The 55,445-nt window shown below is 68.3% G+C and carries 56 protein-coding genes and 1 pseudogene (1 of these 57 running past the window's edge); 37 read left to right on the top strand and 20 right to left on the bottom strand.

Going from position 1 to position 55,445, the window contains the following annotated elements; all coding sequences use genetic code 11:
- Positions 1-360, top strand: the 3' end of a protein-coding gene (locus GPA22_RS09190) for a putative bifunctional diguanylate cyclase/phosphodiesterase (RefSeq protein ID WP_169255793.1). The gene continues 1,530 nt to the left of window position 1, outside the view; 360 of the gene's 1,890 nt are visible here — the last part of the coding sequence; the start codon falls outside the window, past its left edge; its stop codon occupies positions 358-360.
- A gap of 49 nt (positions 361-409) precedes the next feature.
- Here the strand turns inward: GPA22_RS09190 and gdhA are convergent, their stop codons facing one another.
- From gdhA to icmF, 4 genes are all read right to left on the bottom strand, one after another.
- Positions 410-1,753, bottom strand: coding sequence for an NADP-specific glutamate dehydrogenase (gdhA, locus tag GPA22_RS09185; RefSeq protein ID WP_169255792.1), 1,344 nt, complete (start codon positions 1,751-1,753; stop codon positions 410-412).
- A gap of 311 nt (positions 1,754-2,064) precedes the next feature.
- Positions 2,065-2,448, bottom strand: coding sequence for a type II toxin-antitoxin system VapC family toxin (locus GPA22_RS09180; RefSeq protein ID WP_169255791.1), 384 nt, complete (start codon positions 2,446-2,448; stop codon positions 2,065-2,067).
- Positions 2,448-2,672: a hypothetical protein gene (locus tag GPA22_RS09175; protein ID WP_169255790.1), complete on the bottom strand. Its 225-nt coding sequence runs from the start codon at positions 2,670-2,672 to the stop codon at positions 2,448-2,450. The genes GPA22_RS09180 and GPA22_RS09175 overlap by 1 nt, the downstream gene beginning before the upstream one ends.
- A gap of 119 nt (positions 2,673-2,791) precedes the next feature.
- A complete protein-coding gene (icmF, locus tag GPA22_RS09170) occupies positions 2,792-6,079 on the bottom strand; it encodes a fused isobutyryl-CoA mutase/GTPase IcmF (RefSeq protein WP_169255789.1) in 3,288 nt (1,095 codons plus the stop codon).
- Between the two features lie 151 nt (positions 6,080-6,230).
- On the opposite strand from icmF, the gene GPA22_RS09165 reads away from it, so the two are divergent.
- The 3 genes from GPA22_RS09165 (at position 6,231) to GPA22_RS09155 (ending at position 10,252) form a co-directional block, all read left to right on the top strand.
- Complete coding sequence (locus tag GPA22_RS09165) at positions 6,231-7,322, top strand: AraC family transcriptional regulator (protein WP_169255788.1); 1,092 nt, start codon at positions 6,231-6,233, stop codon at positions 7,320-7,322.
- A gap of 135 nt (positions 7,323-7,457) precedes the next feature.
- Positions 7,458-9,518 (top strand): PAS-domain containing protein, encoded by a 2,061-nt coding sequence (locus tag GPA22_RS09160; protein ID WP_169255787.1) that lies wholly within the window; start codon positions 7,458-7,460, stop codon positions 9,516-9,518.
- On the top strand, positions 9,515-10,252 hold the full coding sequence (locus GPA22_RS09155; protein ID WP_169255786.1) for a response regulator transcription factor: 738 nt from the start codon (positions 9,515-9,517) through the stop codon (positions 10,250-10,252). The genes GPA22_RS09160 and GPA22_RS09155 overlap by 4 nt, the downstream gene beginning before the upstream one ends.
- Before the next feature lie 10 nt (positions 10,253-10,262).
- Here GPA22_RS09155 and GPA22_RS09150 read toward each other — a convergent pair whose 3' ends face one another.
- The 8 genes from GPA22_RS09150 to GPA22_RS09115 form a co-directional block, all read right to left on the bottom strand.
- Positions 10,263-11,069, bottom strand: coding sequence for a metal ABC transporter permease (locus tag GPA22_RS09150; RefSeq protein ID WP_169255785.1), 807 nt, complete (start codon positions 11,067-11,069; stop codon positions 10,263-10,265).
- Positions 11,066-11,983: a metal ABC transporter substrate-binding protein gene (locus tag GPA22_RS09145; RefSeq protein WP_246264205.1), complete on the bottom strand. Its 918-nt coding sequence runs from the start codon at positions 11,981-11,983 to the stop codon at positions 11,066-11,068. Before GPA22_RS09145 ends, GPA22_RS09150 begins: the two co-directional genes overlap by 4 nt.
- Before the next feature lie 26 nt (positions 11,984-12,009).
- Positions 12,010-13,455 (bottom strand): hypothetical protein, encoded by a 1,446-nt coding sequence (locus GPA22_RS09140; protein WP_169255784.1) that lies wholly within the window; start codon positions 13,453-13,455, stop codon positions 12,010-12,012.
- Positions 13,456-13,541: 86 nt separating this feature from the next.
- Positions 13,542-13,901: a hypothetical protein gene (locus GPA22_RS09135; protein WP_169255783.1), complete on the bottom strand. Its 360-nt coding sequence runs from the start codon at positions 13,899-13,901 to the stop codon at positions 13,542-13,544.
- A gap of 109 nt (positions 13,902-14,010) precedes the next feature.
- On the bottom strand, positions 14,011-15,678 hold the full coding sequence (locus GPA22_RS09130; protein ID WP_169255782.1) for a hypothetical protein: 1,668 nt from the start codon (positions 15,676-15,678) through the stop codon (positions 14,011-14,013).
- A 67-nt stretch (positions 15,679-15,745) separates the two neighbouring features.
- Complete coding sequence (locus GPA22_RS09125) at positions 15,746-17,623, bottom strand: potassium transporter Kup (RefSeq protein ID WP_169255781.1); 1,878 nt, start codon at positions 17,621-17,623, stop codon at positions 15,746-15,748.
- A 35-nt stretch (positions 17,624-17,658) separates the two neighbouring features.
- Entirely contained in the window at positions 17,659-18,348 is a 690-nt protein-coding gene (kdpE, locus tag GPA22_RS09120) for a two-component system response regulator KdpE (RefSeq protein ID WP_169255780.1), read from the bottom strand.
- Positions 18,345-19,889, bottom strand: coding sequence for a DUF4118 domain-containing protein (locus GPA22_RS09115; protein ID WP_169255779.1), 1,545 nt, complete (start codon positions 19,887-19,889; stop codon positions 18,345-18,347). The genes kdpE and GPA22_RS09115 overlap by 4 nt, the downstream gene beginning before the upstream one ends.
- A gap of 158 nt (positions 19,890-20,047) precedes the next feature.
- On the opposite strand from GPA22_RS09115, the gene GPA22_RS09110 reads away from it, so the two are divergent.
- The gene (locus GPA22_RS09110; protein ID WP_169255778.1) at positions 20,048-20,524 is read left to right on the top strand and encodes a VOC family protein; all 477 of its coding nucleotides are present in this window, start codon (positions 20,048-20,050) and stop codon (positions 20,522-20,524) included.
- Positions 20,525-20,558: 34 nt separating this feature from the next.
- On the opposite strand, the gene ypfJ is transcribed toward GPA22_RS09110, so the two are convergent.
- Positions 20,559-21,440: a KPN_02809 family neutral zinc metallopeptidase gene (ypfJ, locus tag GPA22_RS09105; protein WP_169255777.1), complete on the bottom strand. Its 882-nt coding sequence runs from the start codon at positions 21,438-21,440 to the stop codon at positions 20,559-20,561.
- Between the two features lie 125 nt (positions 21,441-21,565).
- Complete coding sequence (locus GPA22_RS09100) at positions 21,566-22,423, bottom strand: iron-containing redox enzyme family protein (protein WP_169255776.1); 858 nt, start codon at positions 22,421-22,423, stop codon at positions 21,566-21,568.
- A gap of 28 nt (positions 22,424-22,451) precedes the next feature.
- Here GPA22_RS09100 and GPA22_RS09095 point away from each other — a divergent pair, with 28 nt between their 5' ends.
- The 5 genes from GPA22_RS09095 (at position 22,452) to GPA22_RS09075 (ending at position 29,510) form a co-directional block, all read left to right on the top strand.
- The gene (locus tag GPA22_RS09095; RefSeq protein WP_169255775.1) at positions 22,452-24,548 is read left to right on the top strand and encodes a PAS domain S-box protein; all 2,097 of its coding nucleotides are present in this window, start codon (positions 22,452-22,454) and stop codon (positions 24,546-24,548) included.
- A 98-nt stretch (positions 24,549-24,646) separates the two neighbouring features.
- Positions 24,647-25,291 carry a response regulator gene (locus tag GPA22_RS09090; RefSeq protein ID WP_169255774.1) on the top strand — a complete coding sequence of 215 codons (645 nt, stop codon included), beginning with the start codon at positions 24,647-24,649 and terminating at the stop codon, positions 25,289-25,291.
- A gap of 227 nt (positions 25,292-25,518) precedes the next feature.
- Positions 25,519-27,768, top strand: a complete 2,250-nt coding sequence (locus tag GPA22_RS09085; RefSeq protein ID WP_169255773.1) for a multicopper oxidase domain-containing protein — start codon at positions 25,519-25,521, stop codon at positions 27,766-27,768.
- 78 nt (positions 27,769-27,846) lie between these two features.
- On the top strand, positions 27,847-28,854 hold the full coding sequence (locus tag GPA22_RS09080) for an SCO family protein (protein ID WP_169255772.1): 1,008 nt from the start codon (positions 27,847-27,849) through the stop codon (positions 28,852-28,854).
- Between the two features lie 2 nt (positions 28,855-28,856).
- Positions 28,857-29,510 carry a response regulator transcription factor gene (locus GPA22_RS09075; protein WP_169255771.1) on the top strand — a complete coding sequence of 218 codons (654 nt, stop codon included), beginning with the start codon at positions 28,857-28,859 and terminating at the stop codon, positions 29,508-29,510.
- 10 nt (positions 29,511-29,520) lie between these two features.
- On the opposite strand, the gene GPA22_RS09070 is transcribed toward GPA22_RS09075, so the two are convergent.
- From GPA22_RS09070 to GPA22_RS09060, 3 genes are all read right to left on the bottom strand, one after another.
- Positions 29,521-30,681: a S1C family serine protease gene (locus GPA22_RS09070; RefSeq protein WP_425483958.1), complete on the bottom strand. Its 1,161-nt coding sequence runs from the start codon at positions 30,679-30,681 to the stop codon at positions 29,521-29,523.
- Positions 30,682-30,721: 40 nt separating this feature from the next.
- Positions 30,722-30,880: a hypothetical protein gene (locus GPA22_RS09065; protein ID WP_169255770.1), complete on the bottom strand. Its 159-nt coding sequence runs from the start codon at positions 30,878-30,880 to the stop codon at positions 30,722-30,724.
- Positions 30,881-30,960: 80 nt separating this feature from the next.
- Entirely contained in the window at positions 30,961-31,770 is an 810-nt protein-coding gene (locus tag GPA22_RS09060) for a M48 family metallopeptidase (RefSeq protein ID WP_169255769.1), read from the bottom strand.
- Positions 31,771-31,941: 171 nt separating this feature from the next.
- Here GPA22_RS09060 and GPA22_RS09055 point away from each other — a divergent pair, with 171 nt between their 5' ends.
- A complete protein-coding gene (locus tag GPA22_RS09055) occupies positions 31,942-32,337 on the top strand; it encodes a VOC family protein (RefSeq protein WP_169255768.1) in 396 nt (131 codons plus the stop codon).
- Here GPA22_RS09055 and GPA22_RS22925 read toward each other — a convergent pair.
- Entirely contained in the window at positions 32,331-32,825 is a 495-nt protein-coding gene (locus tag GPA22_RS22925; protein ID WP_169255767.1) for a glycine zipper 2TM domain-containing protein, read from the bottom strand. The two genes, GPA22_RS09055 and GPA22_RS22925, sit on opposite strands and share 7 nt — an antisense overlap.
- A 473-nt stretch (positions 32,826-33,298) precedes the next feature.
- Between GPA22_RS22925 and nifA the strand changes: the two genes are divergently transcribed.
- From nifA to clpX, 15 genes are all read left to right on the top strand, one after another.
- Positions 33,299-34,936 (top strand): nif-specific transcriptional activator NifA, encoded by a 1,638-nt coding sequence (nifA, locus tag GPA22_RS09045; protein WP_169255766.1) that lies wholly within the window; start codon positions 33,299-33,301, stop codon positions 34,934-34,936.
- 363 nt (positions 34,937-35,299) lie between these two features.
- A complete protein-coding gene (nifB, locus tag GPA22_RS09040) occupies positions 35,300-36,853 on the top strand; it encodes a nitrogenase cofactor biosynthesis protein NifB (protein ID WP_169255765.1) in 1,554 nt (517 codons plus the stop codon).
- 42 nt (positions 36,854-36,895) lie between these two features.
- Positions 36,896-37,117, top strand: a complete 222-nt coding sequence (locus GPA22_RS09035) for a 4Fe-4S binding protein (protein WP_169255764.1) — start codon at positions 36,896-36,898, stop codon at positions 37,115-37,117.
- A gap of 10 nt (positions 37,118-37,127) precedes the next feature.
- Entirely contained in the window at positions 37,128-37,502 is a 375-nt protein-coding gene (locus tag GPA22_RS09030) for a HesB/IscA family protein (RefSeq protein WP_169255763.1), read from the top strand.
- A 10-nt stretch (positions 37,503-37,512) separates the two neighbouring features.
- Positions 37,513-38,283, top strand: a complete 771-nt coding sequence (locus GPA22_RS09025) for a 4Fe4S-binding leucine-rich repeat protein (protein ID WP_169255762.1) — start codon at positions 37,513-37,515, stop codon at positions 38,281-38,283.
- Between the two features lie 21 nt (positions 38,284-38,304).
- A complete protein-coding gene (locus GPA22_RS09020) occupies positions 38,305-38,655 on the top strand; it encodes a nitrogen fixation protein NifZ (RefSeq protein ID WP_169255761.1) in 351 nt (116 codons plus the stop codon).
- Positions 38,652-38,894, top strand: a complete 243-nt coding sequence (locus tag GPA22_RS09015) for a nitrogen fixation protein NifZ (RefSeq protein ID WP_169255760.1) — start codon at positions 38,652-38,654, stop codon at positions 38,892-38,894. The genes GPA22_RS09020 and GPA22_RS09015 overlap by 4 nt, the downstream gene beginning before the upstream one ends.
- A gap of 17 nt (positions 38,895-38,911) precedes the next feature.
- Complete coding sequence (locus GPA22_RS09010; RefSeq protein ID WP_246264201.1) at positions 38,912-39,298, top strand: DUF3024 domain-containing protein; 387 nt, start codon at positions 38,912-38,914, stop codon at positions 39,296-39,298.
- Between the two features lie 23 nt (positions 39,299-39,321).
- Complete coding sequence (locus tag GPA22_RS09005) at positions 39,322-40,467, top strand: cysteine desulfurase family protein (RefSeq protein ID WP_169255758.1); 1,146 nt, start codon at positions 39,322-39,324, stop codon at positions 40,465-40,467.
- Positions 40,468-40,498: 31 nt separating this feature from the next.
- Positions 40,499-40,708 carry a putative nitrogen fixation protein NifT gene (gene nifT / locus GPA22_RS09000; protein ID WP_169255757.1) on the top strand — a complete coding sequence of 70 codons (210 nt, stop codon included), beginning with the start codon at positions 40,499-40,501 and terminating at the stop codon, positions 40,706-40,708.
- A gap of 1 nt (position 40,709) precedes the next feature.
- Positions 40,710-40,976 carry a DUF6129 family protein gene (locus tag GPA22_RS08995; RefSeq protein ID WP_169255756.1) on the top strand — a complete coding sequence of 89 codons (267 nt, stop codon included), beginning with the start codon at positions 40,710-40,712 and terminating at the stop codon, positions 40,974-40,976.
- A gap of 116 nt (positions 40,977-41,092) precedes the next feature.
- Positions 41,093-42,241, top strand: a complete 1,149-nt coding sequence (locus tag GPA22_RS08990; RefSeq protein ID WP_169255755.1) for a DegT/DnrJ/EryC1/StrS family aminotransferase — start codon at positions 41,093-41,095, stop codon at positions 42,239-42,241.
- A 22-nt stretch (positions 42,242-42,263) separates the two neighbouring features.
- On the top strand, positions 42,264-43,124 hold the full coding sequence (locus GPA22_RS08985; RefSeq protein WP_169255754.1) for an SIR2 family NAD-dependent protein deacylase: 861 nt from the start codon (positions 42,264-42,266) through the stop codon (positions 43,122-43,124).
- Between the two features lie 52 nt (positions 43,125-43,176).
- A complete protein-coding gene (clpP, locus tag GPA22_RS08980) occupies positions 43,177-43,815 on the top strand; it encodes an ATP-dependent Clp endopeptidase proteolytic subunit ClpP (RefSeq protein WP_169255753.1) in 639 nt (212 codons plus the stop codon).
- A gap of 15 nt (positions 43,816-43,830) precedes the next feature.
- Positions 43,831-45,117: an ATP-dependent Clp protease ATP-binding subunit ClpX gene (gene clpX, locus GPA22_RS08975; protein WP_169255752.1), complete on the top strand. Its 1,287-nt coding sequence runs from the start codon at positions 43,831-43,833 to the stop codon at positions 45,115-45,117.
- 10 nt (positions 45,118-45,127) lie between these two features.
- On the opposite strand, the gene GPA22_RS08970 is transcribed toward clpX, so the two are convergent.
- Complete coding sequence (locus GPA22_RS08970; protein ID WP_169255751.1) at positions 45,128-45,535, bottom strand: group II truncated hemoglobin; 408 nt, start codon at positions 45,533-45,535, stop codon at positions 45,128-45,130.
- Between the two features lie 10 nt (positions 45,536-45,545).
- Positions 45,546-45,971 (bottom strand): response regulator, encoded by a 426-nt coding sequence (locus tag GPA22_RS08965; RefSeq protein WP_169255750.1) that lies wholly within the window; start codon positions 45,969-45,971, stop codon positions 45,546-45,548.
- Positions 45,972-46,397: 426 nt separating this feature from the next.
- On the opposite strand from GPA22_RS08965, the gene nifH reads away from it, so the two are divergent.
- From nifH to GPA22_RS08910, 11 genes and pseudogenes are all read left to right on the top strand, one after another.
- A complete protein-coding gene (gene nifH, locus GPA22_RS08960) occupies positions 46,398-47,279 on the top strand; it encodes a nitrogenase iron protein (RefSeq protein ID WP_169255749.1) in 882 nt (293 codons plus the stop codon).
- Between the two features lie 192 nt (positions 47,280-47,471).
- Complete coding sequence (gene nifD / locus GPA22_RS08955; protein WP_169255748.1) at positions 47,472-48,926, top strand: nitrogenase molybdenum-iron protein alpha chain; 1,455 nt, start codon at positions 47,472-47,474, stop codon at positions 48,924-48,926.
- A gap of 38 nt (positions 48,927-48,964) precedes the next feature.
- Complete coding sequence (gene nifK / locus GPA22_RS08950) at positions 48,965-50,524, top strand: nitrogenase molybdenum-iron protein subunit beta (protein ID WP_169255747.1); 1,560 nt, start codon at positions 48,965-48,967, stop codon at positions 50,522-50,524.
- An 84-nt stretch (positions 50,525-50,608) separates the two neighbouring features.
- A complete protein-coding gene (gene nifE / locus GPA22_RS08945; protein WP_169255746.1) occupies positions 50,609-52,027 on the top strand; it encodes a nitrogenase iron-molybdenum cofactor biosynthesis protein NifE in 1,419 nt (472 codons plus the stop codon).
- Complete coding sequence (gene nifN, locus GPA22_RS08940) at positions 52,020-53,396, top strand: nitrogenase iron-molybdenum cofactor biosynthesis protein NifN (RefSeq protein ID WP_169255745.1); 1,377 nt, start codon at positions 52,020-52,022, stop codon at positions 53,394-53,396. Before nifE ends, nifN begins: the two co-directional genes overlap by 8 nt.
- Before the next feature lie 25 nt (positions 53,397-53,421).
- Positions 53,422-53,832, top strand: coding sequence for a nitrogen fixation protein NifX (gene nifX / locus GPA22_RS08935; RefSeq protein WP_169255744.1), 411 nt, complete (start codon positions 53,422-53,424; stop codon positions 53,830-53,832).
- A complete protein-coding gene (locus GPA22_RS08930; protein WP_169255743.1) occupies positions 53,825-54,301 on the top strand; it encodes a NifX-associated nitrogen fixation protein in 477 nt (158 codons plus the stop codon). The genes nifX and GPA22_RS08930 overlap by 8 nt, the downstream gene beginning before the upstream one ends.
- Before the next feature lie 16 nt (positions 54,302-54,317).
- Positions 54,318-54,521: a CCE_0567 family metalloprotein gene (locus GPA22_RS08925; protein ID WP_169255742.1), complete on the top strand. Its 204-nt coding sequence runs from the start codon at positions 54,318-54,320 to the stop codon at positions 54,519-54,521.
- Positions 54,522-54,525: 4 nt separating this feature from the next.
- Positions 54,526-54,828, top strand: coding sequence for a ferredoxin III, nif-specific (fdxB, locus tag GPA22_RS08920; RefSeq protein WP_169255741.1), 303 nt, complete (start codon positions 54,526-54,528; stop codon positions 54,826-54,828).
- Between the two features lie 50 nt (positions 54,829-54,878).
- Entirely contained in the window at positions 54,879-55,175 is a 297-nt protein-coding gene (locus GPA22_RS08915; RefSeq protein WP_169255740.1) for a 2Fe-2S iron-sulfur cluster-binding protein, read from the top strand.
- Positions 55,176-55,189: 14 nt separating this feature from the next.
- Positions 55,190-55,445: pseudogene (locus tag GPA22_RS08910) on the top strand (hypothetical protein); the annotation flags it as partial.

Here is a 55,445-nt window from a genome sequence, read left to right as displayed (position 1 = left end):
GTCGAGCTCTACATCGACGACTTCGGCATCGGTTACTCCAGCCTGAGCTACCTGCAGAAGCTGCCGGTCGATTCACTGAAGATCGACCATTCCTTCGTCACGAGCATGCTGACGAATGCCGGCTCGGAGGTCATCGTGCATTCGACCGTCGAGCTGGGGCACAACCTGGGGCTGGGCGTGGTCGCCGAAGGTGTGGAGAGCGAGGCGCTGTGGGATCACCTGCAGGAGCTCGGCTGCGACACCGCGCAGGGGCACTTCGTCGGCCGTCCGATTCCCACGGCGCAGTTCGACGAATGGGAAGCGCAATCGCCGTGGAGCCATCCGGCGCCGGACGGCGCCAGCGCCGGCGTCCTGCACTGAACCGCGTGCTCCGGACCGGGGCGCGATCGTCCCCGGCCCGGCAGGTGCGTCAGATCACGCCCTGCGCCAGCATCGCGTCGGCCACCTTCACGAAGCCGGCGACGTTCGCGCCATCCACGTAGCTGATCGTGCCGTCCGGGCGGCGGCCGTGCTGCACGCAGGCTTCATGGATGCTCTGCATGATGCAGAACAGGCGCGAATCGACCTCCTCGCGCGGCCACGACAGGCGCATCGCGTTCTGGCTCATCTCGAGGCCCGAGGTCGCGACGCCGCCGGCGTTGCTGGCCTTGCCCGGCGCATACAGCACGCCCGCCTGCTCGAACACGCGCACCGCATCGGCGGTCGAGGGCATGTTGGCGCCTTCGGCGACGCACTTGACGCCGCTCTTGACCAGCGCGCGCGCATCCTCGCCGTCGAGCTCGTTCTGCGTCGCGCAGGGCAGCGCGACATCGACCGGCACGTGCCACGGCGACACGCCCGCGTGGAAGTTCGCCTTCACGCGCTGCGCGTAGTCGCTGACGCGGCCGTAGAGGTGGTTCTTCACTTCCATCAGCTCGGCGAGCTTCTCGGTCGTGAAGCCGTCCTCATCGACGACCGTGCCGCTCGAATCGGACACCGTGACGACCTTCGCGCCCAGCGCCATCGCCTTCTCGACCGCGTACTGCGCGACGTTGCCCGAGCCGGACACGCTCACGCGCAGGCCGTCGAAGGACAGGCCCTTCTGCTTGAGCATCTCTTCGGCGAAATACACGGTGCCGTAGCCGGTCGCCTCGGGGCGGATCAGCGAACCGCCGAAGGCGAGTCCCTTGCCGGTGAACACGCAGTCGGCGCGGTTCGACAGCTTCTTCATCATGCCGGCCATGAAGCCGACCTCACGGCCGCCCACGCCGATGTCACCCGCGGGGACGTCGGTATCGGAGCCGACGTGGCGGAACAGTTCGCTCACGAAGGCCTGACAGAAGCGCATGACTTCGGCCGGGCTCTTGCCCTTCGGATCGAAGTCGGAGCCGCCCTTGCCGCCGCCCATCGGCAGCGTGGTGAGCGCGTTCTTGAAGGTCTGCTCGAAGGCGAGGAACTTGAGGATCGAGAGGTTCACCGACGGGTGGAAGCGGATGCCGCCCTTGTAGGGGCCGATCGCCGAGCTGTGCTGGATGCGGTAGCCGCGGTTGACCTGCACGTCGCCGTGGTCATCGACCCAGGAGACGCGGAACATGATCACGCGCTCGGGCTCGACGAGACGGTCGAGCAGGCCCTGCTCGGCATACTTCGGGTGGCTCGCGATGTAGGGCCACAGGCTTTCGATCACCTCGGTGACGGCCTGCAGGAATTCGGGCTGCCCCGGGTTGCGCGCCGCGACGTGTTCCAGAAAATTCTCGAGCGACTGGTATTTCATCAAATTCCCCAAAATGGTGCGGCGAAATACGCCGGTAATGATTCGCCCGCCTTTATGCACCAATTTCAGGCATTCAATCAACGATTTTCTTAAACTTTCTTAACGTTTGCCCCGTTCTGGTGCATATATCCACCCCCGAGAGGTGTAACAGGCAAAGAAAACGGCGCCGAAGCGCCGTTTTTCGATCGATTTGCGAACGAAAACCACTTACATGCTGCGCCGATACTGCCCGCCGACCTCGTCCGGCGCGCCGGTAATCTGCCCGAGCGAGCACTAGCGACAGCCTTCCGTTCGCCCGGACGGCCGCCACATCACCCGACAAGCGGATCGATCAACTCCAGACCTGGAATGCGCTTGAAGTCCCGGGCGTTGTGGGTCATCAACGGCAGACCTTCAATCAATGCGCTCGCAGCAATGATTGCGTCGGGCAGCTTGATCGCCATCGCCGAACGCATTTCGATCACGCGTTCGACCACAGCCGAGGTCAGGGCGACCTCGCCGAGCTGATCGAGGAGAAAGCGCGCGCTGGCACGGCTTTCGTCGGTATGGCCCCGCCACCCCAGGATTTCCATCCGGGTAATGACCGACACGCGTGCCTGATCCCTCAAGGCATGCTCGATTCGGTCGAGAACCTCCACATCGGCGGTCGCGCCGAGAAAATAGATCAGGACATTCGTATCGACGACGCACGACATCAGTGCCGCTCGTCCCACTCTGCTCGCATCGCAGCCACTGCCGCATCGATCTCCTCGACACTCATCCTTTTCGGCAAGGACCCGCGCGCCGCGGCGATCGCGGCGTCGAGCTGGTTGGCACCATGGTGTGCCTCCGCAAGCAGGGCATCGACGAGTTGCACCACCGCAGCCCGCTGCGCGACCGGTAGCGATTCGATCTTGTGGATCAGTTCGATGTGTCCCATGAAGACTCCCGCAATTTCGCAGTTTGCGTTCAGTGTAGTCACGCGCGACGCGCACTCGCAAGCGGATAAGGAAACGGCGCCCGCAGGCGCCGTTTCCGTGATGCCGTGCGCTGGTCCGCTTACATGCTGCGCCGATACTGCCCGCCGACCTCGTACAGCGCGCTGGTGATCTGGCCCAGCGAGCAGTAGCGCACCGCGTCGACCAGCACCTCGAACACGTTGCCGTTCTCGATCACGGTCTGGCGCAGCTTCGCCTGCCACTTCGGCGCTTCGTTCTTGTTGCGGGCGTGGAAGTCGGCGAGGCGCGTGAGCTGGCCCTGCTTTTCTTCCTCGGTCGAACGCGCGAGCTCGATCTCTTGCTGTGCCTGGCCCTTCGGGTTGAGGAAGGTGTTGACGCCGATGATCGGGTAGGAGCCGTCGTGCTTCTTGTGCTCGTAGTAGAGCGACTCCTCCTGGATCTTGCCGCGCTGGTAGCCGGTTTCCATCGCGCCGAGCACGCCGCCGCGCGAGGCGATCGCCTCGAACTCCTTCAGCACCGCTTCCTCGACGAGGTCGGTGAGTTCGTCGATGATGAACGCGCCCTGGTTCGGGTTCTCGTTCTTCGCGAGGCCCCATTCGCGGTTGATGATCAGCTGGATCGCCATCGCGCGGCGCACGCTTTCTTCCGTCGGGGTCGTGATCGCCTCGTCGTAGGCGTTGGTGTGCAGCGAGTTGCAGTTGTCGTAGATCGCGATCAGCGCCTGCAGCGTCGTGCGGATGTCGTTGAAGTCCATCTCCTGCGCGTGCAGCGAGCGGCCCGAGGTCTGCACGTGGTACTTCAGCTTCTGGCTGCGCTCGTTCGCGCCGTACTTGTTCTTCATCGCGACCGCCCAGATGCGGCGCGCGACGCGGCCGATCACCGAGTACTCGGGGTCCATGCCGTTCGAGAAGAAGAAGGACAGGTTGGGCGCGAAGTCGTCGATGTGCATGCCGCGCGCCAGATACGACTCGACGTAGGTGAAGCCGTTCGACAGCGTGAAGGCGAGTTGCGAGATCGGGTTCGCGCCGGCTTCGGCGATGTGGTAGCCGGAAATCGACACCGAGTAGAAGTTCTGCACCTTGTGATGGACGAAGTATTCCTGGATGTCGCCCATCATCTTCAGCGCGAACTCGGTCGAGAAGATGCAGGTGTTCTGGCCCTGGTCTTCCTTGAGGATGTCGGCCTGCACCGTGCCGCGCACCGAGGACAGCGTCCATTCCTTGATTTTCTGGAACTCGGTCTCGGTCGGCTCGCGGCCGTTGTCGGCGCGGAATTTGGCGACCTGCTGGTCCATCGCGGTGTTGAAGAAGCACGCGAGGATGATGGGCGCCGGGCCGTTGATCGTCATCGACACCGAGGTCGTCGGCGCGCACAGGTCGAAGCCGTCGTACAGCACCTTCATGTCGTCGAGCGTCGCGATCGACACGCCGGAGTTGCCGATCTTGCCGTAGATGTCGGGCCTGAGGTCGGGGTCGCAGCCGTACAGCGTGACCGAGTCGAAGGCGGTCGACAGGCGGTGCGCGGGCATGCCTTCGGACACGCGCTTGAAGCGGCGGTTGGTGCGGAAGGCGTCGCCTTCGCCGGCGAACATGCGCGTCGGGTCCTCGCCTTCGCGCTTGAACGCGAACACGCCGGCGGTGTAGGGGAAGGAGCCGGGGACGTTTTCCTTCATCAGGAACTTGAGCGTCTCGCCCTCGTCCTCGAAGTTCGGCAGCGACACCTTGCGGATCTTGGTGCCGGACAGCGAGTCGGAGGTCAGCTTGGTGCGGATCTCCTTGTCGCGGATCTTCACGACGTATTCGTCGGCGGCGTAGAGCTCCTTGGTCTTCGGCCACATGTCGAGGAGCTTCTTCGCGGTGGACGTGAGCTCGCCGTCCTTCCAGCCGATCAGCTCGTCGAAGGTCACCTTCGCGCCGCCGTCCTTGCCGCACTGCTCGAACAGCGCCTTGGCGATCTTCAGCGACTGGCGCTCGCGCGCGACGCGGGCCTGCTGCTGGATGTGCGCGTGGTAGTCGCGCACGGTGTCGGCGATCTCGGCGAGGTAGCGCACGCGCTCGGCCGGGACGATCGCGCGGCCGCGCGACGACGCCTTGATCGTGACCTTGGGCAGCGCGCCCGGCTTGGCCTTCAGCCCCTTCTCGACGAGGCGCGGGAACATCGCCTGGTACAGCGCGGTGATGCCGTCGTCGTTGAAGCGCGCGGCCATCGTGCCGAACACCGGCATGTCGTCGGTCGGCGTGGAGAATAGTTCGCGGTTGCGCTGGTACTGCTTCCTCACGTCGCGCAGCGCGTCCTCGGCGCCCTTGCGGTCGAACTTGTTGATCGCGACGAAATCGGCGAAGTCGAGCATGTCGATCTTCTCGAGCTGGCTCGCGGCGCCGAATTCGGGGGTCATGACGTAGAGCGACAGGTCGACGAAAGGCACGATCGCGGCGTTGCCCTGGCCGATGCCGGAGGTCTCGACGATGATGAGGTCGAAGCCGGCGAGCTTGGCGGCGGCGATGACTTCGGGCAGCGCGGCGGAGATCTCCGAGCCGGTGTCGCGCGTCGCCAGCGAGCGCATGTAGATGTTCTCGTGCTCGATCGCGTTCATGCGGATGCGGTCGCCCAGCAGCGCGCCGCCGGTGCGCTTCCTCGACGGGTCGATCGAGACGATGCCGACACGCAGCTTGTCGTTCTGGTCGAGGCGGAAGCGGCGCACCAGCTCGTCGGTGAGCGAGCTCTTGCCGGCGCCGCCGGTGCCGGTGATGCCCAGCGTCGGGGTCTTGATCTTGGCGGCGGCCTCGATCAGCGCCTTCCTGACGTCGTCGCCATAGGCGCCGTTCTCCAGCGCGGTGATGATGCGCGACAGGTTGCGCAGCGCCGCCTTGCGGTCGCTGCCGGTGAGCTGGCGGAAGACTTCGTCGGCAGACTTCGGCGCCGCGCCGGTCAGATCCTGGTCCGCCTTCGCGACGAGGTCGTTGATCATGCCTTGCAGGCCCATCACGGCGCCGTCTTCGGGCGAGTAGATGCGCGTGACGCCGTAGTCGTGCAGTTCCTTGATCTCCGAGGGCACGATCACGCCGCCGCCACCGCCGAAGACCTTGATGTTCTCGCCGCCGTTGGCCTTCAAGAGATCGATCATGTACTTGAAGAACTCGACGTGGCCGCCCTGGTAGCTGGTGATCGCGATGCCCTGCACGTCTTCCTGCAGCGCCGCGTTGACGATCTCGCCGACCGAGCGGTTGTGGCCGAGGTGGATGACCTCGGAGCCGGTCGATTGCAGAATCCGCCGCATGATGTTGATCGAGGCGTCGTGGCCGTCGAAGAGCGCCGCCGCGGTGACGAAACGCACCTTGTGCTGCGGCTTGTAGGCGACGAGCTTCTTGGCTTCGCTGAGATTGGTCATGCCTTCTTCCCTCTGGTTGGCGCCCGGGCGGCGCTCGGTCATGTTTGTGGGCTTAATGGTAGAAGGCCGACGGGGCGATTTCCATTGTGCGTGCCGACGACAATCGTGCAAAATCCGCCAATCGCTCGCCACCCGCCCCGAACAGGTCCGCATGCCCGCAACGCTACCGCCCTCTGCTGCCGACGCAGCGCCGCTTCGCCCGAAGCGCGCGACCGTGGCGATGGGGTTCGTGACCGGCATGCTCGCCGGCCTGCCGCGCCGGGGCCGCGACGCCGCCCCCTTCCTCGCCGCCGCGGGCATCGACCTTGCAGACCCCGCCACGCGGGTGCCGATCGACCGCTACGCGCGGCTCTACAACGACATCACGCGCGCGCTCGACGACGAGGGCTTCGCGCTATTTGGACAGCCGATGCGCTGCGGCAGCTTCGAGTTCCTGTGCCGCGGCATGCTCGGCGCGGCGACGCTGGGCGATGCGCTCGAGCGCGCGGCGCGCTTCCTGCGCATCGTCCTGCCCGACATGGCGGTGAGCGTGCGCCGCGCGGAGGACCCCGACGACGAGCGCGCCGAACTGCGCATCTCGGAGACGCGGCGCCTCACCGACTGGCGCGGCGACCCGGCGCGCGTGTTCGCGTTCGAATGGCTGCTGCGCCTGATCCACGCGGTGTCGTGCTGGCTCGTCGGCCGCGGCCTCGCGCTCGACTCGGTGCATTTCCCCTACCCGCGCCCGGCGCACGCCGACGACTATGCGCTCGTCTACACCGAACATTCCTACTTCGACGCCGGCACGCTGGTCGCCCGCCTGCGCGACAACCTGCTCGACCTGCCGGTACGGCGCGACGAGGCCGCGCTAAAGGCCTTCCTGATCGGTGCGCCGGGCAAGATCACGATGCTGTACCGGCGCGACCGCGACATGGTGCTGCGGGTGCGCGACCTGCTGCGCGACGCATTGCCGGAAAGCCTCGCGCTGGAAGACGTCGCCGCGCGCCTGCATCTCTCGCCGCGCACGCTGCACCGCCGCCTCGACGATGAGGGCGCGACCTTCCGCTCGATCAAGGACGCGCTGCGGCGCGACATCGCGTTGTCGCGGCTGACCAAGACGCAGCAGCCGGTCGCCGCGATCGCGGCCGAACTGGGTTATGCGGATACCTCCGCCTTCTACCGCGCCTGTGTGTCGTGGACGGGGCTGTCGCCCGAACGCTTCCGCCAGCAGCTGCAGCATCAATCGGGCAGCCGCCGCCCCTAGGGCGTCGTCACGCGGGCGCGGGCATATCCGTTTCCATCACCATGTCCTGCTCTAGAATGGTGCAGACGCCGCCGAGAGACCCGCCCGATGCTCCGTAACCCGCCACCGCCCGAGAGCAGCAAACCGCCGCCGCGCATGTCTTCGCACGAGCTGCGGCGCTACGACCTGCTGCTCGCCGGCCTCGACCTCCTCGACCAGGCCATCGCGGTGTTCGATGCGACGCCGAAGCTCGTCACCTGGAACAAGGCGATGCTGCGGCTGCTCGATTTTCCCGAGAGCATGGTGCGCGTCGGTACCCCGTTCGAGGAGTTCGCGCGCTTCAACGCCGAGCGCGGCGAATACGGCGACGGCGACGTCGACCGGCTCGTCGCCGAACGGCTCGCGGCGGCGCGCGCCTTCCTGCCGCACTATGCCGAGCGCGAACGGCCGAACGGCAAGATCCTCGCGATCCGCGGCGTGCCGATCCCCAACCTCGGCTTCGTCTCGCTGTGGACCGACATCACCGAGCAGCGGCGCGCCGAACAGGTGATCCACGAGCAGAATCTCGAGCTCGAAGCCCGCGTCAGGGCACGCACGCAGGAACTTGAGAACGCCAATGCCTGCCTCGCCCGCGCCAATGCCGAGATCGACCAGATCGCCGGCGCGCTGCGCCACAGCGAGGAGAAGCTCAAGACCATCATCGACTCGATCCCGGCGCTGATCGCCTACGTCGGACGCGACGAGGTGTACCAGTTCGCGAACCGCGGCTACGCGGAGTGGTTCGGACTGACGAAGGAGGAGATCGTCGGGCGCAGCATCGCGAGCGTGTTCGGCGCCGAGCTTTATCCGCTCGTCGTGAAGCAGCTGGCGATCGTCGACCGCGGCGAGCGCGTCAGCTACGAATACGCGCGCAAGCTCGCCAACGGCCGCATGGCGCATGCGCGCAGCGTGATCGTGCCGGAGATGTCGGCCCAGGGCGCGGTGCAGGGCTATTTCGTGCTGTCGACCGACATCACCGAGCAGAAGGCGAGCCAGGCGGCGCTGATCCAGGCGCAGAAGATGGAGGCCGTGGGCCAGCTCACCGGCGGGCTCGCGCACGACTTCAACAACCTGCTGACGATCATCATCGGCAACCTCTCGGCGCTGCAGTCGCAAGTCGCGCCCGGCGCGCTCGCGGAGCACCTCGACCCGGCGCTGCACGCCGCGCGCCGCGGGGCGGAACTCATCAAGCGCCTGCTGACCTTCTCGCGCGGGCAGACGCTGGAGCCGCGCGCGGTCGAGGTCGGCGCGCTGGTGCAGGACATGGCGCAACTGCTCGCCCGCTCGCTGACCGAGAACGTGCGCCTGCACACGCAGGCGCCGCCGGCGCCGCTGCATGCCTTCGTCGATGCACACCAGCTGGAGAACGCGCTGCTGAACCTCGCGCTCAATGCGCGCGACGCGATGCCCGACGGCGGCGACCTGACGATTGCGATCGGCGAACGCCGCATCGACGAGGGCGTCGCCGCGCTCGTGGAACTGCCGGCGGGCGACTACGTGCAGATCGACGTCACCGACACCGGCAGCGGCATCGCACCGGAGCTGCTGCCACGCCTGTTCGAGCCCTTCTTCACGACCAAGCCCTTCGGGCGCGGCAGCGGGCTGGGCCTCGCGATGGTGTACGGCTTCGTTCGCCAGTCCGGCGGCAACATCCGCATCCGCAGCACGCCGGGCAAGGGCACGACGGTCACCTTCGTGCTGCCGCGCGCGCAAGCGCCGGCGACACCCGACGAGCAGGGCGCGGCCGTGGCGGTGGGCGCGGGCCGCAGCGTGTCCGGCCCCGTGCTGCTGGTCGAGGACGAGCCCGAGGTGCGGCGCGTCATCCGCCTGCAGCTCACCGCGCTGGGCCACACGGTGATCGAGGCCGCCGACGGCGTCGAAGCCTGGCTGCTGCTCGAGGCGGTGTCCGACATCGCGGTCCTCGTCACCGACACGATCATGCCCGGCGGCATCGGCGGCCGCGAGCTCGTGACGCGCACGCGCGCCTTGCGTCCGGACATGCCCATCCTCATGATCACCGGCTACGCGAGCGACAATGCGCTCGCCGGCACCGCCGAGCTCGACGTGCCCGTGCTGCGCAAGCCCTTCGACCAGGCCGCGCTCGCCGTCGCGCTCGATCAGCTGCTGGAACACCCGACGACCGCGCCCACCCCGAGAGAGGAAGCCCCCGACCGATGACCGGCCAAGAGACTTCGCCACCGCTGATCCTCGTGCTGGAAGACGAGCCCGACATCGCCCGCATCATCTGCAACGCACTGGCCGGCTACGGTTTCCGCAGCGAACACCTGCGCACCGGGCGCGACCTGCTCGTGCGTGCGCGCGAAACCTCGCCCGACCTCGTGATCGTCGACCTCGGCCTGCCCGACATGGACGGCATGCAGGTGGTGCGCGAACTGCAGGACGGCAGCCCCTGCGCAGTCCTGATCCTGACCGGGCGCAACGACCTCACCGACCGCGTGCTGGGCCTCGAACTGGGCGCCGACGACTACATCGTCAAGCCCTTCGAGCCGCGCGAACTGGTCGCGCGCGTGCGCTCCATCCTGCGCCGCTACATGCGTCCGGCCGCGCCCGAGGCGCCCGGCGACGCGACGCCGCCGGAGCGCAGCGTCGCGCGCTTCGGCGACTGGCGCTTCGACACCGGGCGCCACTCGCTGGTGCACGCCGACGGCAGCGAGACCGGCCTGTCGTCCGCCGAAGCCGGCCTGCTGCTGACGCTGGTGCGCCGCCCGAACAAGATCCTCAGCCGCGAGCAGCTGCTCGGCGAGCGCGACGTCGATCCCTTCGACCGCAGCATCGACGTGCGCATCTCGCGCCTGCGCCGCAAGCTCGGCGACGATCCGCACAACCCGAAGCTGATCAAGACCGTCTACGGCGCGGGCTACCTGTTCGCGGCGCAGGTCGGCTGGGAGTAGCGGGAGCGCCTCAGCGCTCGCCCGGATGCCCCGCGGCCTCCCGCAGCGCCACCCCCTCCTCGCGCGGCCGCGCCGCCAGTGCACCGACCAGCGCGCATGCGGCGAGCGTCCATACGATCACCGCGCCCGAGGGCAGATCGAACACCGCCGACAGCGCCAGCCCCAGCGCGTAGCCGAGCGCGCCGAGCACGTAGGCGACGACGTGGCGCCGCGCGCCGTAGTGCGCGCGCGTGCCGAGCGCCGGGATGATCAGGCTCGAAAACACGAGATACACGCCGACGAGCTGCACGGAAGCCGTCACCGCCAGCGCGAACGCGGCGTAGAAGCCGAAGCGGCCGAGACGCCGCACCCAGCCGAGTGCCATCGCCACGACGAGCAGCGCCGTCACCGCGGCGAGCCACGCGAGCTGCGACGTGCCGACCCACAGGATCTGCCCGACCAGCAGGTCCTTCAGGTGCTCGCCGCCGTGCGGGTTGCCCGCCAGCAGCAGGATGCCGGCGCAGGCGGCGAGGATGAACATCACGCCGATCAGCGCCTCCTGCTGGCGCGGCGCGCGCCGTTCGGTCCACGTGAGCAGCAGCGCGCCGAGCAATGCGGCGGTCACCGCGGCGGCCTGCACCGCGACGCCGCCCTCCGGCATGCCGAGCGCGTCGGCGGCGATCACGCCGAGCCCGGCGATCTGCGCGATCGCGAGGTCGATGAAGACGATGCCGCGGTCGAGCACCTGCGTGCCCAGCGGCACGTGCGTCGCGAGCACCAGCAGGCCGGCGACGAGCGCCGGCCCGAGGATGCCCCAGTCGAGCGCGCCCCAGTTCATCGCTTGCCTCCCGCGGCGAGCAGGCGGGCGACGGTGTCGTCGAAGAGGCCGAAGAGGTCCTTCGCGCCGTCGGTGCCGCCGACCGTGAAAGGCAGCTTCACCGCGGGCACGCCGGCGTTGGTCGTGAGCCAGTCGGACGGGCGCGAGTCCTGGTACGCGGCATGGATCACCATGCGCACCGGCGTGCCTTTCAGCGTCGACAGCACGCCCTGCAGGTGCGACGCGGTCGGCTCGACGCCGGGCTTGGGTTCGAGCACCGCGACTTCCTTCAGGCCGAGCCAGTCATACAGATAGGTGAAGGCCTTGTGCTGCGACACCACCGGCGCGCCCCTGAGCGGCGCCGCCTGGGTGTTCCAGCGCGTCATCGCCTGCTGCCAGCGCTGCGCGAAGTCGGCCTGGCGTTTGGCGTAGTCGGCAGCGTGGGCCGGGTCGACCTGCTGCAGACGGGTGCCGAGGGCGGTGGCGACCTGGGCGATGTTGCGCGGGTCGGTCTGGATGTGGGGATTGCCGGCGGCATGGACGTCGCCCTGCGCGCGGTCGAGCTGGCCGGGCACGTCGAGCTTGCGCACGTAGTCGGCGGCGGCGAAATTGCCCGGCTGGCCGGCCTGCACCTTGGCGTTGCCCGACTGCTGCAGCAGCACCGGCAGCCAGCCGATCTCCAGCTCGGCGCCGGTGCATACGACGAGGTCGGCGTTGCGCGCGCGCGCGATCAGGCTGGGCTTGGCCTGGATCTGGTGCGGATCCTGCAGTGCGGTCGTGGCGACCCACACCTCGACGAGGTTGCCACCGAGCTCCTCGGCGAGCGCCCCCCACTCGGGTTCGCAGGCGAAGACGCGCAGCGCCGCGTCGGCGGGGTTCGCGAGCAGCACCAGCGGCGCGGCCAGCAGGGCAAAGAAGGTCTTGCGATTCATCATGGTTTTCTCCTGCACCGATGCGCGCATCAGTAGCTGTGCGCGCCGTGCGCGCCGAGGCTCATCTGGTACTGCACGAAGAACTGGTTGTCGGTGACGCCGTCGCGCGAGTGGTCCTGCGCGAACTGCAGGCGCACGCGCGAGAACTCGCTCGGGTTGTAGTCGAGCATCAGGCTGTTCTTGTGCGGGTGGAAGGTGCTGTCGCCGAAGGCCAGCGCGCTGCCGTCGAAGCGGGGCGAACCGGCGTCGAGGCGTTCGGTGCGCAGACCGACGCGCCAGCCCGGCATGAACTGCCAGATGCCCTGCAGGTACCAGCCGGACTGGACGACGCGGAAGCTGCCGCTGCTGTCGGTGTTGCCAACGTCGTAGACCAGGTCGCCGTCGCGCGTGCTGCGCAGGTATTCGCCCTGCAGTTTGAAGTTGGTGCGCGTCGCGTTGCCGTTCGGCGCCCATTTCCACACGGCGTCGGCGATCCACACGCGCGTCTTGCCGCTGAAGGCGTTGGTGACGGCGTTACCAACCGCATCGATCGCGTCGAGTTCCTGGTCGGCCGCCTTCGCATGCAGCAGCGACAGCCCCGCGCGCCAGCTGTGGCTCGCGCCGATGTCGCCGCCGGTGTGCGCGGTCAGCGCGACCATGCCGGCGCCGTTGCGCGAGGTGTCGGTGCCCGGGAAGCTGCGGCCGCGCCCGACTTCGGCGCCGAGTTCGAGGTACTGGTCGGTCGGCGCGAGCCAGTTGAGCTGCAGGCCGTCGTCGCCGAACTGCGTGCCGAGCATCGCCTGGTAGGCGAGCGGGTTGTCGACGAAATCCCAGGTGTGCGCGTGCTGCGGGTTGAGGTAGCCGACGCCGGAGAAGAAGCGGCCGGCTTTCAGCGAGAAGCCGTTTCCGAGTGCAGTCGTCTGCACGAAGGCCTCCTCGACCGACACTTCATTGTCCGGGTGCAGCGCGATCGCAGCCGCGCCGCGCCACCACGGGTCGATGCTGGCGGACAGGCCGAGTTCGGTTTCGGCGAGACTGAGGCCGCGCGTTCCGGGCCCGACCTCGGCGTCGCCAGGCAGCTGGAAGCCGGTGATGGCGAAGTTTTCGGGATCCTTCGAGGTGCGCGTGTACAGGCCCGACAGGATCAGCGAGATCGCCGGATTGAAGGCGTTGGCACCGCCGCCTGCGGCGGAAACGGCCGGGGGCGGCACGTTTGCGACCGGCGCGGTCGTGGCGTTGCCGGCGACCGCGGGAGCTGCCGCGGGGGTAGCCGCGGCGGCCGCTTCGGCGGCCTTGAGGCGCTGTTCCATCGCCTGCAGGCGGGCCTCGTAGGCGGTGCGCAGCGCGTCGATTTCCTGGCGCAGCGCGGCAAGGTCGGATGCGGCACCAGAGGATGAGGTCGAGGGGGACGAGGTAGCGGGGGACGGCGGGGCAGCCAGCGCGCAGGCAGGCGCGGCCAGCGCGAGCGCGAGGCTCGCCGGGAAAAGCTTGTGCATGGGTTCTTTCTCCAGCAGGAATGTCGAAGCACGCCCGCCCGCAGTCACGGCGGGCAGTCACGGCGGGCAGGCGCAGGCGGCAACGATCAGTGCGGAACGGAGAAAGGCGGTGCGCGGCTGAGGTAGGCCCGTGCGGCCAGCGGCAGGCGTGCACTGTCGAGCGCGGCCTGCGGGATTTCGTCGCGGACGGCCGGGTCCGGCAGGGAGGGCGGCGCGCCGCGCAGGCCGCCGGCGCCGATCGCGACCGAGATCAGGCACAGGTCGCACGCGGTCTCCGGCAGCCCCTTGTCGCGCTCGGCCTGACGGGTCGCTTCCCCGCCGCTGTGCGTGACCGCATGGGCCATCGCCGCCAGCTGCCCGACGGGCAGCAGCAGGGCGAGCCACAGCAGCCACGCGAAGTGGCGCGGGGCGATGCGGGAGCGGGATGCGGGCGCGGTGGCGAACACCGATCTATCTCAGGCTGGAGGCTTCACGAAACGCTTGGGCCGGCACGACGCGGACGCGTCGCGCGCAGATTGTAACGGCCAATCGCATCGATCGGCGCAATCCGCGCGATCACCCTCCCCGCCGCCACACGGCTGCAAGCGCCCTGGCCTTGTTCCACACCGACAGGCGCTCGTCCGAGAGCGCGTCGAGGAAATCCGACAGGCGCTTGGATTTCGCCATCGTGTAGAGGGTGAGCACCGCCGTCGTGCCGCCGACGACGGCGAACATCGCGAGCCGCTGCGTCAGCGGCGCCTCGGCCTCGGCCAGCAGGTTCATGCCGAGGAAGCCGGTGGTGATCGAACCGATCAGGCCGAACACCGTCACGACGGTCAGGCGCACGACGGTGTTGGCCTGGCGCCGCAGGCTGTCGGCGGCGAGGTAGTCGTCCATGTCGGCGATGCGTTCCTTCACTTCCGCGTACAGCGGATCGAGTTCCAGGTGCGCGGCGGTCATGCGGAACAGCGTGCGCGCCTGCGCCTGTTCGGCGATCTCGTGAAACCAGTAGCGGTGCGTGAAGCGCAGGAAGCCTTCGAAACAGGCGCGGATGGTGCGCTTGAAGCGGCGCACGCTGGCCGGGTCGCTGACCTCGAGGCGCTTGAGCGCTTCGACGAGGCGGTCGGAGAACATCAGCAGCGCGGCCTTCTGGAAATGCGCGATCAGGAAGAGCAGGAAGTGCTGGTGCCCGAACTGCGCGCGCACGCCGAATTCGGGGCTGGTGAAATAGGCCGAGTGCGCGTCGCCGACGACGACCAGCGCATGGCCGCTGCACAGGTAGCGCGTGTGCGGCGCGGCGCCATTGACCGACCAGAAACGGTCGTAGCAGAAGCGCTCCTCGAAGTCCGCGAGGTGGGCAGCCGCGTAGGGCGGGGAGTCGGGCATCGCATCCGGGGCGGTGTCGGTCTGCGGCGGGCGGGCACCGGTCACCAGTCCCAGGCGGATGAAGTCGTTGCGGGAGAGCGCCGCCGGGTCGTCGAGCGCGAGGTAGGCCATCAGCGGCATGCGGTAGTACTCGATCTGGCGGTAGCGCAGCGCCCCCTCGCGCTCGGAACGGTCGCTCACCAGCGGTTCGAGCAGGAAAGCCCAGTGCGCGGCGATGCGCGGAGCACGGTGCTCGCGCACATGGGCGAGGTAGGGCTCGCGCTGCTCGACGTCGCTGCACGCGAGCACGCGGCCGTCCGCGGCGAGCCACTCGAACGCGGCGAGGCTGTGCAGGGCGCGCCCGCCCTCCTCCCAGCCGGAGGGATAGGCGCGGCCGCAGCGGTACATCAGCTCCTGCGCGAGCGAGAGCGGCAGGTTTTCCGCGCGCACCGCGACTTTCAGCAGCACGACGTCGACATCGAAGAAGAAATGCAGCCGGACCTGATTGACGACCAGCGTCACCGGCGCGTCGCCTTCGCGCACCGCGACGCGCGCGGCGGCGATGTCGCGGCGCTCGAAGATGCGCATCGGCGAATCCTCGTAGCCGCCTTCGGCCGACTTTGCCGACACGCCGTCGCCGTACAGGAAGCGCTGCACGTAGGGCAGGAAGGTGACGAATTCGTGGTAGTGGCGCTCGCTGAAGTGGTCGCGCTCGCGCCCGCACTCGCGCCACGCCGAGCGGTCGCCCGCTTCCTGCAGCAGCCACCACGGGCGCTGGCGGACGCCGGAGGCGTCGGAAACCGGCAGCAGCCGCAGCGGCCACAGCAGCACCTGGTTGAAATGGCGTACGACGGGTTCTTGTGCCTGTCTGTCGGTCACGCGCGGCCTCCCCGGGAACCGGTATGACGCAGTCTAATCGCATCCACCGGACCTTGCGACCCGCCGCCTACAGCATCACCTGCGTTCCCAGTTCGACGACCTGGTTCGCCGGCAGGCGGAAGTAGGTCGCCGCGCCCTCGGCCTGGCGGGTCATCCACGAGAACAGCGCGCAGCGCCAGCGCGGCAACGCGCCGGGGCCGTCGACGATTACCGAGCGGGCGACGAAATAGGTCGTCAGCATCGGCTCCAGCACCAGTCCGAAGCGGCCGACGCCTTCCAGCGCCCCGGGCAGGTCGGGCTCCTCGCGGAAGCCGAAATGCACGTCGAGCTGGTAGATGTCCGGCGCGAGCGGCGTCAGGTGCAGCCGGTCGGCGTCGGCGACGTAGGGGATTTCCTCGTTGATCACGTGCAGGAACACCGTCTGTTCGTGCATGACCTTGTAGTGCTTGAGGTTGTGGAACAGCGCGCTCGGCACGACGCTCGTGTCGGAGGTCAGGTACACGGCGGTGCCGGCGACGCGCGGCACTTCGGGATGGGGGCCGCGGACGAAGCCGTCCATCGGCACGTCGATCTTGCGCCGCTGCCTGGCCACGAGCGCGCTGCCGTCCTTCCAGGTCGTGAGCGCGATGAAGATGAAGGCACCCAGCACCATCGGGAACCAGCCGCCGGCGGCGATCTTGGTGAGATTGGACCCGAAGAAGGCGCATTCCAGCAGCGCGAAGAGGCCCAGTCCGGCCAGCATGGGCAGGCGGAAGCGCCCGTGGACGGACAGGGTGACGAAGACCGTGAGCACGGTGGTGATGATCATCGTGCCGGACACGGCGATGCCGTACGCGGCAGCGAGCGCGTTCGAGGAGCGGAATTCGAGGACCAGCAGCACCACCGACACCAGCATCAGCCAGTTGACGCTGGGAATGTAGATCTGCCCGCGCTCGCGGTCGGAGGTGTGCAGGATGCGCACACGCGGCAGGTAGCCGAGGCGCGAGGCCTGCAGCGTCATCGAATAGGCGCCCGAGATCGTCGCCTGCGATGCGATCACCGTCGCCGCCGTCGCGAGGCCGATGAGCGGGAACACGAACCAGTCCGGCGCGAGCAGGTAGAACGGGTTCTCGACCGCGGACGGGTCGCGCAGCACCAGCGCCCCCTGCCCGAAGTAGTTGATCAAGAGCGCCGGGCACACGAGGCCGTACCACGCGATGCGCACCGCCTTGGCGCCGAAGTGGCCCATGTCCGCGTACAGCGCCTCGCCCCCGGTCAGCGCCAGGAACACGGCCGACAGCAGCAGGAAGGCCGCGCGCGGATGCTCCGTCGCGAAGGCGAGCGCATGCACGGGATTGAGCGCGGCAAGCACCTGCGGTGTCTGCACGATCGAATGCAGGCCCAGCACCGCCAGCGCGGCGAACCAGATCAGCGTGATGGGGCCGAACAGCGCGCCGACGCGGCTGGTGCCGTGCTTCTGGATCAGGAACAGGCTCACGAGGATGCCGATCGTGATCGGCTCGACCAGGCGCTCGAACTGCGGCGCGGCGACCGCGAGGCCTTCGACTGCGGAGAGCACCGAGATCGCCGGCGTGATGATCGCATCGCCGTAGAACAGCGCCGCGGCAAAGACGCCGGCCGCAATCACCAGCGCCGCGAGCCGCGGCGCCTTCGCGGCGCGGCGATGCGCCAGCGCGGTCAGCGCGAGCACCCCGCCCTCACCGTCGTTGTCGAATTTCAGCACGATCCAGACGTACTTGAGCGAGATGATCAGCATCATCGCCCAGAAGAAGGCCGACAGCGTCGCCAGCACGCTGGCTTCACTCACCGCCAGCGCGTGCGAGCCGTGGAAGGCCTCCTTGAACGCGTACAGCGGGCTGGTGCCGATGTCGCCATACACGACGCCGAGCGCGGCGAGCGCGAGCCCGCCGAGGCTGCTGCGCGAGTGATCCTGTGTAGTTGACATGTCGTGTTCCTCGAGTGGTGCGAGCCGGCCGGCAGCTACAGCTGGAAGCGGTAGCCGACGCCGATTTCGGTGCGCAGGTGCGCCGGTTGCGTGGGGTCGGCCTCGAGCTTCTGGCGCAGATGGCCGACGTAGATGCGCAGGTAGTGGGTGCTGTCGACGTAGGCCGCGCCCCACACTTCGCGCAGCAGCTGCCGGTGCGTCATGACCTTGCCGGCATTGGCGAGCAGCACGACCAGCAGGCGGTATTCGAGCGCGGTGAGATGCACCGCCTCGCCACGACGCGTGACCGTGCGGCGCGCGAGATCGACCTCGACCTCGCCGAAGCGGACCTGCGCCGCGCCGGCATCGCCGCCCTCGGCGCGGCGCAGCAGCGCGCGCACGCGCGCGAGCAGCTCCCCGACCGAGAAGGGCTTCGTCAGGTAGTCGTCGGCGCCCGCGTCGAGCGCGGTGATCTTGTTCGCCTCGTCGGAGCGCGCCGACAGGATCAGCACCGGCATGCGCGACCAGTCGCGCACCGCGCGCACGAAGTCGGTGCCGTCGCCGTCGGGCAGGCCCAGGTCGAGGACGACGAATTCGGGCCGCCGCGCCACCGCGTCGTCGAGCGCCTGCTGCAGCGTGGCGGCCTCGAAGACGCGGTAGCCGGCGCGCTCCAGGGTCTGGCGGATGAAGCGGCGGATCTCCTGCTCGTCCTCGACCACGAGGATGCCGGTCTGATGCTCGCTCATGAACCTGCTCCCGCCGGGTCCGCAAGCTCCGGCTCGATGCGCGGCGGCTCGCCGCTGGACGGCAGCGTGAAGCGCACGCAGGCCCCGCCTTCGGGCGGATTCGACGCGGCGATGTGTCCGCCGTGTGCCTCGACGATCGCGCGACAGATCGCGAGGCCGAGCCCGGCGCCCGACGCCGGCGACTCCGGCACGCCGCGCTCGAACACGCGGAACACGCGCCCCAGGCTCCCCGACGGGAAGCCCGGGCCGCGGTCACGGACCTCGACGGCGAGGCCGCCGTCGTCGGGACGCACCTCCACGGTGACCGCTGCGCCGGGCGGCGAATATTTGGCCGCGTTCTCGATCAGGTTGCAGAACACGCGCTCCATCAGCACCGCATCGAGCGCGATCAGGGAAAGCTCGCGGGCGACGCCGACCTTGACGGGATGCTCGCGCAGCGCGTCGCCGAGCAGCCGGATGCTGGCGCCGATCACCTCGTCGATGGCGTGCCAGTCCCTGCGCAGGCGCACCTGTCCGGCCTGCAGGCGGGCCATGTCGAGGAGGTTCTCGACCATCTGGTGCAGGCGGCCCGCCTGATCGCGGATCGCGCCGGCCGCCTCGCGCTCCGCGTCGCCGAGATGGTCACCGGCGAGCGCCAGCGCATCGGCCTGGCCGAACAGCACCGTCAGCGGCGTGCGGATATCGTGCGAGATCGACGACAGGATCGATCCGCGCAGGCGCTCGGCCGCCATCTCCAGCTGGCTCGCCTGCGCGACCTCGACGAAGTGCAGGCGTTCGAGCGCGATCGCGGTCAGCGACGCGACGCCCTCGAGCATGGGACGCAGGACGGGAACCCCGGGATCGTCCTCGCGGGCACGCACGAACAGGACCCCGCGGCGACGCGTCGCGCCGTTGAGCGGCAGGTACAGGTCGAGACCGTTCGGCCCGGACACGCAGTTCGACGGATCGCCGCTCCCGGCGCGGAACACCGCCTCGAGCACGAGCGATTCGTCCAGCCCGAGCGGATGTCCCGCCTCGGGAAATTCGCCGAGCCGCTCCCCCTCGTCGGGCAGGAAAAAGCGCGCTTCGCCACCGGCCTGTTCGCGCACGAAGGCGCCGACCTGCCGGACGACCTGGGCGACGCTCATCGCCCCGGCCAGGGCCTGCGCGAGCGCGTAAAGGGCATGCGCGCGCTGCTCGCGCTCCAGCGCCTCCTGCATGCTCGCCTGCAGGCGCGTCGTCAGATGGCTGATCAGCAAGGACACGACGAGCATCACCGCGAAGCTCACGAGGTACTGCACGTCGCTCACGAGAAAGGACAGCCGTGGCGGAACGTAAAAGAAGTCGAAGGCCGCGACGCTGACGAAACTGGCGAGGATGGCCGGCGCGCGCCCCAGGATCGCCGCGATGAAGACGACCGTGAGCAGCATCAGCATGGCGATGTTCGCGAGGTCCAGCACGTCGCGCAGCGGCAGGCCGACCATGACGGTGAGGCCGCAGGCGAGAAGCGCGAGCAGATGACGGGCTCCACGGGAGAGCTGTTCCGGATTGTCGATTTTCATTGTTGCCCCGGATGCTTTGCGGCGGCGGCCGTTACGAGGCTCGCCGCGGATGGCTGGAATGGATTCTGGTGCCGCGGAGATAAAAAAGGTGCAAACGGGTGCGCGCACCGCCATAATTATGAATTCTTAATCCAAACGCACCCACGGAGAGCACTTCCATGACGCAGCGCCCGTTCAAGATCCTCGGCATCCAGCAGATCGCCATCGGCGGCCCGAGCAAGGACAAGCTCAAGACCCTGTGGGTGGACATGCTCGGCCTGGAGGTGACCGGCAACTTCGTGAGCGAGCGCGAGAACGTCGACGAGGACATCTGCGCGATGGGCAAGGGCCCGCTCAAGGTCGAGGTCGACCTGATGCAGCCGCTCGACGCGGAGAAGAAGCCCGCCGTGCATGCGACGCCGCTGAACCACGTCGGCCTGTGGGTGGATGACCTGCCGAAGGCGGTCGAATGGCTCTCCGCCAACGGCGTGCGCTTCGCCCCCGGCGGCATCCGCCGCGGCGCCGCCGGCTACGACATCACCTTCCTGCACCCGAAGGGCAACGAGGAGTTCCCGATCGGCGGCGAAGGCGTGCTGGTCGAGCTGGTGCAGGCCCCGGCGGAAGTCGTCGAGGCCTTCGCGAAACTCGCGGGCTGATCCCCCGCCCCTCGTTGCTCCGCGCGGCGAAGCCTCAGAGCTTCGCCGTGTTGAAGGTGTCGCAGGACTTCAGCGCGCCCTTCTCCAGCCCGATGCGGAACCAGCGCACGCGCTGCGCGGAGCTGCCGTGCGTGAAGCTGTCGGGTACCACGCGCCCCTGCGACTGCTCCTGCAGGCGGTCGTCGCCGATCGCGGTGGCGGCGCCGAGCGCTTCCTCGACGTCGCCTGCTTCCAGCACGTGCCGCGCGCGGTCGGCGTGGTGCGCCCACACCCCGGCGAGGCAGTCGGCCTGCAGTTCGAGCCGCACCGACAGCTGGTTGCCCTGGCGCTCCGACACGCGTTCGCGCGCCCGCTGCACCTTCTCCGAGATCCCCAGCAGGTTCTGCACGTGGTGCCCGACCTCGTGCGCGATCACATAAGCCTGCGCGAAGTCGCCGGGCGCGCGGAAACGGTCCTTCAGCTCGTTGAAGAAGGACAGGTCGAGATAGACCTTCTGGTCCGCAGGGCAGTAGAACGGCCCCATCGCCGCCTGCCCGACGCCGCAGCCGCTGCGCGTCGCGCCGGTGTACAGCACCATGCGCGGCTGGTCGTAGCGCCCGCCGGCCTCCTTGAAGAGGGCCCCCCAGGTGTCCTCGGTATCCGCCAGCACCATCGACGAGAAGCGCGCGAGCTCGTTCTCCGCGGCCGAACGCGGCGCCGCGCGGTGCGCCGCTTCGGCCGGCGGCCGTTGCTGCGTGACGCCCGCGGTGTCGAGCACGACGCGCGGGTCGATGCCGAAATACATCGCCACCAGCGCGATGACGATCGTGCCGACGCCGATGCTGCGTCCTCCGCCAAAGCCGCCGAAACCGCCCCCTCCCCCTTCATCGCGGCGGTCCTCGATGTTGTCGCTCTCGCGCCCGTTGCGGAACAGCATGTGACTCCCTCGTCGTTGGATGGCCGGTAACGCTTGCCATTATGGCCCGGCGCTTGCGTCGCACCCGTAGCGGCGCGTAACGGGACCCGGCGTTGGCGAGGCCGGCGGTGAGCACTCCGGCTGGCTCAGGGACTGCCTTTCGCCTCGGCAAACTCGTGCGCGCAGGCCACGCTGCCGGCGAAGAACCAATCCACGCAGCGCTGGATGTCGGCGTCAACGGCGGCTTCGTCGAGCGGCTCTGCCGTGACCCGTTTGAACGACAGCGCCAGCGCATACGAGATGGCCTCGTGCGTCGTCGGGTCCTGGCGGGCCACCGGGTGGGCGGCAAACCACAGCATGCCGTCGGCACCCATGGCCTCGACGAAGCGGGGGGCGCGGGAGAGGAATTGCGACGCCTCCGCGGCGACGATCTCGACGGCGACGAAGTAGAGGAGCCGGCGGCCCATATTCCGCTCGGCGGCCATCCGGTCCGCCAGCTGCCGGATCTCGGGAAGGACCGGCCACGCGTGGAGTTGCCCTTCCGAGAGGCCGGCTTGCCGCGCCGAGGCGATCCACAGCTCGCGGTGGCCCCGCTCGTCCGCTTCCATGCCCCTGAGCTTCCCCGCGACGCGGCGAGCGGCCCGCGTCAGGAAGCGTTGCAGGCGCTCGTCCGCCTCCAGCGCCGGCACAGCCGTATAGGTTTCCCGGATGATGCCGGGAAAGACGTCCACAAAGTGCCAGAAACCGCCGAACAGGGCGCGTGCGTAGCGCAGATCGCCCGAACGCTCGGCGGCGCATCCCTGCATGAGTGGCGAGGCCGCGATCTTGCGGCGGGCTTCGGCCGCGGTGCGCTCCAGCCAGTCCGGCGCCTGGGGCGGCAGTTTGAATTTGCCCACTGGAACCATTTTTCCCCCGAGACGTCTTTTCTCGAAGAATGCGGTCAGCGCACGCTCATCGAATTCGCTTCCTGTCGCCGCCGCCCGTTGCCCCCTATAGTGAATCATACTTCTCTTGTGGATCGGTTCCCAGCGTATGCGGTTCGGCCGCTCCATTCTCTCGTACCTCCATCTCCTCGTTGCCGTGACGGCCTTGCCGTTTCTTGGCGTGGTGGGCTACGGGTACTACGTGGAACTGGAGGGGGAGTCCGCCCACGCCAAGGCGGCGGCGCGCGGCCTGGCGGAACTGGCGGCGGCCAACGCGGGAGAGTTCATCGCCCGCGGGCGGAGCTACCTCGCGACCCTGGCGGGCAGTTCCGCGTTCGCCCTTCTCGATGAGGAGGCCTGTCGCCGCGGACCGGGCGCCGACTTCCACGCCCTCCACCCCGAATTCGCCAGCCTCATGCTGGTCGATGCCCAGGGCAGCGTCGTCTGCACCACCGCCAGCGAGCATCCGCCCGCCGTGTCGATGGCCGAGCAACCCTGGTTCCGCCGGCTCCTGAACGGCGATGCGTTTGCCATTGGCGAGCCGATGGTCAGCCCGCTCACCGGCTGCTGGGTGGTCCTTTTCGCCACCGCCATCCACAACGACGACGGTCGCCTGCGGGGAAGCATCGCGGTGGCCATGGACCTGGTGCGTTATCAGCTGATCTCGCCCCGCGTAGGCGTGCCACAGGGCACGGCGGTGACCATCCTGGATGGCGACGGGACGATCCTTGCCAGGTCCCCGCAAGGCGACAAATGGGTGGGCAGGAACGTCCGCGAGAGCGAGATGGCAGAGCACGCATTGGCGCGCAAGGAGGGCGAGCAGGAGTACGCCGACGTGGACGGCATCACCCGCCTCTGCGGGTTCACCCCGGTCACCGGAACGGGCTGGGTCGTGGCGGCCGGCATTCCCACCGAAGTGGCCTTCGCCACCGTCCGCAGGCACGCCATCCATGGCGGGATCGTTCTCGTGCTGGTGATCGCCGTGGCCACCGGGCTGGCCCTGTTCATCGCCCGCATCGTCGCCCGCCCGGTGCGCCGGGTCGCCGACGCCGCCCGCGCCCTGCCGGACGACCAGCTGGAGTCGCGCCTGACCCCGGAGGGGCCGCGGGAGATGGACGAGGTCGCCGAGAAGTTCAACCGCGTGCTGGCCGTGCGGGCCCGCGAGGCGCTGGCGCTCGACGAGAGTCAGCAGCGGCTGCAGGCCCTGTTCGACAACATCCGGGACGGCATCCTCCTGGTGGATGGCAACGCCGCCCACGTGGACGCCAACCCCGCCCTGTGCGCCATGCTGGGCTACTCGCGCGAGGAGATGCTGCACATGGCCCTGTGGGACGACGTGCCACCGGAACTGCACGGCGAATTGGGCGAAATGTGGCGCCGCTTCCTCGTCACAGGGACGCTGGAAGGGGAGTTCAAGTGCCGGCGCAAGGACGGAACCCTGGTGGACGTCGAGTACCGGGCCGTGGCCAACTTCATGCCGGACCTGCACCTGTGCTCCGTGCGCGAGATCACCAAACGCCGGCAGGCCGAAGAAAAGCTCACCCGCTACACGGAACACCTGAAGCTGCTCTCCCGCCGCCTGGTGGAAGTCCAGGAGGACGAGCGTCGCCACCTCGCCGCGGAGCTGCACGATCGCACCGGACAGAACCTGACGGCGATCAACCTGCATCTGAGCATGATCCGGGAAAAGGTGCCGCCCGGCGACACCGCCGTTCGTGCCCGGGTGGACGACGCGATGGCCCTCGTCGGGTCGACCGTGGAGGCGGTGCGCGACGTGATGGCCGACCTGCGCCCGCCGGTACTGGAAGACTACGGGCTCTTCGCCGCGCTGCGCTGGTACGCCGACGTGTTCTCGCGGCGTGCCGGCATCGCCGTCACGGTGACCGGCAGCGAGCCGTCGCCCCGCCTGCCCCGGGCAGCGGAAACGGCCCTGTTCCGGGTTGCCCAGGAGGCCTTGAACAACGTCGCGAAGCACGCCCGGGCGTCGGGGGTGAATGTATCGCTGGAGGATGGCCCCACCGTGGCGCGACTCCTCATCAGCGACGACGGGGTCGGCTTCGATCTGGATGGCGAACGCCCCCTGGGAGCCGGCTGGGGCATCGTTTCGATGGAAGAGCGGATCGAGGCGGTGGGGGGCGTGCTGCGCATCGAATCGGTTGCCGGGCAAGGCACGCGGATCGTCGTCGAGACCCCCCATCCGCCGTGATGACAGGGGCCCGCGGCAGGCGGACGCTTTCACATGGACAATGTCCGCACGCCGCCCTATAGCTATATGGATAGGGAGTACTCCGCTGGCGCCCAACAATGACAATCAAGGTTCTGCTCGCCGATGACCACGCCGTCGTGCGCGACGGACTGAGCCTGGTGCTGCAGTCGCAGACGGACATGCAGGTGGTCGGCGTGGCCGCCGACGGCCGCGAAGCACTCCATCAGGCGGTGCAGCACGAACCGGACGTGGTGGTGATGGATATCGCCATGCCGGTGCTCAACGGCATCGAAGCAACGGAGCAGATCCGCGACCGCTGCGCCGACACGGAAGTGGTGATCCTGTCCGTGCATTCCAGCGCCGAGCACGTCTTTCGCGCCTTGCGCGCCGGGGCGCTGGGCTACGTGCTGAAGGAATCGGCGGGGGCGGAAGTGATCGACGCCGTGCGCGCCGTGCATGCCGGCAAGCGCTATCTGGGCACCAAGATATCCGACACGCTCATCGAGGACTACATCCGCCAGCGCCACACGGTGAGTCCGCTGGAGGACCTCAGCCCCCGCGAGCGCCAGATTCTCCAGCTGGTGGTGGAAGGGCGGACCAGCGCTGAAGTGGCGGAGATCCTCGCGATCTCGCCCAAGAGCGTGGATACCTACCGCAGCCGGATGATGCAGAAACTCGGGATCGGCGACCTGCCGTCCCTCGTCAAGTTTGCCATCCAGCACGGGCTGACTTCCCTCGAGTGATGCGGCTGCAGCGGTGCCGACGGCAGCCGTCGGCCGGCCACGCATGGGCGACACCCCCCAATTACAGGTGCATTTCACCCAACAATGGGGGCATTTCCCCCGGTCATGGGTGAAGTTCCCCAAAGCATGTGTCAGGAATTCCCCGCGCAGATCATCCAGCTTTCCCCACATACGCGTTGTGCCCCTCTGCCTAGGGTTAACTTACCCAATCGTGACGGAGGCGCACCGTGTACCTGCCATCGAATATCTCCGGGCCGAGGCTGCAGGAGGCTGAGAACGCGCGTCGCAATCGGCTGGAGCTGGCCCAGGCCTGTGCCCGCGGCCAAGTGACGCGGCGGGACTTCCTCAAATGGGGCCTCATCACCGCCGGCGGCGTACTGGTGCCCATCCAGGGCTTGAGCCCCTTCGCCGGGAGCGCGTTTGCGGCCGGCGGGAGCAACATTCCGACCGGCTTGCCGCCGAGTCCGCTCTTCGGGGTGCGGCCGTTTACGCAACCGATGCCGCGCTTCGACGTACTGCCGCGCAAGGCGTACAAGTTCGGCACCGGCGTCATGGACCCGCTGCCCGCGTTTCCCGGCGCCCCCGGTCCCGATCCGACCCGGGAAGCCAACACCACGTCGCAGCCCGTGGCGCCCGAGCTGGGCGGCGGCCTCGGCCCCGTCGAGGGCCGGCCGCCGGGTCCGATCTGGGCGCACCAGCGCTGGGACGAGTTCACGCCCGAAGTGGTCGTGGAGGTCACGCAGGAGGGCGCCAAGCCAAACATGGCTTACCACCCCGGCGTCTCGCCGCAGCTCAATTCCGGGATCGACCCGGCGGTCGCGTTTCACCCGCGCTTCCATCCCGACCTGCCGGACCAGGGGCCCTTGGCGCTGTGGACCTTCAACGGCAGCCTGCCGCCCAAGCTGCTGATGGGGCGTTACCACGAGTCGATCCTGATGCGGCACCACAACCGGCTGCCGGCGGATCCCGCCCAAAATGGCGGCTTCGGCCGTCACACCATCAGCACCCACGAGCATAACGGCCACCACGGGGCGGAAAACGACGGCTTCACCGGCGCCTTCTTCTTCCCCGGCCAGTTCTACGACTACCACTACCCGATCTGTCACGGCGGCTACTACAGCATCAACCTGGAAGGCTCGGACCCGCGCTGCGGCAGCCCGAGCGACGGCGGCGGCATCTACAAGCTCGCCGGCGACTACCGCGAGACCATGAGCACGCACTGGTTCCACGACCACATGTTCAGCTTCACGTCGCAGAACGTGTACAAGGGCAACGCCGGGATGTTCAACATCTACAGCAGCCTCGACCGCGGCGCGGAGGACATCGACGACGGGGTCAACCTGCGCCTGCCCAGCGGGCGGGCCAGCGACAGCGGAAAGACCTGGGGCAATCTCGACTACGACGTGAACCTCATGCTGGCGGACAAGGCCTGGGATGCCGACGGGCAGCTGGCGATGGACATCTTCGACTTCGACGGCTTCCTCGGCGACGTGATGACCGTCAATCTGGTGTACCGGCCCTATTTCGAGGTGGAACGGCGCAAGTACCGCTTCCGCATCCTCAATGCCGCGGTCTCCCGCTTCTTCAAGATCGCCCTCAGCGACGGATCGCCGATGATCCAGATCGCCAACGACGGCAACCTGCTGCCTACTCCGGTGGAACTGCGCGCACTCGACGAGCAGGGGATTGCCGAACGCTACGACATCGTCATCGATTTTTCCCGCTATCGTCCGGGCGACAAGGTCTGGATGGTCAATCTCACGGAGCACGAGAACGGCAAGAAACCGAGCCGCGACCTCTCGATCCGGGAGGCCGTGGCGGGCAAATCCCCCGATCCCTGCGTCGGCAAGTTCCTGGAGTTCCGGATCGTGCGCGATCCGCCCAAACCCGACGTGAGCCGGGTCCCGTCCAGGCTGATTCCGAACCCGGACCTGTCGCAAAAGCCCGTCGCCGCATACCGGACCTTCGAGTTCGGACGCGGCGCCGCGCAGACCACCGACGATCCGGTTTCGAGCTTCTTCGGCCCCTGGGGCGTCAAGACCGATGGCGGGCAGATGCTCGCCGCCGACTTCGGCCGCGTCTCGGCCGCGCCCAGGTTCGACACCTGCGAAATCTGGACCCTGGTCAACGGCGGCGGCGGCTGGGACCACCCCATCCACATCCACTTCGAGGAGGGGCAGGTGCTCGCCCGCGACGGCAGCCCGAGCAAGGTGCCGCCCTGGGAGCGCGGGCGCAAGGACGTGTATCGGCTGCGGCCGGGAGGCAGCGTGACCATCAAGATGCAGTTCCGCGACTTCGGCGGCATGTTCATGGAGCACTGTCACAACACCGTCCACGAGGACAACGCGATGCTGCTGCGCTGGGAAATCGATGGCTCCGGCAGTGCCTCGCTGCAACCGCTGCCCACCCCGATCCCGACCCCCCAGGGGGTGACCTTCGTGGATCCCACCGACGTACTGCCGACGGCGTTCAAGTAAGGAGGATCACAGACGATGCGGAGGCATTGCCACGAATCCCGGGGCCGCACCTTCGGCATCCGGCTGACGAGGACCGCGATGGCGGCGCTGCTCGCGGCGGCGTCGCCCGCGTGGGGCCACGACGGTACGGACCATGGAGCAACGGCCCCGGCCGGCGAGGCCCGTCAGGTCGACGCCGGCACCGACGGCCGCGCATCGGGCGCAGTCCCCTCGCCGCGAGGGACACGCTGGGGCGCCGGCTATTTCCCCAACGTGCCGCTGGTCACCCAGGACGGCCGCAACGTCCGCTTCTACGACGACTTGCTCAAGGGCAAGGCCGTCGCGATCAACCTGATCTACACCCACTGCGAAGACAGTTGCCCGCTGGAGACCGCACGCCTGGCGCAGGTCCAGCAAATCCTCGGCGAGCGGGCGGGGCGGGACATCCACTTCTACTCCATCAGCATCGATCCGGAACGGGATACGCCGGCGGTGCTCAAGGCCTACGCCGAGAAGTTCCAGGCCGGCCGCGGCTGGCTGTTCCTCACCGGCCGGATGGACGACATCGCGCGCATCGCCCGCAAGATGGGCCTCTCTTCCCTCACCGACAGCGCCGACCGGGACGGACATCTGCCCAGCCTCATGGTCGGCACCGCCGACGGCCAATGGATGCGCCTCTCCGCGATGGACAACCCGCGCTTCCTCGCCACCAAGATCGAGACCTTCGTCGGTGGCTGGAAGGACCGCCCCGCGGCGCCCGACAAGAGCTACGCGGCGGTAAAGCCCATCCGGGACTTCGATGCCGGCGGTTACCTCTTCCGCACCCGCTGCGCCGCCTGCCACACCATCGGTCGCGGCGACGCCGTGGGGCCGGACCTGCAGGGCGTCACCGAGCGCCGCGAGCGGGCGTGGCTGCACCGCTTCATCAAGACCCCCGACGCCGTGCTGGCGGACAAGGATCCCGTCGCCCTGGAGCTGTTCCGCAAGTACAAGGAGGTGCGCATGCCCAACCTGCGTCTCGGGGACGGCGACGTGGACGCCCTGATCCGCTACATCGAGGCGCAAACCGTCCCCGGCAGGGACAGGAGCGCGCCGAAGGAGGGTTAGGCATGGCCATCCAGGTGCTGCTCACCGACGACCACCCTGCCGTGCGCGAAGGCCTCGCGCTGCTCCTCCAGTCCCATCCGGACATCCGCGTGGTCGGCATGGCCGCGGACGGCGGCGAGGCCGTGGAGCGGACGCTGCAGCACGAGCCCGATGTCGTGGTCATGGACATCACCATGGCGGTGCTCAACGGGATCGAGGCGACCGAGCAGATTCGCGACCGCTGCCCGGGCACGCGGGTCGTCATCCTGTCCGTGCATGCGGACGCCGAACACGTCTTTCGCGCCTTGCGCGCCGGGGCGCTGGGCTACGTGCGCAAGGAGACGGCAGGCAGGGAAATCATCGACGCGGTGCGCGCCGTATACACCGGACAGCGTTATCTCGGGGCGACGATCGCCGACACGGTGGTCGAAGATTATGTCCGCCAGCGGCATGCCGCGAATCCGCTGGAAAGCCTGAGTGCCGCAGAGCGGCAGGTGCTGAGGCTGCTCCTGGAGGGCCACACGAGCGCGGAAGTGGCGGAAATCCTTGCGCTCCCGCCTGACAGCGTGGCTGCCTGCCGCAGCCGCATGATGCAAAAGCTGGGGCTGTGGGATCCCGCCGTCCCGGCGAGGCTCGCCCTCGACGGCGAGCCAAGGTCCCGCGATCGCCTTCTCTGAGGGGCCGAGCTCAGGTCCCCGGCTGCAGCGTCACGGAAAGGGTTTGCTCCTTGCCTTCCCGCAGCACCCCGAGCGTCACGGTGTCTCCCACGCGACGGTCGTCCAGGCGGGCGGCCAGCTTCGCGACGGAATCGACCGGCTTGCCATCCACCGACACGATGATGTCGCCCGGATACAGGCTGCCGTTGCGGTCCCGGCGGATGCCCTTCAGGCCGGCCTGGTCCGCCGCCGAACCGGGGGCCACGCGCAGCACGACGACGCCCTCGACCTCGAGTTCCTCGCGCAAGCGCTCGTTCACGCCCTCGTCGATGTCGATGCCGAGCACCGGACGCACGTACCGGCCATTCTTGATGAGCTGCGGCACGACGCGCATCACCGTATCGACGGGAACGGCGAAGCCGATGCCCGCCGAGGCCCCCGACGGGCTGTAGATCGCGGTGTTGATGCCGATCAGCCGGCCGTTCGAATCCAGCAGCGGCCCGCCCGAATTGCCGGGGTTGATCGCCGCATCGGTCTGGATCAGGTGCTCGATGGTCGTGTCGCCGCCCTCGCCCGGCAGCGAGCGGTCGAGCGCCGAGACGATGCCGGTCGTGAGCGTCCAGTCGAGGCCGAAGGGGTTGCCGATCGCGAACACCTTCTGCCCCACCTTGAGGTCGCCGCTCGTGCCGATCGGCACCGGCGGCGGCCGCTTGAAGCCCACCCCGATGCGCAACACGGCGATGTCGTGCGCCGGGCTCGCGCCCACCAGCGCGGCCTGGTAGTCGCGCCCGTCCGCGAGCTTCACGGTCGCCTGCGAGGCGCCCTGGATCACGTGGAAGTTCGTCACCACGTGACCCGCGTCGTCCCAGATGAAACCCGAACCCGTGCCGCGCGGGACCTGCATCACGTTGCGCGTCCAGGCGTCGCGGACGAGCTGCGCGGTGCTGATGAACACGACCGAATTGCGCGTATGCTCGAACAGTTCGATCGTCGATTTCTCGTCCGCAGCGAGATCGCCGCGCGGCGTGACCGTGCGCTCGGCAACCTGCGTCGGGCTGAACCAGTCCTCGAACGCCGGCAGCATCCGCCACAGCGCCATCAGCGCGGCGAGGGACAGCGTCACGACGAACACGCGCCACAGGAAACGGTCGCGCGGCGGCATGGAAGACGGGTAGCGGCGGTCGGGCGTCACGATCCGGCCGCACCGGCGGGAGATTGCATGGCCGCCCCGGTCAGCAATTGCCCTTCTTCGCCTGTCCCGGCGGGCAGAAACCGCCGCCGCGCGGGCCGCCCGAACCGGCCGGATCGACCACCACCGAACCTGCCGGCGTATACACGGCACATGCGCCGACGAGCGACGCCACTGCGATCAGGGCAAGGAACAGCTTCATGAGTTCTCCATAATTTTCAGCGAACAGATAATCATAGCGCAGCGCCGGCCCGCCTCAGCACCGGACGCGTTGCCGCGGCCTCAGTCGGCTGCACGCGCCGCGAGCGCGCGCGCCGCCACGATACGCTCGGCGCTGTCCGGATGCGAATCGAGGAAGCCGAAGCGCGCCGATTGCCCGGTGCCCGCGAGCTTTTCGAAAAATCGCACCGCTCCTTCCGGGTCGTAGCCCGCACGCCGCATGTAGACGATGCCGGTCTCGTCCGCCGCGCGCTCGTCGTCACGGCTGTACCCCTTCTCGGCGACCGTGGTCGCCATTTCGGCAAGGATGGGCGTCAGCGGAAAGGCCACCGCCGTCAGCAACACGCTCGCGAGCGCCACCATCCCGCCGGTTTCGTTCCGGCGCGAACGCTGCTGCTCGGCGTGTCGCAGGTTCAGGTGCGCGAGTTCGTGCCCGATCAGCGCCGCCCAGGCGGCCTCGTCCGCCCCCAGCAGCTCGACCATCCCGGCGTTGATGCCGACCACACCCCCGTCGCGGATGCGCATCGCAAAGGCGTTGGCGCTGGGGTCGTCGACGAGCAGGTACTGCGGCCGGACGCCGGGCGTGGCCGCCACCACACGCTGCGCGGCCGCCCAGGCAGCGCGCACGGCCGCCCCGTCGAACCAGCGCACGCCACCCGGCACCTGCACGCCGACCCGCCGGCCGTCCAGCGCGCCGAGCTCGGCCAGCGGCCACGCCGCCGCGTGGCCAGCGTGCCGCGGAGCCCCATGCCGATCGCCCCCCTTCTCCTGCGGCGGGTGCCCCGCCGGCACGGGCTGCGTCGCGCAACCGCCCGCCAGCGCCAGCAGCGCTGCGAGTGCACAGCCTCGCCCCAGGGCGGCAATGGTCATCATCGGGAAAGCCGGCACGCTGCAGGGAACATCCTTTCAGCATACAGGCGATCCCGCCAGCCGAACAGCCGCGAAAACCCATGCTTCCGACATGACGCGATGCCGCGGCGCGAGCGCCCGATCGTTCCCGCCGCAGCGCGGTCAAATAAAACGTACCGGACCGGAGCCACTCACGTGCACGCGCAACTCAACCACACCATCGTCTGGTGCCGCGACAAGCGGAAATCGTCAGCCTTCCTCGTCGATCTCCTGGGCCTGGCGCCGCCCGTGCCATTCGGACCGATGCTGGTCGTCCAGCTCGACAACGGCGTGTCCCTCGACTTCTACGACCAGCCCGGCGACATTTCCTCGCAGCATTACGCCTTCCTGATCGGCGAGGACGACTTCGACGCGGCCTTCGCCCGCATCCGCGAGCGGGGGCTGACGTATTGGGCCGATCCGGGCAGGACCCGCCCGGGCGAAAGCTACCGCTTCAACGGCGGCCGCGGGGTCTATTTCGACGATCCCGACGGCCACCTGCTGGAGCTCATGACGCGCCCGTATTTCGACGGCGCGGCGGTCGATCAGTAGGGATACTCGTCGGCCACGCGGCCGCCCAGCACGCCCCCCAGCACCGCCCCGACCGCGGTGGCGGCGACGCGCCCGCTGCCCCGGCCGATCTGGTTGCCGATCACACCGCCGGCGACGGCCCCCACCACCTGGCCCAGCGCACGGTTGCCGTCGTTGCGGCGATAGTCGGTCGGGCGTTCTTCATAGTAGCGGTCGTCGTAGCGACCGTCATAGCCGCGGGCGGAACGCGGTTGCTCGTAGTAGCGCACCTCCGGCTCCTGGTAATAGACGGGGCGATCGCGATACACGATGCGCTCGCGATACTCGACCCGGCGCGGTTCGCGATAGACCACCACCGGCTCCTCATAGACGATCTGGCGCTTGACGATCGGACGGTAGGAGCGCTCGTAGCGAACGCCGCCCTCCTCGTCGCAGTCGTCGTGATAGGCGAACGCATTCGCACTGAACACTGCGGACATCACCAGCGCCGGAATCCAGAACCTTTTCATTTTTCGCTCCTGACGGAATTCTCATGGAGCGGTGTGCCCCATGAGCCCTTAACGTCGGAGCCGAAATAAGGTCACACGGCCGAGTGTTCCGAGTTGTAAGCGTGAAGCGCAAGCGCCCGCTGTCCGCTCGCCGGCAAGCGAAGCCCCTGCCGACGCCAGCCGGCTGACGATCCGCGCTGTCGCGAACCTGACATCCTGTCGCGATTGTCGGGTTTGTATGTTGCGACGCAGCACGCGCAAATCGGAGCCTGACGCGCACACGTCCCGCGTCGGGCACGGGCGGCGCGACATTCGTGACATACGGCACAGAGCTTGCGTCTAGAAAGCCGTCCACTCGCAGCCGACCCGATCGTCCGCCAGGCCCGCGCAGCGCCGCTATTTGCACGATGCATACGGACGGCGGCACGCGGCCCGTCGGAACGGAACATGCCGACGGCGTTCCCGATGTCCATCTTTTCCCGTAGGAGGGGCCGATGAGCAAGACGCCGGTCCGTAACGAGCATCTCCAGCTGGTGACGATCTATGAGATCAGCAAGATCCTGGGCGAGCCCCTGGAGCTGCCGAAGATGCTGCGCAAGATCCTCAACGTCTTCGCGATCTATTTCGAAACGCGCCAGGGCACGATCAGCCTGGTGCACGAATCGGGCGAACTGCACCTCGTCGGTGCAAGCGGGATGTCGGGCGACGAGTTCCGCAAGTGCCGCGAATGCGTCGGCGACGGCCTGCCCGGCCGGATCTTCCACACCGGCATGCCGGTCGTGATCGCGGACATCACGAAGGAGCCCCAGTTCCAGCACTGCCACGGCTGCACCGGCGAACTCGAAAGCCAAGGCCGGCGCGTCGCCTACATCGGCGTGCCGATCAAGACCGGGCGCGAGGTGGTCGGGGTGATGGGCATCGAGCGCGTGATCTTCGATGCTTCGCATCGCTTCGACGAGGACGTGAATCTGCTCAAGATGGTCGCGAACCTGATCGGCCAGGCGGTGCGCCTGCATCGCGAGGCGGGCGTGAGCGAGGCGGCCCCCCAGGGCAGCGATCCGCACGTCGTCGCGGTGCCGCGCCGGCGCGAGCGCTACAGCCTGGAGAACGTCGTCGGCAACTCGTCGTCGATGCAGAAGGTGTTCGCCGAGGTGCACCAGTCGGCGCCGTCGCGCTCGACGATCCTGCTGCGCGGCGAGAGCGGCACCGGCAAGGAGGTCATCGCGCGCTCGATCCACTTCCTGAGCCCGCGCCGCGACGGCCCCTTCATCAAGGTCAATTGCGCGGCGCTGTCCGAGACGCTGCTCGAATCCGAACTCTTCGGCCACGAGAAGGGCGCCTTCACCGGCGCGCAGTTCGAGCGCAAGGGGCGCTTCGAGCTCGCCAACGGCGGCACGCTCTTCCTCGACGAGATCGGCGAGATCTCGCTCGCCTTCCAGGCGAAGCTGCTGCGCGTGCTGCAGGAGCGCGAGTTCGAGCGCGTCGGCGGCAACCGGCCGATCAAGGTCGACGTGCGCCTGATCACCGCGACCAACCGCGACCTCGAGCGCGCGGTCGCGAAAGGCGACTTCCGCTCCGACCTGTACTACCGCATCAACGTCGTCAGCATCTTCATGCCGCCGCTGCGCGAGCGGCGCGAGGACATCCCCTCGCTGGTGCAGCACTTCCTCACGCGCTACAACAGCGACAACGACCGCGAGCTCGACATCTCGCCGGAGGCGATGCACATCCTGAAGAACTGCTACTGGCCCGGCAACGTGCGCGAGCTGGAGAACTGCATCGAGCGCACCGCGACGATGACGCGCGGCGGCGTGATCCGGGAGACCAACATCCCCTGCCACTTCAACCGCTGCCTGACGCAGGTGCTGCATGCGCTGACCACCGGGGACAGCTGCGAACGGCCGGTGCACAGCGCGCTCGGCACGATCCCGGTCCGCAGCGCGCCGCTCGAACGCAAGGAGACGGCGCAGGCGCCGCAGCCCGCGCCGGATCTCTCGGAGCGCGACACGCTGCTGTGGGCGCTGGAGCAGGCGCGCGGCGTGCAGGCGAAGGCGGCGCGCCTGCTGAACCTGTCACCGCGGCAGTTCGGCTACGCCTTGCAGAAGCACGACGTCCGCGTGAAGAAGTTCTGACGCGCCGCCCCACGAGAGGGGCGGTCTTCGACGCGGCGCAGGCTTCCACCTGCGCCGTTTTGTTTGCGCAGGTCCGTAGGGCGGAAAAGCGCAGCGCCTTCCGCCGTATGCCAACGCCCATCGGGTACATGCGGCGGAAGGCGCCTTCGGCTTTTCCGCCCTACTCATCGCCATATTTATTCGCTGCATTGCAACAAACCTCGCCGGCGGCGTTGCGAATGTCCGGATTGTCGCATTCCACACAGGGCACAAAAACATCGTAAGCAGTTGATTTAACGCAACAACAAGCCATGGCACGGTTCTGGCGATAGGTGAATCGGAGGGACAGCGCTCCCGTCACCATTCACCGTGTCAGAGGTCTCCATGGAACCTACCGCCTACGTTGGTGTGCAAGAAATCAAGCCGCTGCAGCAGCTGCTCGACAAGGTCGCGGAACACAAGGGCTGCGGCACCTCCGGCGGCAGCGGCAAGTCGAGCTGCGGCTCCTCGGCCGGGCCCGCGGACATGTCGCCGGAAGTGTGGGAGAAGGTGAAGAACCATCCCTGCTACAGCGAGGAAGCCCACCATCACTACGCCCGCATGCACGTCGCGGTGGCGCCCGCGTGCAACATCCAGTGCAACTACTGCAACCGCAAGTACGACTGTGCGAACGAGTCGCGCCCCGGCGTCGTGAGCGAAAAGCTCACACCCGAGCAGGCGTCGAAGAAGGTGCTCGCGGTCGCGTCGGCGATCCCGCAGATGACGGTGCTGGGCATCGCGGGCCCCGGCGACCCCCTCGCGAACCCGGAGAAGACTTTCAAGACCTTCGAGTTGATCTCGAAGACCGCGCCGGACATCAAGCTGTGCCTGTCGACCAACGGCCTGACGCTGCCCGACCACGTCGAGACGATCAAGTCGTTCAACGTCGACCACGTGACGATCACGATCAACATGGTCGATCCCGAGGTGGGCCAGCACATCTACCCGTGGATCTACTACCGGAACAAGCGCTGGAAGGGCATCGACGCGGCGCGCATCCTCAGCGAGCGGCAACTGCTGGGGCTGGAGATGCTGACCGAGGCCGGCATCCTGTGCAAGGTCAATTCGGTGATGATCCCCGGCATCAACGACCAGCACCTGGTCGAGGTGAACCGCGCGGTGAAGTCGCGCGGCGCCTTCCTGCACAACATCATGCCGCTGATCTCGGCGCCCGAGCACGGCACCGTGTTCGGCCTCAACGGCCAGCGCGGCCCCTCGGCGCAGGAGCTGAAGGCGCTGCAGGACGCCTGCGAAGGCGAGATGAACATGATGCGCCACTGCCGCCAGTGCCGCGCCGACGCCGTCGGCCTGCTCGGCGAGGACCGCAGCGCCGAGTTCACGACCGAGAAGATCGACGCGATGGCGGTCGAGTACGACGCGACGACGCGCCAGGCTTACCAGGAGCTCGTCGAGGAGCAGCGCCAGGCGAAGGTCGCGGCGAAACAGGCGGAGCTCGCCGGGCTCGCCGGCGCGGAGAGCGACATCAAGCTGCTGATCGCGGTCGCGACCAAGGGCGAAGGCAAGGTGAACGAGCACTTCGGCCACGCGAGCGAGTTCCAGGTGTACGAGCTGTCGACCGCCGGCGCCAAGTTCGTCGGCCACCGCCGCGTCGATCTCTACTGCCAGGGCGGCTACGGCGAGGAGGACACGCTGCCGACGGTGATCCGCGCGATCAACGACTGCCACGCGGTCTTCGTCGCGAAGATCGGCGGCTGCCCGCGCGACGAGCTGAAGGCCGCGGGCATCGAGCCGGTGGATCGCTACGCCTACGAGTTCATCGAGCAGTCGGCGATCGCGTACTTCCGCGACTACCTCGCGCAGGTCGCCTCCGGCGAGATCGTCCATCAGCCCCGCGGCGACGCCGACATCCGCCAGGGCGCCTACATCGCCGCCGCGTGAGCCGCGCGGCGCATCCCACCGAGAAATCATCAGGAGAAAATCATGGCCTACAAGATCGTTTCCTCCCAATGCACGGGCTGTTCGGCCTGTGAGCCGGAGTGCCCCAACGTCGCGATCCGCGAGAAAAACGGCACCTTCGTCATCGATCCGGCGAAGTGCACCGAATGCCTCGGCCACTTCGACGAACCGCAGTGCGTCGCCGTCTGTCCGGTCGACGACACCTGCGTGATCGACAAGTCCTACCCCCGTTACCAGGCGGCCTGAGGAGAGCGACATGAACATCACGATCACGCCGGCCGCGGAGAAATTCATGCGCCGCATGGTGCGCTTCGGCGGCGGCGGGCCGGACGCCGGCTTCCGCCTGCAGGTGAGCGCCGGCGGCTGTTCGGGCTACGCCTCCGAGTTCGACGTCGCGGCGCCGCGCAGCGGCGACGCGACGCTGGACTGGAACGGCCTCAAGCTGATCCTGCCGGCCGAATCGCGCCTGCTGCTCGAAGGCGTGACGATCGATTTCGCCGACACGCCGACGAGCTCGGGCCTGACCTTCATCAACCCCAACGCGGCGAGCTGCGGCTGCAGCACCAGCGCGCCGGCCGGCCCGGCGGGGGTGACGACGGTGAGCATCGACTCGATCCGCCGCAAGGCCTGAAGGCGCGATCATGGCCCCCGCCCCCGACACCCCCTCCGACGGCATCCCGGCCGTGGACTGGCAGGGGCGGGCGCTCGACTGCACCGCCTGCCCGCAGCACGCGCTGCAGCAAGCGGGCCGCTGCCGGCTCGGCCAGGCCTGCGTCGCCGACCGCTACGCGAAGCGCATCGACCGCTTCTTCGCGTGGAACCCCGGCGTCGCCGACCAGTGCCTCGATCATCCCTACTTCGAGGTGCGCGCGGTCGCGGCGAAGCACGCCGACGTGTTCCGCCTGCCGGCGCTGATCGGCGACCCGGACGAGACGGTGCGCTGGAGCGTCGCGCAGCGCCTGCCGCAGGGCTTCCTGATGCGGCTGCGCGACGACCCCGACCGCGAGGTGCGCATCCGCGTCGCGGCGCGGCTCGACGCCTCCGAATTGAAGACGATGATCGACGACCCGGACTACTACGTCCGCAGCATCGTCGCGCGCCGCCTGCCGGTCGGCCTGCTGCCGCGCCTCGCGCATGACGCCGACCGCGAGGTGCGTGCCGCGGTCGCGCGGCGCAGCGACATCGCCGGCCTGCGCGCGATGGCGCATGACGCCGACGCGGCGGTGCGCCTCATCGTCGCGCAGCGCCTGCCGTCCGCCCAGCTGCCCTTGCTGATCGACGACGCCGACTGGCGCATCCGCTACGAAGTCGCGCAACGCATCGACCCCGCCCGGCTCGGCCCGCTGCTCGACGACGAGGACGCCGCGGTGCGCGAGGCCGCGCGCGGGCGCGCCGGGAACCGCGTCGCCTGAACCCGACTACAGGAGCCCACCATGAAGATCAACCGTGACGGCGACATCGTGGAGCTGAACAGCCCGCCGCGCTTCGGCTACGGCGAGAAGGTCATGAGCACGAAGACCGTGCGCAACGACGGCACCTTTCCGGGCCGCGAGATCGGCGACATCCTCGTGAAGAAGGGCGACATCGGCTACGTCAGCAGCATCGGCACCTTCCTGCAGCAGTTCTACATCTACGGCGTCGAGTTAGTCGACCACGGCTACCGCGTCGGCATGAAGGGGCGCGAGCTCGTGTCGCTCGACGCGGCCGACGAGGAGGACGAGGACGACTCCGGCGACGCGCTCGCCGCCACCCCGCTCACCCTCACTTCGGGAGCCACATCATGATCGATCCGAGATTGCCGAAATTCGACTGGGGCATGCGCGTCGTCGCGCTCGCCGACCTGCTCAACGACGGCTCCTATCCCGAACGCGCCGCCGACGCGCTGCTCGCGGGCGCCGGCACCGTCGGCGAAGTCGTGCAGGTCGGCCGCCACACCGAGAGCGACACGCCGGTGTACCTCGTCGAGTTCCCCGACGGCAGCGTCATCGGCTGCCTCGAGGAAGAAATCGCGCGGGCGCCGTGATCATGAGAGCCCGCGCCATGAAGGAATCCGCCCCCGCCCCGGCCGCGGCCGCCACGCCCGCCGACGCACCGCGCCCCGGTTTGCGCACCCATCCCAACGAGCTCGACCAGCGGCGCATCGCGCGGCTGCTCGAAAAGCGCATGCGCTACCGCTACGTGTCGCCGCGCGTCGAAGCCTGCGACGACGGCTACCGCGTCGTCAGCCCCTGCTGCTCGCGCAACGTCGATCAGGCGGGCGGCGACATCGACATCGCGCGGCTCGCCTGGGACGCCGACAGCGGCGCGTGGCGGCTGTACTCGAAGGACCACGCGCGCGGCGAATGGCTGTTCTACGACAGTGGCCGCCAGATCGACGCCGTGCTGATGGCGCTGCTGGTCGACGCCTACCGCGTCTTCTGGCCCTGATGCCCACCCCCGGCACAATCGCCATGGACGCGCGGATCTACCTCGACCACAACGCCACGACCCGGCCCGCGCCGGAAGTCGTCGCCGCGATGGCGGACTGCCTCGCGCATTGCTGGGGCAACCCGTCGAGCGCGCATCGACTCGGCGCCGCGGCCAAGGAGCGACTCAAGCTCGCGCGCGCCCAGGTCGCAGCGCTGCTCGGCGCCGCCGCGGCGCGCATCGTGTTCACGGCGAGCGCGACCGAGGCCAACCACATGGCGATCCTCGGCGCGCTCGCGGCGCGTCCGGACAAGCGCCACGTCGTCACGAGCGCGGTCGAGCATCCCGCCTCGCGCCTGCTCTTCCGCCACCTCGAGAGCCGCGGCGTGCGCGTCACGACATTGGGCGTCGACACGGCCGGGCGGCTCGACCTCGCGGCGCTCGATGCCGCGATCGGCGACGACACCGCGCTCCTGAGCCTGATGTGGGCGAACAACGAGACCGGCGTGCTGTTCCCGGTCGCGGAGATCGCCGCGATCGCCCGGCGCCGCGGCGTCGCCTTCCACTGCGACGCGGTGCAGGCGGCCGGGCGCGTGCCGATCGACCTCGCGCAGCTGCCGGTCGACCTGCTGACGCTGTCCGCGCACAAGTTCCACGGCCCGAAAGGCATCGGCGCGCTCTGCGTGCGCAAGGACCTCGCACTGCCGCCGCTCGTCTTCGGCCACCAGGAACGCGGCCGGCGCGGCGGCACCGAGAACCTCCCCGCGATCGTCGGCTTCGGCATCGCCGCGCAGCTCGCGGCGCGCGCGGCGACGGAGGACGGGCCGCGCATCGCCGCGCTGCGCGACCGCCTCGAATCCGGCCTGCGGCAGCGCCTGCCGCATACGCACATCCACGGCGCCGCCGCCGGGCGCCTGCCGAACACCTCGAACCTGCGCTTCGGCACGATCGACGCCGAGATCGTGCTCGACCGCCTCGACCGCGCCGGCGTCTGCGCTTCCAGCGGCTCCGCGTGCGCCGCCGGCGGCACCGAGCCCTCGCCGGTGCTGCTCGCCATGGGGCAGACCCGCGCGGAAGCGCTCGCCGCGCTGCGCTTCTCGCTCGGGCGCGACACCAGCGCCGCCGACATCGACCGCGTGCTCGCGCTGCTGCCCGACATCGTCCGCCCCTTGTCGGGAGCCGCGGCATGAATCCGACCCACCGAAACCTGGAGCCCGCAGCATGAAAGTCATGATCCGCAAGGACGCCGCCGGCGCCCTGTCGGCCTACGTGCCGAAGAAGGACCTCGAAGAGCCGATCGTCGCGATGGAGAAGGAAAGCCTGTGGGGCGGCAGGATCACGCTCGCCAACGGCTGGCAGCTCGAGCTGCCGGACCTCGCCGCGGATACGCGGCTGCCGATCACCGTCGAAGCGCGCCGGCTGGGAGACTGAAATGACCGTATCCGACCAACAACTCTCCGACGTCTGCACGCTGCTGCAGCGCACCGGCCCCGCCGAGAACCCGCTGCCGGGGCTGCGCGCGGCCTTCCCCGGCATGGTGTTCACGCGCTGCGACGCCTCCGACATGGACGGCGAGACGCCCGCGATGCACGCCGGCGGCTACGACCTCTATCTCGTCGACAACGCCGACCACTGTTGGCGCATCACGGCCGACCCGCAGCGGGCGGGCGGCGTCGTGCTGGCCGCGCACAAGGATTAGCCGACAAGGAAATCCCGTTCGGGCCGAGCCTGTCGCAGCCCCGCCAGTGCCCTTCGACAGGCTCAGGGCGAACGGAAGAACCCGATTGCCGCGTTGATAGCCACCGGAGCCCCTTCATGAACGACAACTGGATCCCCCTCAGCGACCCGGACATGAGCCGCGCCGAGATCGACGCGGTCACCGCCGTGCTCGGCTCGCCGCGCCTGTCCGCCGGCCCGCGCGTCGAGGCCTTCGAGGACGAGTTCGCCGACTACGTCGGGCGCCGCTACGGCATCGCGGTCGCGAGCGGCACCCTCGGGCTGATGCTCGGCCTGCGCGCGCTGGGGCTGGGCCCCGGCGACGAGGTCATCGCCCCCGCCTACGGCTGGCACCAGGTCGCGCACGCGATCGCGATCGCCGGCGCGACGCCGGTGTTCGCCGAGATCGACTACTGGTCCGGCTGCCTCGCCCCCGACAAGGTCGCGCAGAAGATCGGCCCGAAGACCCGCGCGATCCTCGCCGGCAACAGCAACGGCCACCCCGCCGCATGGAACGAGCTCCGCCAGCTCGCGACCGCCCACGGCCTGAAGCTCGTCGAGGATTCCACCGAGGCGATCGGCTCGCGCTACCAGGGCCGGCTCGTCGGCGGCTTCGGCGACTTCGCGCTGTTCGACTTCTCGCAGCCCTCGGCGCTGTGCTGCGGCGAAGGCGGCATGATCGTCACCGACGACCCCGAGCTCGCGAGCGAGCTGCGCTACCACCGCAGCCGCGCGCTCGACGAGCGCTTCTCGATCTCGATCGCCGGCCGCGTGCCCACCCAGGCCGGCATCAGCGAGCTCACCGCGGCGCTGGGCCTCGCGCAGCTCGAGCGCATCGACGAGATCCTCGCGCGGCGCAAGAAGGTCGAGAGCCACTACCTCGGCCACATCCAGTCCTTCGAAGGCATCAAGCCGCCCTACCTCGCGCCCGAGATCGACGAGGTCCACTGGATGCTGTTCCTCGTGCATCTCGGCACGCGCTTCACGCAGAGCGCGCGCAACCAGATCGTCGACGATCTCGCGACCGAATCGATCGAGGCCGCCGCCTTCTGCAACCCGCTGCACCAGCAGTACCACTACACGACGCTCGGCTACCGGCGCGGCGACCTGAAGGTCACCGAGAAGATCGCCGACCGCGCGCTGGCGCTGCCCTTCCACGCCCATCTCGACGAAGACCAGGTTGCCTTCATCGTGCAGACCGCGAAGGACTCGTCGGTCAACGTCGGCGCCGGCGCGGCGATCTATTGACCTACCCCCTCGGAGACCGGAAATGACTGCAAACGCCCCAGTGCTCGACGACCTCGGCGCCGCCCTCGCCGCCGGCACGCTGATCCCCTACCTCGGCCCCGGCATGCTCGATCTCGTGCCCCTCAGGTCTGTGCCCACCGCGCCCGTGCCCGCCTCGCCCGAGCAGCTCGTCGCCAGGCTCACCGCGAAGACCGCCGTGCCGCACAAGATCCGCGGCAGGCTCACCGCGGCCGCGCAGTACATCGAGAACTTCAAGCACCGCAAGAGCCTCGTCGCGCTGATGAACGAGGCCTACGCGCCGGGCGCCACGCCGTCCGCGCTGCACCGCCGGCTCGCGGCGCTGCCGCTGCCGCTCGTCGTCGATGCCTGGTACGACGACGCGATGCAGAAGGCGCTCGCGCCGCGCACCGACTGGGGCCAGGTGCAGGGCCTCGCGCAGTCCGAGCACTTCGGCAGCTGGTTCGGCTTCTACGGCGCCGACGGCGCGGTGACGCCCGACGAAGTCGCCTCCGGCTGGACGACGCTGCTGTACAAGCCGCTCGGCGGCGTCGCCCCGGCCGCGAACTACCTCGTGTCCGACTCCGACTACGTCGAGGTGCTGACCGAGATCGACATCCAGACCCCGATCCCGCCCGCAGTGCAGGACATCCGCGCCGGCCGCCACTTCCTCTTCCTCGGCTGCCGCTTCAACGACCAGCTGCAGAGGAGCTTCGCGCGCCAGATCATGAAGCGCTCGTCCGACCGCCACTGGGCGGTGCTGCCCGGCGAGCCGACGCGCAACGAGCTGCGCTTCCTGGCCGAGCAGAACATCGCGCGCATCGACCTGCCGCTCGCGGAGTTCGCGGCGCGGTTCGAGACGATTGCGCAGACGGCGGCCGCCTGAACACGCCAGCCTCCCCCCGCCGCGAATCCTTCCCGACCCAGGAGCGCACACCATGCACCCTGCAGCAGACTGGAATCCGCAAGCCCTGGGGCTGATCCCCACGGTGATCGAACAGAGCGGCCGCGGCGAGCGCGCCTACGACATCTACTCGCGGCTCCTGCGCGAGCGCGTCGTCTTCCTCGTCGGGCCGGTGAACGACGCGACCGCCAACCTCGTCGTCGCGCAGCTCCTGTTCCTCGAGTCCGAGAACCCGGACAAGGACATCTTCTTCTACATCAACTCGCCGGGCGGCTCGATCACGGCGGGACTCGCGATCTACGACACGATGCAGTTCATCAAGCCCGACGTGTCGACGCTGTGCGTCGGCCAGGCCGCGTCGATGGGTGCCTTCCTGCTCGCCGCGGGCGCGGCCGGCAAGCGCTGCGCGCTGCCCAACTCGCGCATCATGATCCACCAGCCGCTCGGCGGCTTCCAGGGCCAGGCCTCCGACATCGCGATCCACGCGCAGGAGATCCTGTACCTGCGCGAGCGGCTCAACGCGATGCTCGCGCGTCACACCGGCCAGCCGGTCGAGCGGATCGGGAAGGACACCGACCGCGACAACTTTCTATCCGCCGAAGCGGCCGTCGCCTACGGGCTCGTGGACGAAGTCCTCAGCCACCGCGACACGCCCGCCGCGAAGACCGCCTGACAGGAGGACCACGCCATGTCCGAGACGAAATCCCCGACCGGCATCCCGGTCCACTGCTCCTTCTGCGGCAAGGGCACGCACGAGGTCGGGCGCCTCGTCGCCGGTCCGTCGGTGTTCATCTGCGACGAGTGCATCGAGCTGTGCAACGACATCGTGCGCGAACAGGCCGGCATCGCGGCGGCGCTCGCGGCCGACGACGCGCCGCTGCCGCGCCCGGCGCAGATCCACGCGATTCTCGACCAGTACGTGATCGGCCAGGAGCGCGCCAAGCGCATCCTCGCGGTCGCGGTGTACAACCACTACAAGCGCCTGCGCCACGCCGCCGATGCCGGGGACAGGGACGCCGTCGAGCTCGCGAAGAGCAACATCCTGCTCGTCGGCCCCACCGGCTCGGGCAAGACGCTGCTCGCGCAGACGCTGGCGCGCCTGCTCGACGTGCCCTTCGTGATGGCCGATGCGACGACGCTGACCGAAGCCGGCTACGTCGGCGAGGACGTCGAGAACATCATCCAGAAGCTGCTGCAGAAGTGCGACTACGACGTCGCCAGGGCGCAGCGCGGCATCGTCTACATCGACGAGATCGACAAGATCGCGCGCAAGTCCGACAACCCCTCGATCACCCGCGACGTCTCGGGCGAAGGCGTGCAGCAGGCGCTCCTGAAGCTCATCGAAGGCACCGTCGCCGCCGTGCCGCCGCAGGGCGGGCGCAAGCACCCGGGGCAGGACTACATCCAGGTCGACACCGGCAACATCCTCTTCATCTGCGGCGGCGCCTTCGACGGGCTGGAGCGCGTGATCCGCCGGCGCCGCGAGAAGGGCGGCATCGGCTTCGGCGCGGCGCTGAAGGATACCGCCGACGCGCGCATGCGCGGAGAGCTGCTGGCCGGCGTCGAGCCGGCCGACCTGATCCGCTTCGGCCTGATCCCGGAGTTCGTCGGGCGCCTGCCGGTCGTCGCGACGCTCGCCGAGCTCGACGAGGCGGCGCTGGTGCAGATCCTCGTCGAACCGAAGAACGCGCTGGTGAAGCAGTACCGCAAGCTCCTCGCGATGGAAGGCGTCGAGCTCGACATCACCGCCGATGCGCTCGCGGCCACCGCGCGCAAGGCGCTCGAACGCGGCACCGGCGCGCGCGGCCTGCGCTCGATCCTCGAAGCGGCGCTGCTCGACACGATGTATTCGCTGCCCGGCCGCAGCGACGTCAAGCGCGTCGAGATCGACGCCGCGGCCATCGAGACCGGGGCGGCGCCGAAGCTGATCGCGGCCGATCGCGACCGCGCCGAATCGGGGCTGGTCGCCGCCTGAGCGCCCGCGCTCAGTGGCGGACGATCGAATCCGCCACTTTCGCGAAGGCCGCCAGCAGCTGCGCGCGCAGCTCGGCGTCGGGCACCTGTTCCTCGAGCGTGCGCGTCATGCACAGCATCCACGCGTCGCGCGCGGCGCGGTCGATGCCGAAACCGGCGTGCGCGCGCCCCAGGCGCGGCGGGCCGTGGCGCTCGGCGTACAGCGGCGGCCCGCCCAGCCAGCCGGACAGGAACATGAACAGCTTTTCCTTCGCGTGCCTCAGGTCCTGCGGGTGCATCGCGCGGATCGCCGCCGCTTCGGGCAGCTCGCACATCAGCGCGTAGAAGCGCTCGACCAGCCGGCGCACGGCGGCCTCGCCACCGAGCCTGGCGTAGTGCGGGTTCGCGTGCGCGACGATTTTCGGAAAAGGGGGGTGCATCGGGACTTCCTCAACGGACGACGAGGGGGATGCCGAGCGGCGTGCGCCGCCCGAGCTGGGCGTCCACTTTACGCCTTACCGTCGCCAGCTCCAGCGGCCGCGTGAGCAGGCCGTCGGCACCGAAGCCGCGCAGCGTCGCGAGCTCGGGCGCGCTGCCGGCGTCGCACACGAGCACGATCTTCACGCCGGCGAGATGCGCCCTGATGCGCGCGATCAGCGCCGCCTCCCCGCCGCGGCACAGGCCGTGCCCGAGCAGGATCAGCTGCGGCGGCCAGGCGCTCGCCTTGTCGAGGGCCGCGTCCAGTTCCCCGAACACATGGGTCTCGTTCTCGTCGGCGAGCATGAACTGCAGCGCGATGCCGCTGACCTCATCGTCGTCGATGACGAAGATGCGCTTGTTCTCCACTGCCCTGCCGGATTCCACACCGATCTGCATGATTGCGCTCCCGCGTGTTGGTCTGCACGACTTCAAGCAAGGCGCATTCCGGCCGCCGGGGCGGTGAAGCGGTCGCCCCCGATGCCAGCGCCGGCGCGCCGCAACGGCTCGCGACGCCCTCCCCTGCGCCGGACGCGGCTCGTCGTTCCGCACACCGGTCTGTGGCCTTTGTCCGGTTTGTAAATCGCGCGAGCGGCGCCGCACGCAACCCCGTGATCCGCGATTTCTCATTACATCTCAACAAGTTATGAAAATTTTCCCGCACTGGCACAAGGGTTGCTGAAGAGGCTTGCACCGTGATGTCTCGCCGAACGCGCAACTGAGACGAAGACCTATAAGAGTTTCGGAGCGGCCAATACCGGATGCATGCAACGGTAAACGCTGAGCACCTCGACAAACTGCATTTTTCGATTCAAGGAGATTGAAATGTCTGACCTCAGGCAAATCGCTTTTTACGGCAAGGGCGGTATCGGCAAGTCCACGACCTCCCAGAACACCCTCGCGGCGCTCGCCGAGATGGGGCAGAAGATCCTCATCGTCGGCTGCGACCCCAAGGCCGACTCGACCCGCCTGATCCTGCACGCCAAGGCCCAGGACACCGTCCTGTCGCTGGCGGCCGACGCGGGCTCGGTCGAGGACCTCGAGATCGAGGACGTGCTGAAGGTCGGCTACCGCGGCATCCGCTGCGTCGAGTCCGGCGGCCCGGAACCCGGCGTCGGCTGCGCCGGCCGCGGCGTGATCACCTCGATCAACTTCCTCGAGGAGAACGGCGCCTACGACGGCGTGGATTACGTCTCCTACGACGTGCTGGGTGACGTCGTGTGCGGCGGCTTCGCGATGCCGATCCGCGAGAACAAGGCGCAGGAGATCTACATCGTGATGTCGGGCGAGATGATGGCGATGTATGCCGCCAACAACATCTCGAAGGGCATCCTGAAGTACGCCAACGCCGGTGGCGTGCGCCTCGGCGGCCTCGTCTGCAACGAGCGCCAGACCGACAAGGAGTACGAGCTCGCCGACGCGCTGGCGAAGAAGCTCGGCACCTCGCTGATCCACTTCATCCCGCGCGACAACGTCGTGCAGCACGCCGAGCTGCGCCGCATGACGGTCCTCGAGTACGACCCCGAGTCCAAGCAGGCCGGCGAGTACCGCCAACTGGCGCAGAAGATCCACGCCAACAAGGGCAAGGGCACGATCCCGACGCCGATCACGATGGACGAGCTGGAAGACCTGCTGCTCGAGTTCGGGATCATGAAGCAGGAAGACACGTCGCTGATCGGCAAGAGCGCAGCCGATCTGGCGGCCTAAGCGCCGGCGCGTGCGTCCGGCCGCCTCCCCGGGCCGGACGCGCCGCGGAGACCTCCGCCGAAAGTGTGGCGCGGCCAGGGTGGCCGATCGCCCGCCCCGCCGGTCCGCGCTTTGCGCAGAGCTCTCGCAGGCCGGGAGCTGCCGGATTGACGCGCAGTTTCGATGATTTGAACCGTGAATGGAGAGAGCGCCATGAGCCTCACCGTTGAAGAAACCAAAGCCCGCAACACCGAACTGATCTCCGAGGTCCTCAAGGCCTATCCCGAGAAGACCGCCAAGAAGCGCGCCAAGCACCTCGCGGTGCATGAGGAAGGCAAGCCCGACTGCAACGTCAAGTCGAACATCAAGTCGCTGCCCGGCGTAATGACGATCCGTGGCTGCGCCTACGCCGGCTCGAAGGGCGTCGTGTGGGGCCCGATCAAGGACATGGTGCATATCTCGCACGGCCCGGTCGGCTGCGGCCAGTACTCGTGGGCCGCGCGCCGCAACTACTACATCGGCACGACCGGCGTCGATACCTTCGTGACGATGCAGTTCACCTCCGACTTCCAGGAGAAGGACATCGTCTTCGGCGGCGACAAGAAGCTCGAGAAGATCATGGACGAGATCCAGGAGCTCTTCCCGCTCAACAAGGGCATCACCGTGCAGTCCGAGTGCCCGATCGGCCTGATCGGCGACGACATCGAGGCGGTGTCGAAGAAGAAGTCGAAGGAATACGGCGGCAAGACCATCGTGCCGGTGCGCTGCGAGGGCTTCCGCGGCGTGTCGCAGTCGCTCGGCCACCACATCGCCAACGACGCGGTGCGCGACTTCGTCTTCGACAAGACCGACCCGGACAAGAACGCCTTCGAGCCCAGCCCCTACGATGTCGCGATCATCGGCGACTACAACATCGGCGGCGACGCGTGGAGCTCGCGCATCCTGCTCGAGGAGATGGGCCTGCGCGTGATCGCGCAGTGGTCGGGCGACGGCACGCTGGCCGAGCTGGAGAACACACCCAAGGCCAAGCTCAACGTGCTGCACTGCTACCGCTCGATGAACTACATCTCGCGCCACATGGAAGAGAAGTACGGCGTGCCCTGGGTCGAGTACAACTTCTTCGGGCCGTCGAAGATCGAGGCCAGCCTGCGCGAGATCGCCAGCCACTTCGACGACAGGATCAAGGAGAACACCGAAAAGGTGATCGCCAAGTACCGCGCGCTGACCGAGGCGGTGATCGCCAAGTACAAGCCGCGCCTCGAAGGCAAGACGGTGATGCTCTTCGTCGGGGGGCTCCGCCCGCGCCACGTGATCGGCGCCTACGAGGACCTCGGCATGAACGTCGTCGGCACCGGCTACGAGTTCGGCCACAACGACGACTACCAGCGCACGACGCACTACGTGAAGGACGGCACGCTGATCTACGACGACGTCACCGGCTTCGAGTTCGAGCAGTTCGTCGACAAGATCAAGCCCGACCTGGTCGGCTCCGGCATCAAGGAAAAGTACGTCTTCCAGAAGATGGGCGTGCCCTTCCGCCAGATGCACTCGTGGGACTACTCCGGCCCCTACCACGGCTACGACGGCTTCGCGATCTTCGCGCGCGACATGGACATGGCCATCAACAGCCCGGTGTGGGATCTGGCCAAAGACCCGTTCGCAGCCTGATCCCGACCTGACCTTCACGACCCTAACGGAGAATCCAAATGCCGCAAAACGCTGAAAAGGTCATCGACCACGAGATGCTGTTCCGCCAGCCCGAATACACCGCGCTGTTCGAGAACAAGAAAGCCAACTTCGAGTTCGGCCACCCCGCCGACAAGGTCGCCGAGATCCGCGACTGGACCAAGTCCTGGGACTACCGCGAGAAGAACTTCAAGCGCGAGGCGCTGACGGTGAACCCCGCGAAGGCCTGCCAGCCGCTCGGCGCGGTCTTCGTCGCCAACGGCTTCGCCAAGACGCTGTCCTTCGTGCATGGCTCGCAGGGCTGTGTCGCCTACTACCGCTCGCACTTCTCGCGCCACTTCAAGGAGCCGACGTCCTGCGTCTCCTCGTCGATGACCGAGGACGCGGCGGTGTTCGGCGGCCTCAACAACATGGTCGATGGCCTCGCCAATACGCTGAGCCTGTACAAGCCGGAGATGATCGCCGTCTCCACCACCTGCATGGCCGAAGTGATCGGTGACGACCTCGACGCCTTCATCAAGACCGCCAAGCAGAAAGGCAGCGTGCCGGCCGACTACGACGTGCCCTTCGCCCATACGCCCGCCTTCGTCGGCAGCCACGTCACCGGCTACGACAACGCGCTCAAGGGCATCCTGCAGCACTTCTGGGACGGCAAGGCCGGCACCGCGCCGAAGCTCGAGCGCGTGCCGAACGAGACGGTGAACTTCATCGGTGGCTTCGACGGCTACGTCGTCGGCAACATGAAGGAGATGAAGCGCCTGTTCTCGATGATGGGCGTCGAGACGACCTTCCTGTGCGATCCGTCCGACGCCTGGGATACCCCCACCGACGGCGAATTCCGCATGTACGACGGCGGCACGACCAAGGAAGAGGCGGCAGCCGCGCTCAACGCCAGGGCGACCTTCATCTACCAGGAGTACAGCGCCGAGAAGACCGCCAAGTACATCGCCGACAAGGGCCAGGAAGTCGTCGCGCTGAACTCGCCGATCGGCGTCACCGGCACCGACACCTTCCTCAAGGAGCTGTCGCGCATCACCGGCAAGCCGGTGCCGGAAGCGCTGAAGAAGGAGCGCGGGCGGCTCGTCGATGCGATCACCGACTCGCAGGCCCACCTGCACGGCAAGAAGTTCGCGCTCTACGGCGACCCGGACCTGATGCTGGGCCTCACGCAGTTCCTGCTGGACCTCGGCTGCGAGCCGACCCACGTGCTGTCGACCAACGGCGACGACAAGTGGGCCGCGAAGGTGCAGGCGCTCTTCGACGCCTCGCCGGTCGGCCGCGACTGCCACGTCTATCCCAAGCGCGACCTGTGGCACATGCGCTCGCTGCTCAACACCGAGCCGGTGGACTTCCTGATCGGCAACACCTACGGCAAGTACCTCGAGCGCGACACCGGCACGCCGCTGATCCGCATCGGCTTCCCCATCTTCGACCGCCACCACTACCACCGGCTGCCGATCTGGGGCTACCAGGGCGGGCTGCACGTGCTGATGTCCATCCTCGACGAGTACTTCGAGGCGCTGGATGCCAACACCAACATCCCGTCGAAGACCGACTACAGCTTCGACATCATCCGGTAAGGCGTCCGCGGACGCGCCGGGCGGGCGGCTTCGATCCGCCCGGCGCCTTCAGAACAGGCAGTACCCGTCGCACGGAGGCACGACATGAGCGCCCTGCTCAACCAGAAGATCCAGGCGGTTTTCGACGAACCCGGTTGCGACAAGAACCAGGGCAAATCGGAGAAGGAACGCAAGAAGGGCTGTACCAAGCAGCTCGCGCCCGGCGCCGCGGCCGGCGGCTGTGCCTTCGACGGCGCGAAGATCGCGCTGCAGCCGATCGTCGACGTCGCCCACCTCGTGCATGGCCCGATCGCCTGCGAAGGCAACTCGTGGGACAACCGCCACGCGCTGTCCTCGGGCCCGACGACCTACCGTACCGGCTTCACGACCGACATCAACGAGATGGACGTCATCTACGGCGGCGAGAAGCGTCTGTACAAGGCGATCAAGGAGATCATCGACAAGCAGGATCCGCCCGCGGTCTTCGTGTACCAGACCTGCGTCACCGCGCTGATCGGCGACGACATCGAGGCCGTGTGCAAGGCCGCGACCGCCAAGTTCGGCAAGCCGGTGATCCCGGTCAATGCCCCCGGCTTCGCCGGCGTGAAGAACCTCGGCAACAAGCTCGGCGCCGAGGCGCTGCTCGACTACGTGATCGGCACCGAAGAGCCCGACTACACCACCCCCTACGACATCAACATCATCGGCGAGTACAACCTGTCGGGCGAGCTGTGGCAGGTGAAGCCGCTGCTCGACGCGATGGGCGTGCGCGTGCTGTCGTGCATCAGCGGCGACGCGCGCTACAGGGAAGTCGCGTACTCGCACCGCGCCAAGGCCGCGATGATGGTGTGCTCGAAGGCGATGATCAACGTCGCGCGCAAGATGGAAGAGCGCTATGCCATCCCCTACTTCGAGGGCTCCTTCTACGGCATCGGCGACATCTCCGACTCGCTGCGCGAGATCGCGCGCCTGCTGATCCGGCGGGGCGCGCCCGAGGACCTGATGGCGCGCACCGAAGCGCTGATCGCCGCCGAGGAAGCCCGCGCGTGGGCGCGGCTCGAACCGTACAAGGCGCGCCTCGCGGGCAAGCGCGTGCTGCTGATCACCGGCGGCGTGAAGTCCTGGTCGGTCGTCGCGGCGCTGCAGGAAGTCGGCATCGAGATCGTCGGCACCAGCGTCAAGAAATCGACCCGGGAAGACAAGGAAAAGATCAAGGAGATCATGGGTGACGAGGCGCACATGATCGACGACATGAGCCCGCGCGAGATGTACGCGATGCTCAAGGAAGCGCGCGCCGACATCATGCTCTCGGGCGGGCGTTCGCAGTTCGTCGCGCTGAAGGCCAAGATGCCCTGGCTCGACATCAACCAGGAACGCCACCACGCCTACGCCGGCTACGAAGGCATGGTCAAGCTCGTCGAGGAGATCGACAAGACGCTCTACAACCCGGTGTGGGAGCAGGTGCGCAAGGCTGCCCCCTGGGAGCTGGACGAAGCCGCGGCAGTGGAGGTGGCCCATGGCTAAGGTCACCGTTCCCAAGAAAGCCTGCGCGGTCAATCCGCTCAAGATGAGCCAGCCGCTCGGCGCGAGCTACGCCTTCCTCGGCATGAACCGCTGCATGCCCGTGATGCACGGCTCGCAGGGCTGCACCTCGTTCGGCCTCGTGCTGCTGGTGCGCCACTTCCGCGAGGCGATCCCGCTGCAGACGACCGCGATGAACGAGGCCACGACGATCATGGGCGGGATGGAGAACATCGAGAAGGCCATCCTCAACATCCGCACCCGCGCCAAGCCCGACCTGATCGCGATCTGCTCGACCGGCCTCACCGAGACCAAGGGCGACGACGTCGTCGGCTTCCTCAAGCTGATCCGCCAGCGCCACCCCGAGCTCGCCGACACCGCGATCGTCTATGTCTCGACGCCGGACTACCTCGGCGCCTTCCAGGACGGCTGGGCGAAGGCCACGACCGCGATCATCGAGACCCTCGTTGAGCCCATCCAGATTCGCCCCGCGCGCTCGCGCCAGGTCGCGGTACTGCCCGGCTGCCACCTCACGCCGCGCGACATTGAGGAAGTGCGCGAGATCGTCAAATCCTTCGACCTCGCGCCGATCTTCCTGCCCGACGTCTCCGGCTCGCTCGACGGCCACATCGCCGACGCCTTCAGCCCGACGACGATAGGCGGCACGACGCTGGACGACGCGCGGCGGCTGAGCGCCTCCATTGCGACGTTGGCGATCGGCGAACAGATGCGCCCCGCCGCCGCCGCGCTCGAAGCGCGCGCGGGTGTGCCCTACCGCGTCTTCGACCGCCTCACCGGGCTGGATGCGATGGACCAGTTCCTCGCCCACCTCGCGGACCTCTCCGGCACGCCGGTGCCCGAGAAATGGCGCCGCCAGCGCAGCCAGCTACAGGACGCGATGCTCGACGGCCACTTCTTCTTCGGCGGCAAGAAGATCGCGATCGGCGCCGAGCCGGACCTGCTGTGGGCGCTCGGCAGCCTCGTCACCGAGATGGGCGCGCAGCTGCACACCGCCGTCACGACCACCGCGTCGCCGCTGCTCGAACGCCTGGCGACCGACGAAGTGATCATCGGCGACCTCGAAGACCTGGAAGCCGGTGCGCGCGGCTGCGACCTGCTGATCACCCACTCGCACGGCCGCCAGGCCGCCGCGCGCCTCGCCATCCCCTTCCACCGCGCGGGCCTGCCGCTCTTCGACCGCCTCGGCGCGGGCGACGTGCTGTCGGTCGGCTACCGCGGCACGAAGGCGCTGATCTTCACGCTCGGCAACCTGTTCCTCGCCGCGCACGAACACCACGAGGTCGGCCCCACGCAGTGGGCGCCGCCCGAAGAGACGCTGCGCGCGGTCGAGCGCGCGACGCTTGCCGCCTGAACCCCGCACGAGAAAGGAGCTGACCATGAAAGTCGCCTTCACGACCCAGGACCTGCAAAGGGTCGATGCCCACTTCGGCTGGGCCAAGAACATCGCCGTGTACGACGTCCGCCCCGACGGCTACGACTTCGTCGAGACCTTCGTCTTCGACGGCGACCTGCAGGAAGACGGCAACGAGGACAAGCTCGCGCCCAAGCTCGACGCGATCCGCGACTGCGCGATCCTCTACGTCGCCGCGATCGGCGGCTCGGGCGCCGCGCGCGTCGTCGCCAACAAGATCCATCCCGTCAAGGTGCCGCAGCCGGAACCGATCATGGACATCCTCGACAAGCTGCAGGCCACGCTCGCCGGCACCCCGCCGCCGTGGCTGCGCAAGGCGCTGATGAAGGGAGAGGAACGCGAATTCGATTTCGAAGACGAGGTGGAACATGGCTGAAACGGCAGCAGCAACGGCGGTCGCGATCGACCCGATGCAGAACGAGTTCGTCGTCGAGCTCGTCAAGCAGTGGCGCGCCCAGGACACCCACGGCAGCTGGGACGGCAAGCGCGACGAGGCGCTGCTCGCGCCCTACCTCGTCACCAAGGAACAGCGCCGCGAGATCCCCATCATCGGCGACCCCGACCCCGAGACGCTGTGGCGGCTCGAGCTCTTCTACAACGCCGTCGGCCTCGCGATCGAGCGGCGCACCGGGATCATGGTCAGGCCGATGATGAAGATGAGCCACGAAGGCTTCGGCCAGCTCACCCTCGCCGCGGGGCGCCTGATCGTCGTCAACCGCTACCTGCGCGACATCCACCGCTTCGGCTTCGAGTCGCTGGAAAAGCTCGCTGCCGAAGGCACGAAATGGGTCGAAGCCGGCGTCGAGATGATCGCCAAGTTCCCCGACGTCGCGAACTACGGCTAAGGGACAGGAGAAGCACATGGAAACCGAAACCCTCGACGACCTCAAGACCCGGGTCAGGAAACTCTCGGCCCGTGCGATGAACCTCAAGATGGAACTGCACGACCTCTCCGAGGAACTGCCGATCGGCTGGGAGAAGATCCCCGAAATCGCCGCCAAGGCCTACCAGGCCTTCGACGAACTCGCCGCGCTGCGCGCCCGCATCGCCGAACTCGGAGGCTGACGCCATGGCCGACTTCACGATCACCCTGCCCTCGGGCCGCGCATGGACGCCGAAGTTCGCCGAGTCCATCAACGAGGAAAAGTGCATCGGCTGCGGCCGCTGCTTCAAGGTCTGCGGCCGCGACGTGCTGCAGCTCGTCGGTCTCGATGACGAAGGCGAACGCGTCGCCGTCGGCGACGATGAGGACGACGAATACGAAAAGAAAGTCATGACCATCGCCAACCCCGAGAACTGCGTCGGTTGCGAGGCCTGCATGAAGATCTGCCCGAAGAAGTGCTACACGCACAGCGCCGCCCAGACGGCGTAAGCGAACCCCCAACCCCAACAGAAACAGTCGGACAAGAGAGAACGCACACTATGCCCACCCTGACCATCCAGCCCGCCGGCAAGACCGTAGCCGTCACCGCCGGCACCACCCTGCTGCAAGCCCTGCTCGCCGCCGGCGAAAACGTCGGCCACAAGTGCGACGGCAAGGCCCAGTGCGGGTCCTGTCACCTCTTCGTGCAGGACGGCCGCAAGACGCTCTCCAAGATCCAGCGCGACGAGAACGAAAAGCTCGATAGCATCGTCGGCGTCGGCTCCAAATCGCGGCTCGCCTGTCAGGCCGTCATCGGCGACGCCGACGTCGCGGTCGAGCTGCTGAGCTTCGTCTAGGCGAGGACGTCGCCATGCCAGCCGTCGCCTGCACTCTGCTCCCACACGGCGCCCTCGCTGCGGTCGCCCGGCTGCGTCGGGCCACGGCCAGTTCCGCCCCGACCTACCCCGACCTCATCGCCGCCGCCCGCAACCCCAACGACATCGTCACCCTCGCGCTCGCCGGCGTCATCACGAACGCCCCGCAGCGCCCCGCCCCCTACGACCTCCCCGTCGCCGGCCTCGCGCCACAGTCGCTCTCGGCCACCCTCGCCGAGCTCTTCCCCCGCC

Origin of the sequence: Aromatoleum toluvorans, from assembly GCF_012910905.1 — a bacterium.
Classification (GTDB): Bacteria; Pseudomonadota; Gammaproteobacteria; order Burkholderiales; family Rhodocyclaceae; genus Aromatoleum; species Aromatoleum toluvorans.
Note: the sequence above shows the minus strand (reverse complement) of the source record. Positions and strands in the feature narration are given on the sequence as shown.

What these genes read in the sequence shown, in the direction of transcription:
- gdhA (WP_169255792.1), bottom strand. Translation starts at nt 1,753, where the DNA reads ATGAAATACCAGTCGCTCGAGAATTTTCTGGAACACGTCGCGGCGCGC.
- GPA22_RS09180 (WP_169255791.1), bottom strand. Translation starts at nt 2,448, where the DNA reads ATGTCGTGCGTCGTCGATACGAATGTCCTGATCTATTTTCTCGGCGCG.
- GPA22_RS09175 (WP_169255790.1), bottom strand. Translation starts at nt 2,672, where the DNA reads ATGGGACACATCGAACTGATCCACAAGATCGAATCGCTACCGGTCGCG.
- icmF (WP_169255789.1), bottom strand. Translation starts at nt 6,079, where the DNA reads ATGACCAATCTCAGCGAAGCCAAGAAGCTCGTCGCCTACAAGCCGCAG.
- GPA22_RS09165 (WP_169255788.1), top strand. Translation starts at nt 6,231, where the DNA reads ATGCCCGCAACGCTACCGCCCTCTGCTGCCGACGCAGCGCCGCTTCGC.
- GPA22_RS09160 (WP_169255787.1), top strand. Translation starts at nt 7,458, where the DNA reads ATGTCTTCGCACGAGCTGCGGCGCTACGACCTGCTGCTCGCCGGCCTC.
- GPA22_RS09155 (WP_169255786.1), top strand. Translation starts at nt 9,515, where the DNA reads ATGACCGGCCAAGAGACTTCGCCACCGCTGATCCTCGTGCTGGAAGAC.
- GPA22_RS09150 (WP_169255785.1), bottom strand. Translation starts at nt 11,069, where the DNA reads ATGAACTGGGGCGCGCTCGACTGGGGCATCCTCGGGCCGGCGCTCGTC.
- GPA22_RS09145 (WP_246264205.1), bottom strand. Translation starts at nt 11,983, where the DNA reads ATGATGAATCGCAAGACCTTCTTTGCCCTGCTGGCCGCGCCGCTGGTG.
- GPA22_RS09140 (WP_169255784.1), bottom strand. Translation starts at nt 13,455, where the DNA reads ATGCACAAGCTTTTCCCGGCGAGCCTCGCGCTCGCGCTGGCCGCGCCT.
- GPA22_RS09125 (WP_169255781.1), bottom strand. Translation starts at nt 17,623, where the DNA reads ATGTCAACTACACAGGATCACTCGCGCAGCAGCCTCGGCGGGCTCGCG.
- kdpE (WP_169255780.1), bottom strand. Translation starts at nt 18,348, where the DNA reads ATGAGCGAGCATCAGACCGGCATCCTCGTGGTCGAGGACGAGCAGGAG.
- GPA22_RS09115 (WP_169255779.1), bottom strand. Translation starts at nt 19,889, where the DNA reads ATGAAAATCGACAATCCGGAACAGCTCTCCCGTGGAGCCCGTCATCTG.
- GPA22_RS09110 (WP_169255778.1), top strand. Translation starts at nt 20,048, where the DNA reads ATGACGCAGCGCCCGTTCAAGATCCTCGGCATCCAGCAGATCGCCATC.
- ypfJ (WP_169255777.1), bottom strand. Translation starts at nt 21,440, where the DNA reads ATGCTGTTCCGCAACGGGCGCGAGAGCGACAACATCGAGGACCGCCGC.
- GPA22_RS09100 (WP_169255776.1), bottom strand. Translation starts at nt 22,423, where the DNA reads ATGATTCACTATAGGGGGCAACGGGCGGCGGCGACAGGAAGCGAATTC.
- GPA22_RS09095 (WP_169255775.1), top strand. Translation starts at nt 22,452, where the DNA reads ATGCGGTTCGGCCGCTCCATTCTCTCGTACCTCCATCTCCTCGTTGCC.
- GPA22_RS09090 (WP_169255774.1), top strand. Translation starts at nt 24,647, where the DNA reads ATGACAATCAAGGTTCTGCTCGCCGATGACCACGCCGTCGTGCGCGAC.
- GPA22_RS09080 (WP_169255772.1), top strand. Translation starts at nt 27,847, where the DNA reads ATGGCGGCGCTGCTCGCGGCGGCGTCGCCCGCGTGGGGCCACGACGGT.
- GPA22_RS09075 (WP_169255771.1), top strand. Translation starts at nt 28,857, where the DNA reads ATGGCCATCCAGGTGCTGCTCACCGACGACCACCCTGCCGTGCGCGAA.
- GPA22_RS09065 (WP_169255770.1), bottom strand. Translation starts at nt 30,880, where the DNA reads ATGAAGCTGTTCCTTGCCCTGATCGCAGTGGCGTCGCTCGTCGGCGCA.
- GPA22_RS09060 (WP_169255769.1), bottom strand. Translation starts at nt 31,770, where the DNA reads ATGATGACCATTGCCGCCCTGGGGCGAGGCTGTGCACTCGCAGCGCTG.
- GPA22_RS22925 (WP_169255767.1), bottom strand. Translation starts at nt 32,825, where the DNA reads ATGAAAAGGTTCTGGATTCCGGCGCTGGTGATGTCCGCAGTGTTCAGT.
- nifA (WP_169255766.1), top strand. Translation starts at nt 33,299, where the DNA reads ATGAGCAAGACGCCGGTCCGTAACGAGCATCTCCAGCTGGTGACGATC.
- nifB (WP_169255765.1), top strand. Translation starts at nt 35,300, where the DNA reads ATGGAACCTACCGCCTACGTTGGTGTGCAAGAAATCAAGCCGCTGCAG.
- GPA22_RS09035 (WP_169255764.1), top strand. Translation starts at nt 36,896, where the DNA reads ATGGCCTACAAGATCGTTTCCTCCCAATGCACGGGCTGTTCGGCCTGT.
- GPA22_RS09030 (WP_169255763.1), top strand. Translation starts at nt 37,128, where the DNA reads ATGAACATCACGATCACGCCGGCCGCGGAGAAATTCATGCGCCGCATG.
- GPA22_RS09025 (WP_169255762.1), top strand. Translation starts at nt 37,513, where the DNA reads ATGGCCCCCGCCCCCGACACCCCCTCCGACGGCATCCCGGCCGTGGAC.
- GPA22_RS09020 (WP_169255761.1), top strand. Translation starts at nt 38,305, where the DNA reads ATGAAGATCAACCGTGACGGCGACATCGTGGAGCTGAACAGCCCGCCG.
- GPA22_RS09015 (WP_169255760.1), top strand. Translation starts at nt 38,652, where the DNA reads ATGATCGATCCGAGATTGCCGAAATTCGACTGGGGCATGCGCGTCGTC.
- GPA22_RS09010 (WP_246264201.1), top strand. Translation starts at nt 38,912, where the DNA reads ATGAAGGAATCCGCCCCCGCCCCGGCCGCGGCCGCCACGCCCGCCGAC.
- GPA22_RS09005 (WP_169255758.1), top strand. Translation starts at nt 39,322, where the DNA reads ATGGACGCGCGGATCTACCTCGACCACAACGCCACGACCCGGCCCGCG.
- nifT (WP_169255757.1), top strand. Translation starts at nt 40,499, where the DNA reads ATGAAAGTCATGATCCGCAAGGACGCCGCCGGCGCCCTGTCGGCCTAC.
- GPA22_RS08995 (WP_169255756.1), top strand. Translation starts at nt 40,710, where the DNA reads ATGACCGTATCCGACCAACAACTCTCCGACGTCTGCACGCTGCTGCAG.
- GPA22_RS08990 (WP_169255755.1), top strand. Translation starts at nt 41,093, where the DNA reads ATGAACGACAACTGGATCCCCCTCAGCGACCCGGACATGAGCCGCGCC.
- GPA22_RS08985 (WP_169255754.1), top strand. Translation starts at nt 42,264, where the DNA reads ATGACTGCAAACGCCCCAGTGCTCGACGACCTCGGCGCCGCCCTCGCC.
- clpP (WP_169255753.1), top strand. Translation starts at nt 43,177, where the DNA reads ATGCACCCTGCAGCAGACTGGAATCCGCAAGCCCTGGGGCTGATCCCC.
- clpX (WP_169255752.1), top strand. Translation starts at nt 43,831, where the DNA reads ATGTCCGAGACGAAATCCCCGACCGGCATCCCGGTCCACTGCTCCTTC.
- GPA22_RS08970 (WP_169255751.1), bottom strand. Translation starts at nt 45,535, where the DNA reads ATGCACCCCCCTTTTCCGAAAATCGTCGCGCACGCGAACCCGCACTAC.
- GPA22_RS08965 (WP_169255750.1), bottom strand. Translation starts at nt 45,971, where the DNA reads ATGCAGATCGGTGTGGAATCCGGCAGGGCAGTGGAGAACAAGCGCATC.
- nifH (WP_169255749.1), top strand. Translation starts at nt 46,398, where the DNA reads ATGTCTGACCTCAGGCAAATCGCTTTTTACGGCAAGGGCGGTATCGGC.
- nifD (WP_169255748.1), top strand. Translation starts at nt 47,472, where the DNA reads ATGAGCCTCACCGTTGAAGAAACCAAAGCCCGCAACACCGAACTGATC.
- nifK (WP_169255747.1), top strand. Translation starts at nt 48,965, where the DNA reads ATGCCGCAAAACGCTGAAAAGGTCATCGACCACGAGATGCTGTTCCGC.
- nifE (WP_169255746.1), top strand. Translation starts at nt 50,609, where the DNA reads ATGAGCGCCCTGCTCAACCAGAAGATCCAGGCGGTTTTCGACGAACCC.
- nifN (WP_169255745.1), top strand. Translation starts at nt 52,020, where the DNA reads ATGGCTAAGGTCACCGTTCCCAAGAAAGCCTGCGCGGTCAATCCGCTC.
- nifX (WP_169255744.1), top strand. Translation starts at nt 53,422, where the DNA reads ATGAAAGTCGCCTTCACGACCCAGGACCTGCAAAGGGTCGATGCCCAC.
- GPA22_RS08930 (WP_169255743.1), top strand. Translation starts at nt 53,825, where the DNA reads ATGGCTGAAACGGCAGCAGCAACGGCGGTCGCGATCGACCCGATGCAG.
- GPA22_RS08925 (WP_169255742.1), top strand. Translation starts at nt 54,318, where the DNA reads ATGGAAACCGAAACCCTCGACGACCTCAAGACCCGGGTCAGGAAACTC.
- fdxB (WP_169255741.1), top strand. Translation starts at nt 54,526, where the DNA reads ATGGCCGACTTCACGATCACCCTGCCCTCGGGCCGCGCATGGACGCCG.
- GPA22_RS08915 (WP_169255740.1), top strand. Translation starts at nt 54,879, where the DNA reads ATGCCCACCCTGACCATCCAGCCCGCCGGCAAGACCGTAGCCGTCACC.